Source organism: Brevundimonas sp. (assembly GCF_046295595.1).
Taxonomy (GTDB): domain Bacteria; phylum Pseudomonadota; class Alphaproteobacteria; order Caulobacterales; family Caulobacteraceae; genus Brevundimonas.
Window position 1 is genome coordinate 110,217 of sequence record NZ_JBKBMX010000005.1, and the last position, 53,369, is coordinate 163,585.

63 protein-coding genes and 1 other RNA gene (2 of these 64 cut by a window edge) are annotated in these 53,369 nt (G+C 70.2%); 32 read left to right on the top strand and 32 right to left on the bottom strand.

The window, feature by feature from the left end:
• On the bottom strand, positions 1-4 hold the beginning of the coding sequence (locus tag ACK4JY_RS05230; protein ID WP_409603500.1) for a DUF2336 domain-containing protein. The gene continues 1,103 nt to the left of window position 1, outside the view; 4 of the gene's 1,107 nt are visible here — the first part of the coding sequence; it begins with the start codon at positions 2-4; its stop codon lies beyond the left edge, outside the window.
• Positions 1-924 carry a hypothetical protein gene (locus ACK4JY_RS05235; protein ID WP_409603503.1) on the bottom strand — a complete coding sequence of 308 codons (924 nt, stop codon included), beginning with the start codon at positions 922-924 and terminating at the stop codon, positions 1-3. The genes ACK4JY_RS05230 and ACK4JY_RS05235 overlap by 4 nt, the downstream gene beginning before the upstream one ends.
• A 90-nt stretch (positions 925-1,014) precedes the next feature.
• On the bottom strand, positions 1,015-1,767 hold the full coding sequence (locus tag ACK4JY_RS05240; protein ID WP_409603505.1) for an ABC transporter permease: 753 nt from the start codon (positions 1,765-1,767) through the stop codon (positions 1,015-1,017).
• A complete protein-coding gene (locus tag ACK4JY_RS05245) occupies positions 1,764-2,546 on the bottom strand; it encodes an ABC transporter ATP-binding protein (protein WP_409603507.1) in 783 nt (260 codons plus the stop codon). The genes ACK4JY_RS05240 and ACK4JY_RS05245 overlap by 4 nt, the downstream gene beginning before the upstream one ends.
• On the bottom strand, positions 2,539-3,579 hold the full coding sequence (locus tag ACK4JY_RS05250; RefSeq protein ID WP_409603509.1) for an ABC transporter substrate-binding protein: 1,041 nt from the start codon (positions 3,577-3,579) through the stop codon (positions 2,539-2,541). The genes ACK4JY_RS05245 and ACK4JY_RS05250 overlap by 8 nt, the downstream gene beginning before the upstream one ends.
• Positions 3,580-3,634: 55 nt before the next feature.
• Positions 3,635-4,114, bottom strand: a complete 480-nt coding sequence (locus ACK4JY_RS05255) for a hypothetical protein (protein WP_409603511.1) — start codon at positions 4,112-4,114, stop codon at positions 3,635-3,637.
• 585 nt (positions 4,115-4,699) lie between these two features.
• Positions 4,700-5,707 carry an alpha/beta hydrolase fold domain-containing protein gene (locus ACK4JY_RS05260; RefSeq protein ID WP_409603513.1) on the bottom strand — a complete coding sequence of 336 codons (1,008 nt, stop codon included), beginning with the start codon at positions 5,705-5,707 and terminating at the stop codon, positions 4,700-4,702.
• 21 nt (positions 5,708-5,728) lie between these two features.
• Positions 5,729-7,561, bottom strand: a complete 1,833-nt coding sequence (locus tag ACK4JY_RS05265) for an ABC-F family ATP-binding cassette domain-containing protein (RefSeq protein ID WP_409603515.1) — start codon at positions 7,559-7,561, stop codon at positions 5,729-5,731.
• Positions 7,562-7,598: 37 nt separating this feature from the next.
• Between ACK4JY_RS05265 and ACK4JY_RS05270 the strand changes: the two genes are divergently transcribed.
• From ACK4JY_RS05270 to ACK4JY_RS05365, 20 genes are all read left to right on the top strand, one after another.
• Positions 7,599-8,090 (top strand): YcgN family cysteine cluster protein, encoded by a 492-nt coding sequence (locus ACK4JY_RS05270; RefSeq protein WP_409603517.1) that lies wholly within the window; start codon positions 7,599-7,601, stop codon positions 8,088-8,090.
• Positions 8,091-8,331: 241 nt separating this feature from the next.
• A complete protein-coding gene (locus tag ACK4JY_RS05275) occupies positions 8,332-9,492 on the top strand; it encodes a phage portal protein (RefSeq protein WP_409603519.1) in 1,161 nt (386 codons plus the stop codon).
• Positions 9,492-9,716, top strand: a complete 225-nt coding sequence (locus ACK4JY_RS05280; protein ID WP_409603670.1) for a hypothetical protein — start codon at positions 9,492-9,494, stop codon at positions 9,714-9,716. Before ACK4JY_RS05275 ends, ACK4JY_RS05280 begins: the two co-directional genes overlap by 1 nt.
• Before the next feature lie 5 nt (positions 9,717-9,721).
• Positions 9,722-10,207 carry an HK97 family phage prohead protease gene (locus tag ACK4JY_RS05285; protein ID WP_409603672.1) on the top strand — a complete coding sequence of 162 codons (486 nt, stop codon included), beginning with the start codon at positions 9,722-9,724 and terminating at the stop codon, positions 10,205-10,207.
• 104 nt (positions 10,208-10,311) lie between these two features.
• Positions 10,312-11,553, top strand: coding sequence for a phage major capsid protein (locus tag ACK4JY_RS05290; protein WP_409603521.1), 1,242 nt, complete (start codon positions 10,312-10,314; stop codon positions 11,551-11,553).
• Between the two features lie 142 nt (positions 11,554-11,695).
• Positions 11,696-11,962 carry a head-tail connector protein gene (locus tag ACK4JY_RS05295; protein WP_409603523.1) on the top strand — a complete coding sequence of 89 codons (267 nt, stop codon included), beginning with the start codon at positions 11,696-11,698 and terminating at the stop codon, positions 11,960-11,962.
• The gene (locus tag ACK4JY_RS05300; protein ID WP_409603525.1) at positions 11,959-12,252 is read left to right on the top strand and encodes a head-tail adaptor protein; all 294 of its coding nucleotides are present in this window, start codon (positions 11,959-11,961) and stop codon (positions 12,250-12,252) included. The genes ACK4JY_RS05295 and ACK4JY_RS05300 overlap by 4 nt, the downstream gene beginning before the upstream one ends.
• Positions 12,249-12,659: a DUF3168 domain-containing protein gene (locus ACK4JY_RS05305; RefSeq protein WP_409603527.1), complete on the top strand. Its 411-nt coding sequence runs from the start codon at positions 12,249-12,251 to the stop codon at positions 12,657-12,659. The genes ACK4JY_RS05300 and ACK4JY_RS05305 overlap by 4 nt, the downstream gene beginning before the upstream one ends.
• Positions 12,656-13,066, top strand: a complete 411-nt coding sequence (locus ACK4JY_RS05310; RefSeq protein WP_409603529.1) for a phage major tail protein, TP901-1 family — start codon at positions 12,656-12,658, stop codon at positions 13,064-13,066. The genes ACK4JY_RS05305 and ACK4JY_RS05310 overlap by 4 nt, the downstream gene beginning before the upstream one ends.
• On the top strand, positions 13,066-13,359 hold the full coding sequence (locus tag ACK4JY_RS05315; RefSeq protein WP_409603531.1) for a GTA-gp10 family protein: 294 nt from the start codon (positions 13,066-13,068) through the stop codon (positions 13,357-13,359). Before ACK4JY_RS05310 ends, ACK4JY_RS05315 begins: the two co-directional genes overlap by 1 nt.
• Positions 13,356-13,532, top strand: coding sequence for a phage tail assembly chaperone (locus tag ACK4JY_RS05320; protein ID WP_409603533.1), 177 nt, complete (start codon positions 13,356-13,358; stop codon positions 13,530-13,532). The genes ACK4JY_RS05315 and ACK4JY_RS05320 overlap by 4 nt, the downstream gene beginning before the upstream one ends.
• A complete protein-coding gene (locus ACK4JY_RS05325) occupies positions 13,525-14,055 on the top strand; it encodes a phage tail tape measure protein (RefSeq protein WP_409603535.1) in 531 nt (176 codons plus the stop codon). The genes ACK4JY_RS05320 and ACK4JY_RS05325 overlap by 8 nt, the downstream gene beginning before the upstream one ends.
• Positions 14,056-14,070: 15 nt before the next feature.
• Positions 14,071-14,703 carry a TIGR02217 family protein gene (locus ACK4JY_RS05330; protein ID WP_409603537.1) on the top strand — a complete coding sequence of 211 codons (633 nt, stop codon included), beginning with the start codon at positions 14,071-14,073 and terminating at the stop codon, positions 14,701-14,703.
• Between the two features lie 3 nt (positions 14,704-14,706).
• On the top strand, positions 14,707-15,360 hold the full coding sequence (locus ACK4JY_RS05335) for a DUF2163 domain-containing protein (protein ID WP_409603539.1): 654 nt from the start codon (positions 14,707-14,709) through the stop codon (positions 15,358-15,360).
• Entirely contained in the window at positions 15,357-15,812 is a 456-nt protein-coding gene (locus tag ACK4JY_RS05340) for an NlpC/P60 family protein (RefSeq protein ID WP_409603540.1), read from the top strand. The genes ACK4JY_RS05335 and ACK4JY_RS05340 overlap by 4 nt, the downstream gene beginning before the upstream one ends.
• Positions 15,812-19,534 carry a glycoside hydrolase TIM-barrel-like domain-containing protein gene (locus ACK4JY_RS05345; protein ID WP_409603542.1) on the top strand — a complete coding sequence of 1,241 codons (3,723 nt, stop codon included), beginning with the start codon at positions 15,812-15,814 and terminating at the stop codon, positions 19,532-19,534. The genes ACK4JY_RS05340 and ACK4JY_RS05345 overlap by 1 nt, the downstream gene beginning before the upstream one ends.
• 100 nt (positions 19,535-19,634) lie before the next feature.
• Positions 19,635-20,555 (top strand): DnaJ C-terminal domain-containing protein, encoded by a 921-nt coding sequence (locus ACK4JY_RS05350; protein WP_409603544.1) that lies wholly within the window; start codon positions 19,635-19,637, stop codon positions 20,553-20,555.
• Positions 20,555-21,706 carry a phosphoserine transaminase gene (locus tag ACK4JY_RS05355; RefSeq protein ID WP_409603546.1) on the top strand — a complete coding sequence of 384 codons (1,152 nt, stop codon included), beginning with the start codon at positions 20,555-20,557 and terminating at the stop codon, positions 21,704-21,706. The genes ACK4JY_RS05350 and ACK4JY_RS05355 overlap by 1 nt, the downstream gene beginning before the upstream one ends.
• An 83-nt stretch (positions 21,707-21,789) precedes the next feature.
• On the top strand, positions 21,790-23,085 hold the full coding sequence (locus tag ACK4JY_RS05360; RefSeq protein WP_409603548.1) for an adenylosuccinate synthase: 1,296 nt from the start codon (positions 21,790-21,792) through the stop codon (positions 23,083-23,085).
• A gap of 81 nt (positions 23,086-23,166) precedes the next feature.
• The gene (locus tag ACK4JY_RS05365) at positions 23,167-23,973 is read left to right on the top strand and encodes a two-component system response regulator (protein WP_409603550.1); all 807 of its coding nucleotides are present in this window, start codon (positions 23,167-23,169) and stop codon (positions 23,971-23,973) included.
• Between the two features lie 36 nt (positions 23,974-24,009).
• Here ACK4JY_RS05365 and rpoH read toward each other — a convergent pair whose 3' ends face one another.
• From rpoH to ACK4JY_RS05385, 4 genes are all read right to left on the bottom strand, one after another.
• Positions 24,010-24,897 carry an RNA polymerase sigma factor RpoH gene (gene rpoH, locus ACK4JY_RS05370; protein WP_409603552.1) on the bottom strand — a complete coding sequence of 296 codons (888 nt, stop codon included), beginning with the start codon at positions 24,895-24,897 and terminating at the stop codon, positions 24,010-24,012.
• 207 nt (positions 24,898-25,104) lie between these two features.
• Positions 25,105-26,094, bottom strand: coding sequence for a ThuA domain-containing protein (locus tag ACK4JY_RS05375; protein WP_409603554.1), 990 nt, complete (start codon positions 26,092-26,094; stop codon positions 25,105-25,107).
• 9 nt (positions 26,095-26,103) lie between these two features.
• A complete protein-coding gene (locus tag ACK4JY_RS05380) occupies positions 26,104-26,409 on the bottom strand; it encodes a GNAT family N-acetyltransferase (RefSeq protein ID WP_409603556.1) in 306 nt (101 codons plus the stop codon).
• 28 nt (positions 26,410-26,437) lie between these two features.
• Positions 26,438-27,439, bottom strand: a complete 1,002-nt coding sequence (locus ACK4JY_RS05385) for an RluA family pseudouridine synthase (protein ID WP_409603558.1) — start codon at positions 27,437-27,439, stop codon at positions 26,438-26,440.
• A gap of 125 nt (positions 27,440-27,564) precedes the next feature.
• Here ACK4JY_RS05385 and ACK4JY_RS05390 point away from each other — a divergent pair, with 125 nt between their 5' ends.
• Entirely contained in the window at positions 27,565-28,203 is a 639-nt protein-coding gene (locus ACK4JY_RS05390; protein WP_409603560.1) for a DUF2799 domain-containing protein, read from the top strand.
• A gap of 36 nt (positions 28,204-28,239) precedes the next feature.
• Here ACK4JY_RS05390 and ACK4JY_RS05395 read toward each other — a convergent pair whose 3' ends face one another.
• The 5 genes from ACK4JY_RS05395 to ACK4JY_RS05415 all read right to left on the bottom strand — a co-directional run bounded on the left by ACK4JY_RS05395 (position 28,240) and on the right by ACK4JY_RS05415 (position 34,231).
• Positions 28,240-29,265: a class I fructose-bisphosphate aldolase gene (locus ACK4JY_RS05395; RefSeq protein WP_409603562.1), complete on the bottom strand. Its 1,026-nt coding sequence runs from the start codon at positions 29,263-29,265 to the stop codon at positions 28,240-28,242.
• A 79-nt stretch (positions 29,266-29,344) separates the two neighbouring features.
• Positions 29,345-30,544 carry a phosphoglycerate kinase gene (locus ACK4JY_RS05400; protein ID WP_409603564.1) on the bottom strand — a complete coding sequence of 400 codons (1,200 nt, stop codon included), beginning with the start codon at positions 30,542-30,544 and terminating at the stop codon, positions 29,345-29,347.
• Between the two features lie 335 nt (positions 30,545-30,879).
• Entirely contained in the window at positions 30,880-31,887 is a 1,008-nt protein-coding gene (gap, locus tag ACK4JY_RS05405) for a type I glyceraldehyde-3-phosphate dehydrogenase (RefSeq protein ID WP_409603566.1), read from the bottom strand.
• Between the two features lie 101 nt (positions 31,888-31,988).
• On the bottom strand, positions 31,989-33,503 hold the full coding sequence (locus ACK4JY_RS05410; RefSeq protein WP_409603568.1) for an ATP-binding protein: 1,515 nt from the start codon (positions 33,501-33,503) through the stop codon (positions 31,989-31,991).
• On the bottom strand, positions 33,500-34,231 hold the full coding sequence (locus ACK4JY_RS05415; RefSeq protein WP_409603570.1) for a response regulator: 732 nt from the start codon (positions 34,229-34,231) through the stop codon (positions 33,500-33,502). Before ACK4JY_RS05415 ends, ACK4JY_RS05410 begins: the two co-directional genes overlap by 4 nt.
• A 126-nt stretch (positions 34,232-34,357) precedes the next feature.
• Between ACK4JY_RS05415 and ACK4JY_RS05420 the strand changes: the two genes are divergently transcribed.
• Both ACK4JY_RS05420 and ACK4JY_RS05425 read left to right on the top strand, forming a co-directional pair.
• Positions 34,358-35,023, top strand: coding sequence for a hypothetical protein (locus tag ACK4JY_RS05420; RefSeq protein WP_409603572.1), 666 nt, complete (start codon positions 34,358-34,360; stop codon positions 35,021-35,023).
• A gap of 103 nt (positions 35,024-35,126) precedes the next feature.
• A complete protein-coding gene (locus ACK4JY_RS05425) occupies positions 35,127-36,365 on the top strand; it encodes a S41 family peptidase (RefSeq protein ID WP_409603573.1) in 1,239 nt (412 codons plus the stop codon).
• Between the two features lie 13 nt (positions 36,366-36,378).
• Here ACK4JY_RS05425 and purT read toward each other — a convergent pair whose 3' ends face one another.
• From purT to tkt, 5 genes are read right to left on the bottom strand one after another with little or no spacing between them, the layout of a single operon-like run.
• Positions 36,379-37,575: a formate-dependent phosphoribosylglycinamide formyltransferase gene (gene purT, locus ACK4JY_RS05430; protein ID WP_409603575.1), complete on the bottom strand. Its 1,197-nt coding sequence runs from the start codon at positions 37,573-37,575 to the stop codon at positions 36,379-36,381.
• Positions 37,572-38,048, bottom strand: coding sequence for a group II truncated hemoglobin (locus ACK4JY_RS05435; RefSeq protein WP_409603577.1), 477 nt, complete (start codon positions 38,046-38,048; stop codon positions 37,572-37,574). The genes purT and ACK4JY_RS05435 overlap by 4 nt, the downstream gene beginning before the upstream one ends.
• Positions 38,049-38,071: 23 nt before the next feature.
• The gene (locus ACK4JY_RS05440; RefSeq protein ID WP_409603579.1) at positions 38,072-38,470 is read right to left on the bottom strand and encodes a VOC family protein; all 399 of its coding nucleotides are present in this window, start codon (positions 38,468-38,470) and stop codon (positions 38,072-38,074) included.
• Entirely contained in the window at positions 38,467-39,318 is an 852-nt protein-coding gene (locus tag ACK4JY_RS05445; RefSeq protein WP_409603581.1) for an alpha/beta hydrolase, read from the bottom strand. The genes ACK4JY_RS05440 and ACK4JY_RS05445 overlap by 4 nt, the downstream gene beginning before the upstream one ends.
• Entirely contained in the window at positions 39,318-41,267 is a 1,950-nt protein-coding gene (gene tkt, locus ACK4JY_RS05450) for a transketolase (protein ID WP_409603674.1), read from the bottom strand. The genes ACK4JY_RS05445 and tkt overlap by 1 nt, the downstream gene beginning before the upstream one ends.
• Before the next feature lie 142 nt (positions 41,268-41,409).
• Between tkt and ACK4JY_RS05455 the strand changes: the two genes are divergently transcribed.
• The 6 genes from ACK4JY_RS05455 to ACK4JY_RS05480 all read left to right on the top strand — a co-directional run bounded on the left by ACK4JY_RS05455 (position 41,410) and on the right by ACK4JY_RS05480 (position 44,614).
• Positions 41,410-41,670, top strand: coding sequence for a hypothetical protein (locus ACK4JY_RS05455; RefSeq protein WP_409603583.1), 261 nt, complete (start codon positions 41,410-41,412; stop codon positions 41,668-41,670).
• Positions 41,670-41,978 carry a cell division protein ZapA gene (locus ACK4JY_RS05460; RefSeq protein WP_409603584.1) on the top strand — a complete coding sequence of 103 codons (309 nt, stop codon included), beginning with the start codon at positions 41,670-41,672 and terminating at the stop codon, positions 41,976-41,978. The genes ACK4JY_RS05455 and ACK4JY_RS05460 overlap by 1 nt, the downstream gene beginning before the upstream one ends.
• A gap of 50 nt (positions 41,979-42,028) precedes the next feature.
• Positions 42,029-42,189, top strand: a non-coding RNA gene (gene ssrS, locus ACK4JY_RS05465) — 6S RNA.
• 131 nt (positions 42,190-42,320) lie between these two features.
• Positions 42,321-42,866, top strand: a complete 546-nt coding sequence (locus ACK4JY_RS05470) for a 5-formyltetrahydrofolate cyclo-ligase (RefSeq protein ID WP_409603586.1) — start codon at positions 42,321-42,323, stop codon at positions 42,864-42,866.
• Positions 42,867-42,876: 10 nt separating this feature from the next.
• Positions 42,877-43,698: a YmdB family metallophosphoesterase gene (locus ACK4JY_RS05475; protein WP_409603588.1), complete on the top strand. Its 822-nt coding sequence runs from the start codon at positions 42,877-42,879 to the stop codon at positions 43,696-43,698.
• Positions 43,699-43,783: 85 nt separating this feature from the next.
• Positions 43,784-44,614: a DUF5694 domain-containing protein gene (locus ACK4JY_RS05480; RefSeq protein WP_409603590.1), complete on the top strand. Its 831-nt coding sequence runs from the start codon at positions 43,784-43,786 to the stop codon at positions 44,612-44,614.
• A gap of 111 nt (positions 44,615-44,725) precedes the next feature.
• Here ACK4JY_RS05480 and ACK4JY_RS05485 read toward each other — a convergent pair whose 3' ends face one another.
• Genes ACK4JY_RS05485 through purL form a run of 3 tightly spaced genes read right to left on the bottom strand, consistent with a single transcriptional unit; the run spans position 44,726 to position 48,910 of the window.
• Positions 44,726-46,297, bottom strand: coding sequence for an alkaline phosphatase D family protein (locus ACK4JY_RS05485; RefSeq protein ID WP_409603592.1), 1,572 nt, complete (start codon positions 46,295-46,297; stop codon positions 44,726-44,728).
• Positions 46,298-46,349: 52 nt separating this feature from the next.
• A complete protein-coding gene (locus ACK4JY_RS05490; protein WP_409603594.1) occupies positions 46,350-46,697 on the bottom strand; it encodes a DUF305 domain-containing protein in 348 nt (115 codons plus the stop codon).
• A complete protein-coding gene (gene purL / locus ACK4JY_RS05495; protein WP_409603596.1) occupies positions 46,694-48,910 on the bottom strand; it encodes a phosphoribosylformylglycinamidine synthase subunit PurL in 2,217 nt (738 codons plus the stop codon). The genes ACK4JY_RS05490 and purL overlap by 4 nt, the downstream gene beginning before the upstream one ends.
• Positions 48,911-49,011: 101 nt before the next feature.
• Here purL and ACK4JY_RS05500 point away from each other — a divergent pair, with 101 nt between their 5' ends.
• Both ACK4JY_RS05500 and ACK4JY_RS05505 read left to right on the top strand, forming a co-directional pair.
• A complete protein-coding gene (locus ACK4JY_RS05500) occupies positions 49,012-49,164 on the top strand; it encodes a hypothetical protein (RefSeq protein ID WP_409603598.1) in 153 nt (50 codons plus the stop codon).
• The gene (locus ACK4JY_RS05505; protein WP_409603600.1) at positions 49,164-49,406 is read left to right on the top strand and encodes a Tat pathway signal protein; all 243 of its coding nucleotides are present in this window, start codon (positions 49,164-49,166) and stop codon (positions 49,404-49,406) included. Before ACK4JY_RS05500 ends, ACK4JY_RS05505 begins: the two co-directional genes overlap by 1 nt.
• Here the strand turns inward: ACK4JY_RS05505 and ACK4JY_RS05510 are convergent.
• Positions 49,403-50,203, bottom strand: coding sequence for a hypothetical protein (locus tag ACK4JY_RS05510; protein ID WP_409603602.1), 801 nt, complete (start codon positions 50,201-50,203; stop codon positions 49,403-49,405). The genes ACK4JY_RS05505 and ACK4JY_RS05510 overlap by 4 nt on opposite strands.
• A 115-nt stretch (positions 50,204-50,318) precedes the next feature.
• On the opposite strand from ACK4JY_RS05510, the gene ACK4JY_RS05515 reads away from it, so the two are divergent.
• Positions 50,319-50,576, top strand: coding sequence for a hypothetical protein (locus ACK4JY_RS05515; protein WP_409603603.1), 258 nt, complete (start codon positions 50,319-50,321; stop codon positions 50,574-50,576).
• Positions 50,577-50,584: 8 nt separating this feature from the next.
• Here ACK4JY_RS05515 and purQ read toward each other — a convergent pair whose 3' ends face one another.
• The 6 genes in view from purQ to purC are tightly spaced (at most 58 nt apart) and all read right to left on the bottom strand, a layout consistent with a single transcriptional unit that may run on beyond the window.
• A complete protein-coding gene (gene purQ, locus ACK4JY_RS05520) occupies positions 50,585-51,247 on the bottom strand; it encodes a phosphoribosylformylglycinamidine synthase subunit PurQ (RefSeq protein ID WP_409603605.1) in 663 nt (220 codons plus the stop codon).
• Positions 51,248-51,290: 43 nt separating this feature from the next.
• Positions 51,291-51,773 carry a DUF421 domain-containing protein gene (locus ACK4JY_RS05525; protein ID WP_409603606.1) on the bottom strand — a complete coding sequence of 161 codons (483 nt, stop codon included), beginning with the start codon at positions 51,771-51,773 and terminating at the stop codon, positions 51,291-51,293.
• Between the two features lie 36 nt (positions 51,774-51,809).
• Positions 51,810-52,274 (bottom strand): YbhB/YbcL family Raf kinase inhibitor-like protein, encoded by a 465-nt coding sequence (locus ACK4JY_RS05530; RefSeq protein WP_409603608.1) that lies wholly within the window; start codon positions 52,272-52,274, stop codon positions 51,810-51,812.
• 58 nt (positions 52,275-52,332) lie between these two features.
• Positions 52,333-52,464: a hypothetical protein gene (locus ACK4JY_RS05535; RefSeq protein ID WP_409603610.1), complete on the bottom strand. Its 132-nt coding sequence runs from the start codon at positions 52,462-52,464 to the stop codon at positions 52,333-52,335.
• Positions 52,461-52,697, bottom strand: coding sequence for a phosphoribosylformylglycinamidine synthase subunit PurS (gene purS / locus ACK4JY_RS05540; protein WP_409603612.1), 237 nt, complete (start codon positions 52,695-52,697; stop codon positions 52,461-52,463). Before purS ends, ACK4JY_RS05535 begins: the two co-directional genes overlap by 4 nt.
• Positions 52,697-53,369 carry the 3' portion of a phosphoribosylaminoimidazolesuccinocarboxamide synthase gene (gene purC, locus ACK4JY_RS05545; RefSeq protein ID WP_332638831.1) on the bottom strand. It continues 86 nt past the right edge of the window, so 673 of the gene's 759 nt are visible here — the last part of the coding sequence; its start codon lies off the right edge, out of view; its stop codon occupies positions 52,697-52,699. The genes purS and purC overlap by 1 nt, the downstream gene beginning before the upstream one ends.

The following is a 53,369-nucleotide window of genomic DNA, read 5'->3' on the forward strand; positions in this document are numbered from 1 at the left end:
TCACTGGTGGTCCCCGTCGGATGCCGCCGGGGCGGAGCGAACATTGCCATCGCGATCGCGGATCAGGGTCGGTCCCTCGGCCGGCGCGGCGAGGTCCTGCGAGGCGATGGTGTCGATGGAGCTGACGACGAGGGCGTCAACATAGTTCGGGGCCGGCATGTCCAGGGCGTCCGGCTGACGACCGTTCTGCCGATGCACGGAATAGTAGCGGGCGCCTTGGCGCGGCGGGCCATCTCCCGAGGCGGCGACCTCGACGGTGCGGCGCGGCTCGGGGGCGGCTTCGCCCGCAGGAGCGGCGGCCACTGGGGAGGTCGGAGGCGGTGGTGCGTCGCGCTGCATATGGAAGATGGGCGCGTCACGGCGCGGGGCCATCGGGTCGGCAGGGGCCGCCGCGGGCCCGGCGTCCGCAGCGGCGGGCGACGCATAGACGACCTCCGCGGGGGCCGGCTGGCCGCGCGGGCCTTGATCCGGGAGGTAGTCCGGCGTGGAGCGAGGCTGCGGTGTCGCCCGAGGCGGAGGCGGGGGCGGAGGCGGGGGCGGCGCTACGGCGGTCGGCGCCGGAGCGGGCGCGTATTCTGGCGCCGGCGCCGTCGGTCGGAGCCAGGCGTTGGCCGGAGTCAGGGTGCGCCGCGCGGGGGCCGGGGAGGAGGCCTCACGGCTCGTGGGCGCAGCCTCCGTGCGGGCGAAGCCGCCGTGGGGGATGACGGTGTTCGGACGACGAAGGTCGGTGCGGGCGGGGGCGGGCCGTGCCGGCTCCGCGCGGGCGGGCGTCGGGGCTTCGCCCCGGCCCGGCCAGGACAGATAGCGGAGGCCCCGGGCCTCGGCCGACCCGCCGGCCGACTGGGCGGAGGCGCCGCTGGCGAGCGCCAGCACCCCGGTGGCGACGAGGAGGGCGGCGGAGACGTGGGGCGAGGCGCGGCGCAAGGGCGGGCTCCGGACGCGGGAACTGGAGCACCACGGTAGCGGGGCGGGGCTTAACCCGCCGCTAACGGCGGAGGGTGGGCGGAGAGGGGCTCAGGCCAGTCGCCGGCGCACGGCGCGTTCGAGCGCGCCGACGGCGGCGTTCAGCACCAGACCCATGGCCATCAGGCAGGCGAGGGCCGCGAGCATGTCGGCGGTCCGCAGCCGGTTGCCCGCTTCGAGCAGCCGCCACGCCAGGCCCTGGGTCGCGCCCGAGCCGGACACGAACTCGGCCACCACGGCCCCGATGACCGACAGGCCGGCGGCGACCCTGAGTCCCTCGAGGATGAAGGGCAGGGCGGCGGGCAGGCGCAGCCGGAGCAGGCGTTGCAAAGGCGTGGCGCCGTACAGATCGAACAGCCGCTCCAGATCCGGATCGGCCGACTTGAGGCCGGTCAGGACGCCGGAGAACAGCGGGAAGAAGGCGACCGCCGCCGCGAGGGCGACGACGGCGCGGTCGGCGTGGTCCAGCCCTGTCCAGACGATCACCAGAGGCGCGATGGCGACCACCGGCGTGACCTGCAGGGCAATGGCGAGCGGCCGGACCGCCCGTTCGGTCGTCTGGTTGAGCGACACGGCGAGGGCCAGCCCGCCGCCGAGGCCGAAGGCGACGACCAGGGCCTGGAAAGCCATCCAGAAGGTCGCGGCGGCGGATGAGAGCAACAGGGGCGCGCGCTCAACCAGGGCGAGGCCGACCGCGCTCGGAGGGGGAAGCAGGTAGGGCGGGAGGTGCAGGGCGCGGCAGGCGATTTCCCACACCGCCAGCAGGAGGGCTGTGAGCAACAGGGGCGGGAGAAGGCGCGTCACGAGCTCTCCTTCTGGCCGGCCGTCGCCATGCTGCGCTCCAGCCCGGCCGCCAGTCGCTCCACCGCGGCGCGAAAGCCTGCATCGGCCCGCCAGCCTTCGGGTCGGGGAAAGGCTCCCGGAGACGGCAGGTCCGCCGTGACCCGACCCGTCGCGGCGTCGAGCACGACGGCCCGACCGGCCAGATAGACGGCCTCCTCGACATCGTGGGTGACGAAGACCATCGCCGGGCGCGGGGAGTGCTCTGTCCAGAGGCGGTGCAGGTCCTCGATGAGGCGACGGCGGGTGACGCTGTCGAGGGCGGCGAACGGCTCGTCGAGCAGCAGCAGGTCCGGTTCGGTGACCAGAGCGCGGGCCAGCGCGGCGCGCATGGCCATGCCGCCTGACAATTGCCGCGGGTGGGCCGTCAGCCGGTCGCCGAGGCCGACGGCCTCCAGCGCCCCGGCGGCCTTGCGGCCGGCGACGTCGCGGTGCGTTCCGGCCAGCTCGAGCGGCAAGGCGACGTTGGCGCGGATGTCTGCCCACGGCATCAGGGTGGGGTTCTGGAACACGAAGCCGGTGCGGCCGCGCCCTGATCCCCGAACGGCCTCGCCTTCGGAGGGACCTTCAAGCCCGGCCAGCAGTCGCAGGATGGTCGACTTCCCGGCGCCGGACGCGCCGACGACCGCGACGATCTCGCCGGGCTCCACCGACAGATTCAGCGGTCCCAGCGGAGGCCGGCCGGGATAGTGGACGACGACGTCCCGCAGCGCCGCCGCGGGCGCCGCGCCGGTCTCAGCCACGGCCGGGCAGGTACTGGGTCGTGAAGGCCTGACGCCAGTCGAGGTTGGGCGGATAGACGCCGGCTTCGGACGTGACCTCGAAGAAGGCCTGCCAGCGCTCGGCGGTCATGGCGCCGAGGCCGTAAAGGGCGGCGTCGCCGCCGTCGACGATGCCGTTGGCCTTGAGCCGGGCCCGGGCCTGATCCAGCACGTCCTGGGTCATGTCGGGGTTGGCGCGGCGGATCAGGGCGTCGGCGGCCTTGCCGTCGCCCTGGATGTAGTCGCGCCAGCCCTCGGCCGAGGCGGCGATGAAGCTGCGCAGGGCGCGGGCGTTGTCGCGGGCGAAGGCGGTCGGGGCCAGCACCATGGTGGCGTAGGAGGGGTAGCCCTCGTCGGCCAGCAGGAAGACCTTGGGCGTGAAGCCGGCTTCCTTCTCGATCGTATAGGGCTCGCTGGTCAGATAGCCCTGCTGCACCGCCCGCTCGTCGGCGAGGAAGGGGGCGAGGTTGAAGGTGTATTTGCGGACCTGATCGTCGGTGAAGCCGTATTTCGCCTTGAGCCAGACCCAGAAGGCGTTGACCGAGGCGTCGGCCAGCAGGATGGGCCGGCCGGCGAGGTCGGCGATGGAGTCCAGCGCCGGGTCGGGGTGGGCGATCAGGACCTGGGGGTCCTTCTGGAAGAAGGCGGCGACGGCCTTCACCGGCGCCCCTTCGGCGACGAGGTTCATCGGGATGAAGCTGTTGGACCCCATGCCCAGTTCGACGGCGCCCGACGCCAGCAGCTGGGGCACGTTCACGTTCGGCCCACCCTGGATGATCTGGACGTTCAGGCCGCGCTTCTCATAGGCGCCCGAGGCCAGCGCCTGGTAGAAGCCGCCGTGCTCGGCCTGGGCGCGCCAGTCGGTGGCGAAACGCAGGCGGACGCGGCCGTCGTCGTCGACCGGCGCCTCGGACCGGCCGCAGGCGGCCAGGGCCGTCGTCGCCGCAAGGGCGCCGGCGCCGGCGAGGAGCGCGCGGCGGTCAGGCGATGCGTTGCGATTCCCGCGGCGGTTCATGGCCTTGGTTTACGGCCGCGCCGGGGGGAAGGGAAGGGTGGTGAACCTGACGCCGCTATTGCCGGGTGCGCGCGTCCTGCACCAGCCGTCCGGCGAGTTCGCGCAGCGCGATGGGCCTCGGATCCGCGTTCTGACCCCCGCCGAACAGGCTCGACATCATCTGCATCGCCATCAACCCGCCCTGGGCCTCCGGGCTTTTAGCGGCCTTGATCTTCAGCTCCCCTGTCACCGGGTCGACGACGGCCCCGGCGAGCCAGTCCTCCTCGGCCCCCATCTCCTCGCTCAGATTCATCTCGCGCAGCATGGCCAGGGTATTGGTGCTGCGCGCGTGGCGGGCGGCGGTCTCGACGGGTCCGGCGCACAGGTAGTCGATCAGGAAGGCCGCCGCGTCGGCGGCGCCCGAACTGGCGCGGACAGCGTTCGCCGCGTTCTCGCGCAGGCAGGTTTCGGCGCTCTTCACGGCCTCCGGCGGCTCCGACTGGGCCGTGGCCGGCGTTGACGCAAGGACGGCGGCGAAGGTCAGGACAAGGCGCATGTGAACAGATCCCCCCGGATGGTGGGGCAAGGTAGGCGAGAACTCACGGGATTGTCGACGGCCCAGGCCGCATGGCGGGGCCGGAATTGAGCGAGGGGACGAGGATCCCCGCAAGCGGTTTTCCTCGTCCCCTCGCCAAGTCCGGGTTGGACTTGGCCATTGAGGTTCCGGACCCTGGCGTCAGCATCAGCGAGGCGAACCCCGACGATGGTCGGCTGTATCCTGTCGCGCTCCTGGTCTCCGGCGTTCCACGAGGTCGAGCCCCGCGCCGTCCATCGATCCCGATCCGGTTCCCGCGAGGCTTTCGCCGGCCGAAGCCTTTGAAAAGTCCACTGGGCCTTGATCCTGTCTCCCGTCCGTTAAGGTCGAAACCCCCCGGTGCGTTCGATCAGAGAGCCGGGCCGGTCCGCTTTGAGCCCCGGGTCTCCCCGGATTTCCGCGCCGCCGTGTCCCTCGGCCTGTTGACGTTCGCGCCGAATCCGGTAGACGGCAAGCGTCCGAATCCGGCCGGCTGTGCGGAACCGCCCCGACCCCGGTGGACAACCCTGTGCATATCTGTGGACGGAGCGAATTCACGAAAGTGAATCAGAGATTTGCTTTTTCCACAGAAACAGGCCCCGCGGCCATCTCCTGATCGATCCAGCGGCGGATGAAGGCCTGGGCGGGGGCGGCGGAGGCGGCGACGAAATGCTGGAAGCCATGCGGCGCCAGCGGAACCTCGAGCAGGACGGTCGCGGCATGGGCTGACCAGCGTTCGGCCATAAGCCAGCTGTCGTCGCGCAGGGGATCGGCCTCGCCCGTGACGAACAGGGCCGGCGGCATGCCCGACAGGTCGCCATAGAGCGGGGAGACGTCCGGCCCTCGCCGGCCAGCCTCGTCCCGGTCCGGGGTGAGCCGGCCGAGATCGCGCACGAGGTTCGGCCCGTCGAACAGAAGGGTGCGGGCGTCTGCTTCTCGCACCGAGGGGGTTCCGGCGAGGTCGAACACGCCCTGGATGAAGACCGGGGCGGGAAGGGGCGTGACGCCTTGGTCGCGGAGTTGCTGCAGGGCGAGGGCCGCGAGATGGGCGCCGGCGGACTCGCCGACGACGAAGACGCGGTCGACGGCGAAGCGGGCGCGTCCCTCGCCGGTCGCCCAGCGGAGGGCGGCGACGCAATCGGCCACGGCGTCGGGCATCCAGATCCCCCGGACCTCATCGAGCAGCCGGTAGTCGACCGAGGCCACCGCCAGTCCGGCCTCGGCCAGATGGCCGGTCAGGCGGTCGTTCAGGGCGGCGCTGCCGAGGACCCAGCCGCCGCCGTGCAGGTCCACCACGAGGGCGCGGGGCGGACCGGCGGGCGCCAGAAGGCGGAGCGGCAGCGGCCCGCCGGGGCCGGGGATGACCTCCAGCGAGACCGAGACGCCGCGCCGCTTCAGGTTGGTTGAGCTGATCCGGCCGGCGGCGGCGCTGAGCATGCTGTTCAGCCGCATGCCGACGGCCAGACGCCAGCCGCCCAGCTTCAGTCGGGGCGCATGGGCCATGCCGGCGTTGACCCGCCGGGCGGCGCGGGTCTGCGCCGGAGTAAGCTCAAGCTGATGAACCGTCAGGGACATGCGATCACCACGGCGCAGGGGTCAGGTCGACAGGGCTTCCCGCTTCGCCTCCAGCTCGAGCCATTCCTCCTCGGCGGCGGCCAGCAGGGACCGGGCGCGTTCGGCGTTGGCGGTGGCGCGGTCGAAGGCCTTGCGGTCGCGGGCGAACAGCCCGGCGTCGGCGAGGGTCGCCTCGTGGCGGGCGATGTCGGCGGGGAGGGAGGCGAGCAGACCTTCGAGCTCCTTGAGCCGGTGGGTGTCCTTGAAGGTCATCTTGGCCGGCTTCACCGGCGCGACCGAAGCCGGAGCCGGCGTCGCCTCGGCCCGTTTGGCGGCTTCCCTGTCCTGCGGCCGCGGATTGGCGCCGGGGCGCAGGAAGCCGGGGTTCTGGCGGATGAAGTCGGTCCAGCCGCCGGGGGTTTCGACGATGTCGCCGCGGCCATTCATGGCGATGGTCGAGGTGGCGAGGCGGTCGACGAAATCGCGGTCGTGGCTGACCAGGATCAGGGTGCCGTCGTAGGCCTCGAGCAGCTCTTCCAGCTTGTCGAGGGTGTCCATGTCGAGGTCGTTGGTCGGTTCGTCGAGCACCAGCATGTTGGCGGGCTTGGCCAGGGCGATGGCCAGCAGCAATCGGTTGCGCTCGCCGCCCGAGAGCGTCGAGATCGGCTGGCGCAGCTGGCCTTCCTGGAACAGGAAGTCCTTGGCGTAGGCGACGACGTGCTTGGAAATGCCGCGCACGAGGATGGAGTCGCCGCCGCCGGGGGTGAGGGCGTCCCACAGGGTCATGTCGCTGCGCAGGCCCTCGCGCGACTGGTCGAGATAGACGGGGTCGAGGTTGGCCCCCAGCTTGACCGTGCCTTCGTCGGGAGCGAGTTCGCCAAGCAGGATCTTGACCAGGGTGGTCTTGCCGGCGCCGTTGGGGCCGACGATGGCCAGGCGGTCGCCGCGGATGACGCGGGTGGTGAAGGGCTTGATGACCGGGCGGTCGCCGAAGCTCTTGGAAACCCCCTTCAGGTCCGCGACCAGCTTGCCGGAGGTCGAGCCCGAGTCGACGCCGAGGTGGAGCTCGCGCGGAACGTCCTTGAGCCGTTCGCTGCGATCGGCGCGCAGGGCGTCGAGCGAGCGGGCCCGGCCCTCATTGCGGGTGCGGCGGGCGGTGATGGAGCGGTAAAAGGTCTCGGTTTCCCGCTCGATGGTCTTGGTCAGCCGCTGGAGGGACTGGGCCTCTTCCTCCTGGACCTTGGTGGACCATTCGTCGAAGGCGGCGAAGCCCTTGTTGAGCGTGCGGACACGGCGGCCTTCCAGCCAGTGGCAGGACTGGGTGACGCGGTTGAGGAAGGCGCGATCGTGGCTGACGACCAGCACGGCGAAACGGGCGCTGATCAGCTCGTTCTCGAGCAGTTCGATGGCGAGGATGTCGAGGTGGTTGGTCGGCTCGTCGAGCAGGAGCAGGTCCGGCTCCTCGGCGAAGGCCTTGGCGAGGGCGGCGCGGCGGATTTCGCCGCCGGACAGGTTGACGGCGGGTTTGGCCGGGTCGAGGCCGAAGGTGGTCAGCCAGGACTCGGCGGTCCACGGCTGGGCGTCGCCAGACACGGCGTAGTCGAGCAGGGTGCCGCCGGTGATGTCCGGCTCCTGCGGCACATAGGCGAAGCGGACCCCAGCCTGGACCGACCGATCGCCGGCGTCGGGCTCGATCAGACCCATGACCATCTTCATCAGGGTGGACTTGCCGGCGCCGTTGCGGCCGACGAGGGCGGCGCGGGTGCGCGGCTCGACCGCGATGTCGACGCCGTCGAACAGGGGGCGCTGGCCATCCTGGAGACGGACGTCCTTGAGGGAGACGAGGGGCGGTCTTGCCGAGGCTTTGGAGGCCATGGGTGCTTTCGGACGGGAGGCGAGGTATGGGGAGCGCGTGGATGTAGAGCGTACCGACCCGGCGACCAAGCCTTTCTGGCAGACCAAGCGTCTGGAGCAGATGACCCGCGAGGAGTGGGAGAGCCTGTGCGACGGCTGCGGACTGTGCTGTCTGGTGCGGTTCGAGGACGAGGACACGGGCAAGGTCGTGCCCACCCGGGTGCATTGCAAGCTGTTCGACTCCGCGCGCTGCACCTGTGTCGACTACGCCAACCGGCGGGAACAGGTTCCGGACTGCATCAAGCTGACGCCGTGGAATATCGAGGCGCTGGGCTGGATGCCGGGGTCGTGCGCCTATCGTCGGATCAACGAGGGACGAGGGCTGGCCAACTGGCATCCGCTGGTCTCGGGCGACCCGGAGAGCGTGCACGAGGCCGGGGTGTCGGTGCGGGGGCAGACGGTGTCGGAGCTGGCGTTGAAGGATGCCGAGGACGCCCTCGACTTCGAGGCGCCGGAATGGATCCCCGAGCGCGGTCTGGAGCCGCGCTGACTGGACGAGAGGGCCTGAACGCAAGGTCACGGGACCCGCGTGACGCTGTGCTTACAATTCGCGAATCTATAGTCTAGTTATCAGAATTAAAGCGTTAAAGATCAAGCGACTAAGCTTTTCTCGAATCGTTTTATCTGTACTAGGGCGCTGGGACGGTATGATGTGGGCAGGTCGGAAAGTCCCCTGACGCTCCCGGGTAGGGAGCGAGGACGCCGGCGCCCCAGACATCCCGGAGATCATCATGCGGAATTGGCGGCGACCCTTCGCGGGGCGGCGGGGCGTTGTCGCGCCCGAGATCAAGGACAGCCGGACCGGGCCGCTGATCGCCCTGACCAGCGCGGGGCGGCCGCGCTGGACGCCGAGGGACTATGCGAGCCTCGCCAACGAAGGGTTCGCCCGCAACGCCGTGGCCTATCGCTGCGTCCGGATGGTCGCCGAAGCCGCGGCCTCGACGCCGCTGTCGGTGTTTATCGACGGGGTGCGGCGGGACGATCACCCGCTGGCCCGGTTGCTGGCCCAGCCAAACCCGGAGCAGTCGGGAACGGAATGGCTGGAGGCCCTGTATGGCGGCCTGCAGACGGCGGGGAACGCCTATGCCGAGGCCGTCGGGGACGAGACCCCGGACGAGCTGTGGGTCCTGCGGCCGGACCGGGTGAAGGTGGTGCCGGGGCGCGGCGGCTGGCCGGAGGCCTATGAGTATTCCGTCGACGGTCGCTCGGTGCGGATCGGTCGTCTGGCGGATGGGTGGATGCCGGTGATGCAGCTGAAGCTGTTTCATCCGACGGACGATCACTACGGATTCTCGCCGCTGGAGGCGGCGGCCTTCGCCATCGACGTGCACAATGCCTCGAGCGCCTGGAACAAGGCGCTGCTGGACAATGCGGCGCGGCCCAGCGGGGCGCTGGTCTATGGCGCGAAGGACGGCGAGCGGCTGACGACGGAGCAGTTCGACGCCCTGAGGGCGCAGATCGACGAGAGCCACGCCGGGACCCTGAACGCCGGGCGGCCGATGATCCTGGAAGGCGGGCTGGACTGGAAGCCGATGAGCTGGACGCCGGCGGACATGGACTTCATCGCCGGCAAGCATGCGGCGGCGCGCGAGATCGCCCTGGCCTTCGGCGTCGCGCCGCAGCTGCTCGGGATTCCGGGGGACGCGACCTATTCCAACTATCGCGAAGCCAACGCCGCCTTCTGGCGCGGAACGGTCGCGCCGCTGGTCAGGAAGACGGCGGCGGCGCTGACCGGCTGGCTGGGCAGTCGTTTCCCCGGAGCGAGGATCGAGGCGGATCTGGACGGGGTGCCGGCCCTGCAGCCGGAACGGGACGCCCTGTGGGCGCGACTGGAGTCGGCGAGCTTCCTGACCGACGAGGAACGGCGGCGGATGGCGGGAGTGGGCGCGTGATGGATCTGCGGAAGGTCCCCGTGGCGGTGATGGCGGCCCTGGCGGTGCAGACCGCCGGGGCGCTGGTCTGGGCCGGCGGCGCGGCGGCGCGCATCGCCTCGCTGGAGGAGCGGATCGAGGCCCAGGCCCAGGTGGCGGAACGGCTGGCGCGGCTGGAAGAGCAGAGCAAGGCGACCCGGGCGGCGGTGGAGCGGATCGAAATACGACTGGAGGGCGGGTCGTGAGCCGGATGACTGACAAGGCGTTGCGATTGGCGCCGGGCGCCGAGGCTCTTCGCGGCGACGCAGGCCTGGGGATCGAGGGCTACGCCTCGCTGTGGGGCGTGGCCGATCTGAACGGGGATGTTCTGGCGAAGGGCGCGTTCGCGGCCAGCCTTGCGGCGGCGGGCGCGCGCGGGGTGCGCATGCTGCATCAGCACGAGGGCCGCGCGATCGTCGGCGTCTGGGACGAGATGGTCGAGGACGAACGCGGCCTGCGGGTGCGGGGCCGGATCATGGACTGGTCGGCCGAGGCGCGGTTCGCCCAGGCCCTGTCGCGGGCCGGGGCGCTGGACGGATTGTCGATCGGCTTCCGCAGCCAGCGGGCGCGGCGCGAGGGGCGGCTGCGGGTGCTGGTCGAGGTGGCGCTGTGGGAAGTGTCGCTGGTTACGTTTCCGATGTTGCCGGGGGCGCGGTTCGCGCTGGCTACCTTACCCGCTCAATCATACCCGGTGTGACCCGGGGATCCGCCAGCTGTGGCGGGTGACTCACAATTTCTCAAGAGGGCGGTTCGCGCCCCGATCCCGACCGCAACCCGCGGTTCCTGAAAACCGGAGACACCATGAAAGAGACCAAGACGGCCTCGGGCACCCCCGAGGCGCGCGCCGCCATGCATGAGATGATGGCCGCGTTCGAGGCGTTCAAAGGGGCCAATGACGCCCGGCTGGACGAGATCGAGAGGAAGGCGTCGGCCGATACGCTGCTGGAGGAGAAGGTGGCGCGGATCGACCAGGCGGTGAGCAGCGCCCAAGCGCGGCTGGACCGGGTGGTCAGCGAGGGGCGGAGGCCGGAGCTGGGGCTGACCCCCTCCGGCGGCTTCGCCGCCTCCTCCCCCATGAAGGGGGAGGAGAAGAGCGCCTTCGACGGCTATCTGAAGACGGGACAGTCGTTCGGACTGGAGCTGAAGGCGGGGCTGTCGACGGCGTCGAATTCGGCCGGCTATGTCGTGCCGGAACAGACCGAGCGGGCCATTGAGCGGCGCCTGATGGCCGGCTCGCCGATGCGCGAGATCGCCAGCGTCCGCACTGTCGGCGCGGGTGTGTTCCGCAAGCCGGTGTCGACGGCGGGCCTGGCCGCCGGCTGGGTCGCCGAGACGGCGGCGCGGCCGGAGACGGATCCGGCCACCCTGGCGCTGCTGGAGTTCCCCTCGGCCGATCTGTACGCCAGCCCGGCGGCCACGCAGAGCCTGCTGGACGACGCCCTGATCGATCTCGACGAATGGCTGGCCTCGGAGGTCGAGGACGCCTTCGCGGCGCAGGAGACCAGCGCCTTCGTCACCGGCGACGGCGTCAACAAGCCCAAGGGCTTCCTCAGCTACGACATCGTCGCCGAGGCGGACCATGCCTGGGGCGAGATCGGCTATGTCGCCTCGGGCGCGGCGGGGGCGTTCGCGCCCAACAGCCCGACCGACCGGCTGATCGACCTGGTCTATGCGCCCAAGGCGCGATACCGGCCGAACGGACGGTTCGTGATGAACCGCAAGACGGTGTCGGCGGTGCGCAAGTTCAAGGACAGCGACGGAGCCTATATCTGGCAGCCGGCGCAGCGGCCGGGCGAGACCGCCAGCCTGCTGGGCTATGCGGTCACCGAGATCGAGACCATGCCCGACATCGGCCCGGATGCGGCGGCCATCGCCTTCGGCGACTTCCAGCGCGGCTATCTGATCGTCGATCGGGCCGGGGTGCGGGTGCTGCGAGACCCGTATTCGGCCAAGCCCTATGTGCTGTTCTACACGACCAAGCGGGTCGGCGGCGGGGTGCAGAATTTCGACGCCATCAAGGTGATGAAGTTCGCGGCGACCTGAGGGTCCAGGGATGAGGGCGAGGGGCGAGGATCGCTCCTCGCTCCGACCTCCCGGGTTAAACGGGCTGCGGTTGAGCTGAGACGCGCGGGCTTCGTCCCCCGTCCCTCGATCCTCGCCCTTATCGAACAAAGCGAGGTTTCCCATGACCGCACCCGTCTCGCTGGCGGAGGCGAAGCTGTTCCTGCGCGTCGAGCACGACGCCGAGGATGGCCTGATCCAGGCTCTGATCGATGCGGCCCGCGCGCGGGTCGAGGGCGATGTGGGGGCGCCGCTCGATGCGGCCTCTCCGGCGCCGCTCCGGCTCGCCGTCCTGATGCTGGTGCTGCGCGCCTATGAGCGGGGCGAGGGCGACATGCCGGTCCAGCCGGTCGAGGCCTGGATCGCGCCGTACCGGGCGGTGCGGCTGTGAGGGTGCTGGCCGGCCTGTTCGAGGGCGTCGAGAGCCAGACGCCCTATGGCGGTCGGGCGGTGAGCTGGGAGCCGCTGGGCTCTGTCTGGCTGAAGCCCGGGCCCCGGCGAAGACGCGAGAGGAGCGAGGCCGGCGGAGGGCGGGTGATCGAGCTCATGACGGCCGAAGCCCGCGCGGACGCGCGGTTGAGCGTGGAGCGGGTGCTGCAGTTCGGCGGGGCCGACTGGCGCATTCGATCGGTCGAGACCGTCGGCGGGCAGGCGATCCTGAATCTGGAGAGGACACGATGAGCCATGAACTGGCGTTGCAGAAGGCGCTGCTCGCCCATCTGGGCGACGATGCCGGCTTGGGCGCGCTGCTGGGCCAGCCGCCAAGGATCTGGGACGCGCCGCCGGACCGGCCGGGCTGTCCGTATCTGCTCATCGGCCGTTCGGAGAGCCGCCCGGTGGCCGCCTCCGGCTGCGGCGTCGAGCATGGACTGACCCTGACGGTCGTGTCGCGGTTTCGCGGCACGGAGGAGGCCAAGGCGGTGCTGGCGGCGCTGCGGCTGGCGCTGACGGACGCGGCCCTGGCGGCGGACGGGGTGAGCGCGATCAGCGTGAGACCGGGGTTCGCGGACGTCTATCCGGCGCCCGACGGACTGAGAACATTCGCGGTGCTGCGGGTGCGCGCCGTCACCGAGGAGGAGCAGCCATGACGGCGCAACGCGGCAAGGACATTCTGTTGAAGATCGAGGGCGCGCCGGGCGTGTTCACGACCGTGGCTGGTCTGAGGGCGCGGACGCTGTCGCTGAACGCGCGGACGGTGGATGCGACCGACGGCGACAGCGCCGGGCGCTGGCGCGAGCTGCTGGGCGGGGCGGGGGTGAAGTCGGCGGCCGTGGCGGGTCAGGGAATCTTCCGCGACGCGGCCTCGGACGCGCTGATCCGGGAGGCCTTCTTCGATCAGGCGGCGCGGACCTGGCGGCTGATCGTGCCGGACTTCGGCACGCTGGAGGGCCCGTTTCTGGTGGCCGCGCTGGAGTACGCCGGCGAGCACGAGGGCGAGGCGACCTTCGCCGTCAGCCTCGCCAGCGCCGGCGAAATCACCTTCGGCGCGGCGTGATGGTCGCCAACGGCGCGCGGGGCGAGGTCGTCGCGAGACTGGCGGGGGCGGAGCGGCGTCTGTGCCTGACCCTCGGTGCGCTGGCCGAGATGGAGACGGCATTGGAGTGCGAAGGTCTCGCGGCCCTTGCCGAACGGATGCGGGCGCTGTCGACGAGCGATCTGACGGTGGTGCTGGCGGCGCTGCTGAGGGGCGGCGGCGAGGGGGCGTTGGCGGACCGGCTGGCCGTGGCGCCGGTCGACCCACGCGAGGCGGCGGAGGCGGTGGCGCGTGCCTTCGCGGCGGCGGCGTGAGGACGCCGTGGAGCGCGATGCTGCGCACCGCCGCGCTGCTGGGCGTGGCGCCCCCGGCGTTCTGGCGGCTGTCGCTACGGGAGTGGCGGATGCTGACGGAGGCGCCGCCGGCGAGCGCTCCGCTGGGGCGGAGCGAGTTCGAACGCATGGCGGAGGCCTGGCCCGATGACTGACCGGATCGATCCCGACGGCCTCGACGCCGTGCCGCGCCGCGCGGCGGAGGCGGCCGCGGCCCTCGACGGACTGAGGGAGCCGGCGGAGCGGGCGGCGGCCTCGATCGAAAGCGCCTTCGACAAGGCCGGCGCGAGCCTGACCCGGTCGCTGGCGCGGGCGGCGGCGGACGGGGAGGTCACGCTGGCGGAGCTGGCGCGCGCCGTGATCACCACGATCAATGCGGCGGCCGGCGGAGGCCGTTCCGGAGGACTGGCCGAGGCCATCGCGCAGGCGGCGGGATCGCTGTTCTCGGGCGCGCGGGCGGACGGCGGGCCGGTTGTGACCGGCGCCGCCTATCTGGTCGGCGAGCGCGGGCCGGAGCTGTTCCGGCCGGGAAGCTCGGGGACGATCGAGCCCTCGGGCGGAGCGAACGTGACGGTCAATGTGCGGGTCGATGGCGGCGCGGAAGCGCTGCTGAGATCTGAGGCGCAGGTGGCCCAGGCGCTGGCCCGCGCGGTCGCCCTCGGCGCACGCCGCCTCTAGAGTTTCCGGAGAGAGATGATGGCCTTTCACGAGGTGAGGCTGCCCGCGCGCCTGGCGTTCGGATCGACCGGCGGCGTCGAGCGGCGCACCGAGATCGTGACGCTGGGCTCGGGATTCGAGCGGAGATCGACGCCGTGGGCGCAGGGGCGGCGGCGCTATCTGATCGGCGCGAACCTGCGGTCGCTGGACGACATGGCGGCGCTGACGGCCTTCTTCGAGGCGCGGCAGGGACGGCTGTACGGTTTTCGCTTCCGGGATTTCGCCGACTTCAAGTCCTGCGCGCCGAGCGAGGCGATCACGCCGCTGGACCAGGATCTGGGCGTCGGCGACGGGGCGAGGACGCGCTTCGAGCTGGGCAAACGATACGGAGCTGACGAGGCGGCGCCGGAGCGACGGATCCACAAGCCCGTCGACGGGACGGTGGTGATCGCCGTCGACGGCGTTCAGGCCGATCCTGCCGCGTTTGAAATTGAGCTGACGACGGGCGTCGTGACTTTCGCGGCCCCGCCCGGGGCTGGCGCAGTGGTCACTGCGGGCTTCGAGTTCGACGTCCCGGTCCGCTTCGACGCCGACCGGATCGACGTGACGCTGGAAAGCTTCGCGGCCGGGCGGATGGCGGCCGTGCCCCTGATCGAGGTGAGGGTCTGAAGCATGCGCCAGATACCGGAGGAGCTGGTCGACCGCATCGAGAGCGGCGCGGCGACGCTGTGCCATGCCTGGCTCTTGAAACGGGCCGACGGGGTCGAGGCGGGGTTCACCGACCATGATCGCGATCTGGAGATCAACGGCGTGACCTGTCGGGCGGCCAGCGGCTGGACCGGCGGCGCGGCGGAGAGCGCGGTCGGGCTCGGCTGCGGATCGGCCGCGGTTTCGGGGGTGCTGGACGACGACGCGGCCCGCGAGGCCGATATCGCCGCCGGGCTGTACGACAGGGCCGAGGTGGCGCTGTGGCGGGTCGACTGGCGACGGCCGGATCTGAAGGTGCGGCTGTGGGTGGCGCGGCTGGCCCGGATACAGCGCGATGGCGACAGTTTTTCGGCTGAGCTGGAAGGGCCGCTGGCGGCCTTGGAACGGGTGGTCGGGCGAACCTATGGGCGCGATTGCGACGCCCAGCTGGGCGGTGCCCGGTGCAAGGTCGCCCTTGAGGACTACCCGGCCGCCGTCTGCGACAAGCGTTGGGCGACCTGTCTCGCGACATTCAGCAATGCGGCCAATTTCCAGGGCTTCCCCGATATCCCCGGCGACGACTTCCTGACGGCGGCGCCGGTTCAGGGCGGGCGCAATGACGGCAGGAGTCGGCGATGAGCGTTCGTGTCGTGGCGGCCGCTCGCGCGTGGCTGGGGACGCCCTATCAGCATCAGGCCAGTCTGCGGGGCGAGGGCGCCGACTGTCTGGGGCTGGTGCGCGGCGTCTGGCGGGAGTTGTTCGGCGCCGAACCGGGACCCGTGCCGCCCTATCGACCCGACTGGGCCGAGGTCGGCGGCGAGGAGAGCTTGCTGCAGGCGGCGCGGCGCTGGCTGAAGGAGATCCCGGTCGACCGCGCCCGCGCCGGCGATGTGCTGCTGTTCCGAATGGCGCCGGGATGCCCGGCCAAACACTGCGCCATCCTGAGCGCGGGCGCGCTGGCGGATGAGGCCGAGCCGCGCATGATCCACGCCTACTGGGGCCGGGCCGTGGTCGAAAGCTGGATGGGTTCGTGGTGGCGGCGACGGCTGGTGGCGGCGTTCGCCTGGCCGTCAGACGGGGAGGTCGATTGATGGCGCAGGTGGTGCTGGGCGGGCTGGGCGGCGCCCTGGGCGGCGGCGTCGGTCGCGTGATCGGGGCGACGCTGGGCGGCCTGCTGGACCGCAGTCTGGTGGCCGGGCTGGAACCGGCGCGTCAGAAGGGTCCGAGACTGAGCGCGCTGGCGCTGCAGGGGACGGCGGAAGGCGCGCCGATGGCCTGTGTGTTCGGCCGGGCGCGGGTCACCGGACAGGTGATCTGGGCGGCCCGGTTCCTTGAGGGACGCAAGACCTCGTCCGGCGGCAAGGGCGGCCCGCGCACGGTCGAGTACGACTACTCGCTGAGCTTCGCCGTCGCGCTGTGCGAGGGGCCGATCGACGGGATCGGCCGCGTCTGGGCGGACGGCCAGCCGATGGACCTGACCGGGGTCACCATTCGGCTGCATCACGGTTCGGAGACCCAGGCGCCGGATCCCCTGATCGAGGCGGTGGAGGGAGACGCTCCGGCCTATCGCGGCACGGCCTATGTGGTGTTCGAGGACTTGCCGCTCGGGCCTTACGGCAACCGCCCACCGCAGCTGGCCTTCGAGGTGTTCCGGCGACCACGCGGAGCCGCAGCCCGGCTGGAGGACAGGCTGGAGGGCGTGTGCCTGATCCCGGGCGCGGGGGAGTTCGTACTGGCGACCGAGGCGGTGATGCGCCGCGAAGGTCTGACCCGGACGACGCCCGAAAACCTGCATGGCGGCGACGGCCGGACCGATCTCGCCGTGTCCCTGGATCAGCTCCAGGCCCAGGCGCCGAACCTCAAGCGGGTCAGTCTGGTGATCGGCTGGTTCGGCGACGATCTCAGGGCTGGACACCTGACGGTCAGGCCGGGCGTGGAGCGGAGGGACAAACCGACCGAGCCGCTGCAGTGGTCCGTCGCGGGCCTCGGCCGGGCCGAGGCCCATCTGATCTCGACGAGCGGCGGCGGGCCGGCCTATGGCGGCACACCCTCGGACGAGAGCGTGCGGCAGGCGATCGCCGAGCTGAAGGCACGGGGTCTTGAGGTGACGCTGTATCCGTTTGTCTTCATGGACGTGCCGCCGGGCAACGGGCTGCTGGACCCGTATGGCGGGGCCGAGCAGGCGGCCTATCCCTGGCGGGGCCGGATCAGGGGCGAGACCGGCGCGACGGCGGGCGCCGATGTGGCGGCGGCGTTCGGCGAGGCGGACGGCTGGGGCCTGAGGCGGCTGGCGCTGCACTATGCGGCGCTGGCGGCGGAGACCGGAGCGGACGGCCTGCTGATCGGGTCCGAGATGCGGGGGCTGACCTGGACGCGCGACGCGGGCGGCGCCTTCCCGGCGGTGGAGGCGTTTCGCTCGCTCGCCGCCGAGTGCCGGGCCATCGTCGGGCCCGGCGTCAAACTGTCCTACGCCGCCGACTGGTCCGAATATTTCGGCTTCCACGAGGGCGCCGACGCGATCTTTCACCTCGACCCGCTTTGGGCGGATCCCGAGATCGACTACGTCGGCATCGATTGGTACCCGCCCCTGGGGGACTGGCGCGACGGGTCCGGGGGCGTCGACAGTGGAACTTTCGCCGGCCCGGATGACCCGGCCGGACTGGCGGCGCAGGTGGCCGGTGGTGAGGGCTTCGACTGGTTTTACGCCTCCTCCGCGGATCGGGCCTCGCAGACCCGGACCCCGATCATGGACACGGCCCATGGCGAGGACTGGGTGTTCCGGCCCAAGGATCTGAAGGGCTGGTGGTCGCATGCCCACCACGACCGGCCCGCTGGCGTCCGGAGCGCGACGCCGACGGCCTGGGTCGCGGGCATGAAGCCGGTCCGGCTGACCGAGTTCGGCTGCGCGGCGGTCGACCGGGGCGGCAATGCGCCGAACCTGTTCCAGGACCCCAAGAGCGCCGAGGGAAGCCTGCCGCCCGTCTCGACGGGCGCCCGCGATGACCGGATGCAGCGCCGGGCGCTTGAGGCGATCCTTGGCCATTTCAGCGCCGGGGCGAACAATCCGGTGTCTCCGGTCTATGGCGGGCCGATGGTGGAAGCGGCGGACGCCTGGTGCTGGGACGCCCGGCCGTGGCCGGCCTTCCCCGGCCGCCCGGACGTATGGGCCGATGCGCCGGCCTGGCGGACGGGTCATTGGCTGAACGGACGCTTGCACGGAGAGACCCGCGACCTGATCGCGGAAATCCTGAAGCGTGGCGGCGTGTCCGAGAGCGGGTTCGAAATCGGCGCGCCCGGGGACGAGGTGCAGGGCTATGTGATCGACCGGCCGATGCGCACCCGCGACGCGCTCGAGCCGCTGTTGTCGGGGTTGGGCCTGGTGGCCGCGGAACGCGGCGGTCAGGTCTCGATCTTCGGCGAAGAACCCGCCGGGCTGATCCTGACGCAGGACGCCATGGCCGTGCCTGAAGTCGGCTCCAGCGTAAGGGCGGCCCGGCGGCTGGAAGCCGGCCCGGGTGCGGCCCGGGTGAGATTCATCGACGGCGGCGCCGATTATCAGACGGGTTCAGCCGTCGTGCGGGCGGACGGCGAGGGCGGCGGGATCGATCTGGATCTGCCCGCCGTTTGCTCGAAGGCTGTAGCACGGGCGGCGGCGGTGCGTGCGTTGGAGGCCGGCCGGGAGGAGCGACTGACGGTCTCGCTGGGTCCGCTGGAAGCGATACGGCTGGAGCCGGGCGACGGGGTCGCGGTCGAGGGCGATGCCCGCGACTGGCGGGTGACCCGCTACGACAGCGATGAGGCGCCCTCTGCGGTGCTTGAGCCTGCTTCCGCCGTCCGCACGGGCGAGGATCTGGACGTTCCGGGCGCCGGCGAGCCGGCCGCTGTCGTCGGGGCGCCGTTCCTCCGGATACTGGATTTGCCGCCGTTGATGGACGCAGAGGGCGATGCGCGATTGATTGCGGTCGTCGCATCGGATCCGTGGCGGCCCACGCGCGTCTTCGCCGGACCGGATTCCGCCAGCCTCACCGACCGGGGGGAGGTGCAGCAGCCCGCGACCGTGGGCGTTCTCGCGGCTCCGCTGGCGCCCGGCGTTCGTTTTCGCTGGGACGAGGTCAACGCCCTCGACATTCGAGTTGAAGGACGCCCGCCAGCAAGCCAGTCGACTCTGGCTGTGCTGGGCGGGGGCAACGCCGTGGCTGTCGAGACCACAGACGGGTGGGAGCTCATCCAGTTCAGGACCGCCGAACTGGTCGGCGCCGACGTCTGGCGCCTGACCGGTTTGCTGCGCGGCCAGCAGGGAACGGAGGCGGCCAATACCGCGGGCGCGGCGTCTGGCGCGTTGGCTGTGTTTCTTGGGGCCGGGCCGGAGAGGATGCCGTCGCCGGCGGCCGAACGCGGCCTGCCGCTGTTATGGCGGGCGGCGCAAATCGGCACGCCCGCAGGCGGGCCCGCCGTCAGCGAGGCGGTGTTTACGGCCACCGGCCAACATGGCCGACCCTGGAGCCCGGCCCATCTGCGGCGCCGCACCCGCGCCGACGGCGGTCGGGATCTGACATGGGTGGCGCGGGCCCGGGTCGACGGCGATCGATGGGAGGGCGAGCCGGCGGCGTCCGACCCGCCGCGGTTCCGCGTCCGTCTGCTCGATGCGGGTGAGCCTGTCCGGACGATCACCGTCGAGGAAGGCTCCGCGGGCCTTTCAGCCGCCAGTCTTGCGGCGGATTTTCCGGACGGTTTGATCGCGGCCGAAGCGGCCGTGGCGCAGTGGGGCGACGGTTACGGATGGGGCGGCGAGGCGCGTGTCTGGCTGGGCTGAGCCGGGACCGCGAAGAGATTCATGCGCCGTGCCTTTGCGCTGTGGTGCGAATGCCCTAACTGACGGATCGGACTTTTGATGCGCAGGAGCGAACTCGAACGTGGCGGGCGATCCCTACAAGGAACTGGGCGTTTCGAGGGGCGCGAGCGCGGACGAGATCAAGAAGGCGTTCCGCAAGCTCGCCAAGGAACTGCATCCGGACAAGAACCTCGGAAACCGTGACGCCGACGAGCGCTTCAAGCGGGTGACGGCGGCGTTCGACCTGCTGGGCGATGCCGAAAAGCGCACCAAATTTGATCGCGGCGAGATCGACGCCGATGGACGCGAACAGTTCCGGGGCTTCGGCGGCGGAGGGCCGCACCCGGGCGCGGGCGGCAATCCCTTCGGCCAGGCGGGGGCCCAGCGCGGCGGCTTCGAGAATGTCGACCTCGACGATCTGTTCGGCGGCATGTTCGGGGGCGGCGCGCGCTCGGGGGCCCGCGGCGGCTTTTCGTCGCGCGGTCAGGACGTCAAGGCGACGCTGGAAATCAGCCTTGAGGACTCGATCTCCGGTGCGACGCGGCGAATTCAGTTTTCGGACGGGCGCACGCTCGATGTGACGATCCCGAAAGGCGCCGCGGACGGGCAGGTGATCCGGCTGCGCGGCCAGGGCGCGCCGGGCGTGTCCGGCCGAAGCGAGGCGGGCGACGCCCTGATCACGATGAAGCTCGCCTCTCACCCCATCTTCCAGCGGGAAGGCGCGGACCTGACCATGGATCTGCCGGTGTCGCTGCCCGACGCCGTCCTGGGCGGCAAGATTCCGGTGCGGACGCCGGAGGGCACCGTCAATATGACCATTCCTTCGGGATCGAGCTCGGGCAAGGTGCTGCGCCTGAAGGGGCGGGGCGCTTTCGTTGGCGGCAAGCGCGGCGATCTGCTGGCCCGGCTGATGATACAGTTGCCGGAGGCTGCCGACGACGGGCTGACGAAGCTGGCCCAGGCCATGCGTGACAAGGGCGGCTACCGGCCATGGCGGGACTGATGGCAGGGAAACCGAACACAAAACCGGACCGGCCATGGTTCTCGTCCGGCCCGACCGCCAAGCGGCCGGGCTGGTCCAGCGGAGCGCTGCCTCACGAACTGCTGGGGCGCGGCATCCGCGCGCCGGAGGTGGTCGATCGCTTTTCGCAGGGGCTGCGGCTGACCCGCGAACTGCTGCAGGTCCCGGACGACTGGCGGCTGGTCTATGTGCCCGGGTCGGACACCGGCGCCGTCGAGGCGGCGATGTGGTCCATGCTCGGTGAACGGCCGGTCCAGGTGCTGGCGTTCGAGAATTTCGGTCAGGTCTGGGCCACGGACCTACGCGATCACCTGAAACTCGACCCCGAGATCCTGAGCGCCCCGTGGGGCCAGTTCCCGGACGTATCCAGGGTCGATCCCGCCAAGGATCTGGTGTTTCCCTGGAACGGCACCACCGCCGGGGTCAGGGTGCCGGGCGCCGACTGGATCGCCCTGGATCGGGAGGGGATCGTCATCTGCGACGCTACTTCGGCGGCCTTCGCCATGCCGCTGCCGTGGGACCGTCTGGATGTCGTGACCTTCAGCTTCCAGAAGGCGCTGGGCGGGGAGGCGGGCCTCGGCGTCGCCGCCCTGTCGCCGAAGGCGATCCAGCGTCTGGACAGCTATACGCCGCCCCGACCCATCCCCAAGGTGCTGCGTCTGAGGAATGGCGAGGGCTTCGACCCGGCGCTCGCGACCGGCTCGATGATCAACACCTTCTCGGTCTGGACGCTGGAGGACTGGATCGACGGCGTTGAATGGGGCCTGTCGATCGGCGGACTGCCAGAGTTGATCGCCCGCACCGACCGGAATGCGGCCGCGCTGAACGCCTGGGTCCAGCGGTCCAACTGGGTCGCCTACCTTGCCGAAGACCCGGCGATCCGCTCGACGACCTCGGTCTGCCTGAAGATCGTGGACCCGCGCGTGACGGGCATGGACGAGCCGTCGCGGCAGGCGTTCGTGGCCCGCATCAAGGCGCTGGTCGAGGGCGAAGGCGCGGCCTTCGACGTCGAGAGCCATCGCAACGCCCCGGCCGGTCTGCGCATCTGGTGCGGTTGCACCGTCGAGACGGCGGACGTCGAGGCGCTGACGCCGTGGCTTGACTGGGCCTTCGAAACCGCGCTGGGGGAATAATCCGCGCCTCGGGACGACACCGCCCGATTCCCCCGCTATAGGCTGCGCCCGCATCCCGGATAGTCCGGTAGCGGAGAAACGTCTTGGCGAACGTCGCGGTAGTCGGCGCCCAGTGGGGCGACGAGGGCAAGGGCAAGATCGTCGACTGGTTGTCGAACCGGGCCGACATGGTGGTCCGCTTCCAGGGCGGCCATAACGCCGGCCACACCCTGGTCGTCGATGGCAAGGTCTACAAGCTGGCCCTGCTACCCAGCGGCGTGGTGCAGGGCAAGCCCTCGATCATTGGGAATGGCGTGGTCGTCGATCCCTGGCATCTGGTCGGGGAGATCGAGAAGATCGAGGCCCAGGGCATCGCCATCAGCCCCGAGGTGCTGATCGTCGCCGACAACGCCTGCCTGATCCTTCCCATCCATCCGGCCCTCGACGTGGCGCGCGAAGCGGCGGCCAGCGCGCCGGGCGCGCGCATCGGCACCACGGGTCGGGGCATCGGCCCCGCCTATGAGGACAAGGTCGGGCGGCGGGCCATCCGGGTCTGCGACCTGGCCAGCGCCGAGGATCTCAAGATCAAGATCGAGCGGCTGCGGGCGCACCACGATCCGCTCCGGGCCGGGCTCGGGCTCGAGCCCATCGATCCGGCCGCGCTGCTGCGGCAGCTTCTGGAGATCGCGCCGAAGATCCTGCCCTATGTCCAGCCGGCTTGGCGGGTGCTGGACGAGGCCCGGCGCGCCGGCAAACGGGTCCTGTTCGAGGGCGCTCAAGGCGCCTTTCTCGACGTGGACCACGGCACCTACCCCTATGTGACCAGCTCCAACACCGTGGCCGGTCAGGCCGCCGCCGGGGCCGGCATCGGTCCGCGCGGCGTCGGCTATGTGCTCGGCATCGTGAAGGCCTACACCACCCGGGTGGGCGAGGGGCCGTTCGCCTGCGAACTAGACGACGAGGTCGGCCGTCATCTGGCGACCGTGGGCCGCGAGGTCGGGGTCAATACCGGCCGGGCGCGACGCTGCGGCTGGTTCGACGCGGTGCTGGTCCGGCAATCGGTGGCGATCAACGGCATCGACGGCATCGCCCTGACCAAGCTGGACGTCCTGGACGGCCTCAAGACCTTGAAGATCTGTACCGGCTACCGCATCGGCGGCGAGGTGCTGGACTATTTGCCGTCCAGCCTGAAGGCGCAGGCGGCGGCCGAGCCGGTCTTCGAGGAGCTGGAGGGCTGGACCGAGAGCACGGCTTCGGCGCGCAGCTTCCGCGATCTGAACGCCAACGCCGTCAAATATGTCCGCCGTATCGAGGAACTGATCGGCGCGCCGGTGGCCCTGCTGTCGACCAGCCCGGAGCGCGACGACACCATCCTGATGCACGACCCCTTCCAGGGATGATGTCCGGCTCCCGGAAGCGCCGCGCTTAAAGGGTTCTCAACGGAGCTGGCCTAAGTGTGTTCGCCTAACTGGAGGCGCGCCTTGTTTGTTGCCGATCGTCGTGTGCTGGCGAAGCTGGTTCCGGTCCTGCGGCGGGTTCTGATCGTCGATCCGAACCCCCATGCCGCCCGTCTGCTGACTGACATCATCAAGGGCATGGGCGCGGGCGAGATCGTGGTCGAACCTGGCGAATCCCGGGCGATGCAGACCGCGGAGGCGCTGGAGCCCGGCCTCATCTTCACCGAGCGGGGCGGCGATGGTCTCGATGGCGAGTCGCTGGCGCGCGCCGTGCGGCGGTCCAGCCTTAGCTGCCGGCGCGCGCCGATCATCATGGTCACCGCCGACGCCACCGCCAGCACGATCCTCGGCGCCCGCGACAGCGGGGTGCACGAATTCCTGCGCAAGCCCTTTACCAGCGCCGACCTGTTCAAGCGGATCGAGAACGTGGCGCTGAAGCCCCGGGACTGGGTCGAAGCCGTCGGATACGTCGGACCGGACCGGCGGCGCTTCAACTCCGGCGAGTTCAGCGGCGATCGCAAGCGCCGGGCGGACCGTCCGGCCGGCGGCGCGGCCGCGATGGCGGCGGCGAAGGATCAGGCCATGCGGATTTTGGCCGCTGCTCTGGATCAGTTCGACAAGGATCCCATGCAGGCGGTACGCGCCATTCGCGAACAGGCGGCGACCCTGAAGTCGCTGGCCATGAAGGCGGCGGATTCCCGGCTGGCGGTCGCCGTAGGCGCGCTGGAAGTCACCCTCGCCTCCGGGCCCGCCTGCAAGGCGACGCTCGCCGCACCGATTGGATCGCTGCTGGCCATGGCCGCGCCGGAGCCGATGAAGCAGGCGGGATGAAAGCGACGGCGCCGGGTCTGGCACCGCCGCTGTCGGTCAGGCGTCGACCAGATTGCGCTCTTCAGCCGCCGCCCGCATCGCCTTCTGCAGCTTCTCGAAGGCGCGGACCTCGATCTGCCGGACCCGCTCGCGGGACACGCCATACTGGCCGGCCAGCTCTTCGAGGGTGACCGGATCGTCCTTGAGGCGACGCTCGGTCAGGATGTGCTTCTCGCGGTCGGTCAGCTCCTGCATGGCCTCCTCGAGCAAGCTCCGACGGATCGACTTCTCCTCGTCCTCGGCCAGCTGGGTCTCCTGCGAGACCGCCGTATCATCGGCCAGCCAGTCCTGCCATTCGCTCTCGCCATCGGCGCGCAGCGGCGCGTTCAGCGAGGCGTCGCCGCCGAGGCGGCGGTTCATATTGGTGACCTCCTCCTCCGACACGCCCAGCTTGGTGGCGATGGCGGCGAGGTGTTCCGGGCGCAGGTCGCCTTCCTCGAAGGCCGAGATCTGGCTCTTGGCCTTGCGCAGGTTGAAGAACAGCTTCTTCTGCGCCGCCGTGGTGCCCATCTTCACGAGCGACCAGCTGCGCAGGATGTATTCCTGGATCGAGGCGCGAATCCACCACATGGCGTAGGTCGCGAGGCGGAAGCCCTTGTCCGGATCGAACTTCTTGACCGCCTGCATCAGGCCGACGTTGCCCTCGGAGATCACCTCGCCAATCGGCAGGCCGTAGCCGCGATAGCCCATGGCGATCTTGGCCACGAGGCGCAGGTGCGACGTCACCAGACGGTGTGCGGCCTCCGGGTCCTGGTGTTCGGTCCAGCGCTTGGCGAGCATGAACTCCTCGTCCTTCGCCAGCATCGGAAATTTGCGGATTTCCGTCAGGTAACGCGACAGCCCCTGTTCAGGCGACATCACCGCGAGTGATCTAGCTACAGCCATACTGGTCCCTCCGACCGTAAGAAACGAGCGGGCTCTGCGGAGACGGCCACCCGATGTGCGCCGTCGCCTCGCCCCTCAACCGGTGAAGTAGGTTCGGGTTTCCGCTTTTGTCAGAGGCGGATCGTCACACGAAAGCGTGACCGTTGCCCCGGCGCCACTGCACCGACTGAGCGACTGTATAACGAAGGGTCAGTCCTTAATCAAGACTTACCTGTCTATCCCGGCCCGGATGCGTCCGTGGGCGGCGTCCCAAGCCGATGCATCGCCCTGATGTTTTTCAGGATGCAGGGCCTGCAGCCCCCGGATGTCGTTCCCAAGGCTGCGCAGACCGCCATCGTCCGACGAGGGGGTCACGCCTTCGGCGAGCATAAAGGCGGAGAGCGCCGCGACGTCTTGACGGGCGGGATTGGGGGCGACGGGCGCGTGCAGACGTCGCCCGGCCCAGCGGATCGCATCGACGATCTGGTGGCGGAAGCGGGGATCGTCCCAGGTCGAGGGCGTGTGTCCGAGGTTGGTATAGAACAGCCGGCCTTCGCCGATCTGACGGACCCAGGTCACGGGCACGGGATAGGGACGGCGCAGGGGGCCGGCGGCCATGTCGAGGGTCTGGAGGACGCGAACCCGGGCCGGGGCGAAGCCCGCGTACTGGTAAATCTCCTCCGCATAGGCCGTCCCGTCGGGCCACATCGCGGCCAGCGGGTGTGAAGGCTCAAGGTTAGACAGTCCGATCGGCGTGCCTTGCGTCCACGGATGTCCATCGAACCGACCGCCGAGGAAGGCCGTCCACGCCGCTTCTCCGCCTTCGAAATCCAGGGCGGTGTCCGCGGCGCTGTGAATGCCGACGAACCCACCGCGCCCGCTGTCGATCCAGGCGACGAGAGCGGCCCAGGTCTCGCGGTCGATGGGCAGGGCGCCAGTGGTGCTGAACACCAGCACGTCGAGGTCGGCCAAACGGTCGGGGGTCAGGTCACGGGCGTCCTGGCTCAGTTCCACCGTGAAGGCGCCGCTGGCCCGCGCCATTTCCTGAAGCGCGAGCTCGGACGGCGCCAGTCCATCCGCCGGGCGGCGGACGGTCTCGTGCACGAACCCGACCGACTGGGACAGATAGAAGACCCGCAATGGTGGCGTCTGAGGCGGCGCGCCAGCGCAGGCGGCCAGACACATCATCACCAGAAGGCCCGTCAGGAACCGGCCCATCACAGGGCCCTACAGGCCAAGGATGCCGCGGTAGGTCGGATGGACCACGTCCGCATGTTCCGGGTGCTTCTGCAGATAAGCCGAGAAGAAGGGGCAGACCGGCAGGATCAGCAGATCCCGGGCCCGGGCGTCGGCGATGACGTGCTTGGCCAGCCGGCTGGCGATGCCCTGACCCTCCAGCGCCTCGGGCACGAGGGTCTCGGTGATCATCAGGTTCTGACCGGAGAGATTGTAGACGACCACCGCGACCTTGCCGTCGACGGGCAGCTCGTAGCGATGGGCTTCGGCGTTGTCGCGGATGTCGGCGTCGGCCATTTCGTCTCTCCTGAACGTTAAGTGAGCGTCACAGCTCCACCAGCAGGCGCTCCAGATTCGTCATATCATCCGGCGGCGCGGTTTCGAAGCGCAGCGCCTCGCCGGTCACCGGGTGGACGAAGCCGAGGACCGCGGCGTGCAACGCCTGCCGCTTCAGGCCGGCCTCGGCGATGGAGGCGCGCACGGGCGCGGCGGGGCTGCCCGAGCCATAGACCGGATCGCCGAGGATGGGCGCGCCCTTCGACGCCAGATGCACCCGGATCTGGTGGGTGCGCCCGGTCTGCAAGGTGCAGGCGACCCGGCCGGCCATCGGCGCCGCGCCGGCCTTGGCCGGGCGGCCGAAGACCGCCTGCACGACATAGTCGGTGATGGCGTTGCGGCCGCCGCTCTTCAGCACCGCCATCTTCTTCCGGTCGGAGGACGAGCGACCGATCAGCGTCTCGATCCGACCCTTCGCGGGATCCGGCGCGCCCCGGGTCAGGGCGATGTAGGTGCGTTCGATGTCGTGGGCCGCGAACAGGGCCGAGAGGCCGGCGTGGGCCCGGTCCGACTTGGCGGCGACCATCACCCCGGACGTGTCCTTGTCCAGCCGGTGCACGATCCCCGGCCGGGCGACGCCGCCGATGCCTGACAGCGAGGCGCCGCAATGGGCCAGCAGGGCGTTGACCAGCGTGCCGGTCTCGCAGCCCGGGGCCGGATGCGCGGCCATCCCGGGCGCCTTGTCGATGACGATCAGGTCCGCGTCCTCGAACAGCACGGTCAGGCGAATGGCTTCCGGCAGCGGCGTGGCCGACACCACCGGCGGCATGGCGATGGCGTACAGCCCGGGCAGGGCCTTGGCCGAGCCACCGGAAACCGGCGCCCCGTCCCGGCTGACGACCCCTTCCGCCAGCAGGGCCTGCAGCCGCGCCCGGGACAGGGTCGGGAAGATGTCCGCCAGCGCCTTGTCCAGCCGTCCGCCGCCGGTCTCAAGCCGGGCCTCCAGCACGGTCGCGTCGTCGTCTTCGATCAAGGGCTCGTCGGACACCATGCGCTCCGCCGCCGGCAGCGGCGGGAGGTTGATCTAGCACGCGGCGCGCCGGACGCGACACGTCTCAAGCTTGGCTGTGGACCGGATTTGAGTCATGGTGAACGCAGGGGTGGGGAGACGAAACCATGAGACGTCTGATAATTGCGGCGGCGGCCGGCGGGGCCGCGCTGGCGCTCGGCAGCTGCGCGACCATGAGCGCCGAACAGTGCATGGCCGGGGACTGGTCCGGCCAGGGCTATGCCGACGGCCAGCAGGGCCTGACCCTGAGCCGGCTGGACGACTACGCCAAGGCCTGCGCCGAGCATGGCGTCGCGCCGGATCCCGCCGCCTATGCGGCCGGACGCCGTCAGGGTCTGGTGCACTACTGCACGCCCGCGAGGGGGTTCGAGGCCGGGCGTTCGGGCTCGGCCTATGCGGGCGTGTGCCCGTCCGACCTGGAGGCGGACTTCCTGCCGGCCTACCGTGACGGTCAGATCGTGCACGAGGTCGAGGCGGCCCTGGCCAGCGCCCGCGGACGGGTCGACAGCCTCGGTGACCGGCTTGAAGAGCTGGACGAGAAGATCGTCGCCAAACAGGCCGAGGCCCGCGACGAAGACCTGACCGACGAACAACGCGAACGGGCCCGCAACCGCGTTCAGGAGCTCCGCCGCGAGCGCGCCGACACCGAGCGCGACTGGCGTCGGGCGCAGGACGAGGTCGACGACGCCGAGCGCGATGTCCGCGACGTCCGCTGGCGCTTCCGCAGCGAATACGGCGGCTGGTGAGGGAACGGCCGGCGCCCTGTGCGCCGGCCCGCGCCGTCAGGCGGCCTTCTTCTCGAGCGTCTTCTCCCACTGGCCCAACGAGGCCAGACCGTTCATGCGGGCGCGGTGGTGGAAGGCGGACTGGCAGGCGACGGCGTTCTCGGCCTTGCCCGACCACGCCCGCTGAGGCTCGGCCTGAAGCGCGCGACCGTAGGAGAAGGTCATCTTCCACGGGAAGCCGCCGATGCGGTTCATGGCGTCGAGGTGGGCCGTGGCCTGTTCGTCGGTCTGGCCGCCCGACAGATAGGCGATGCCCGGCACGGCCGAGGGCACGGTGGCCTTCAACGCGGCGATCGTCCTTTCGGCGACCTCATCGACCGTCGCCTGACGGACGCTACCCTTGCCGGAAATGACCATGTTCGGCTTCAGAATGATGCCCTCCAGCGCCACGCGCTGTTCGTACAGTTCCTGGAACACGGTCTGCAGCACCCAGCGGGTGACCTCGTCGCAGCGGGCGATGTCGTGCGAGCCGTCCATCAGCACTTCCGGCTCGACGATCGGCACGATCTGCTCCTGCTGGCAGATGCGGGCGTAGCGGGCCAGGGCGTGGGCGTTGGACTTGACCGCGCCCCAGGTCGGGACGCCGTCGGCGATGTCGATGACGCCGCGCCATTTGGCGAAGCGGGCGCCGCGCTCGTAGTGGGCCCGCAGCCGCTTGGACAGGCCGTCCAGCCCCTTGGTCACCGTCTCGCCGGGGAAGCCGGCCATCTTGGTCGCACCCTTGTCGACCTTGATGCCGGGGATGGTGCCGGCGGCCTTGATGATCTCGACCAGCGGCGTGCCGTCTTTCGCGTCCTGGTACAGTGTCTCCTCGAACAGGATCACGCCCGAGATGTGCTCACGCATGGTCTGCTCCGAGCGGAACAGGCATTCGCGATAGTCGCGGCGGTTGTCCTCGGTGTTCTCGACCCCGATGGCGTCGAAGCGCTTCTTGATGGTCCCGGTGGACTCGTCGGCCGCCAGAATGCCCTTGCCGGGCGCGACCATCGCCTGGGCCACCGCGTTGAGCGCCGCCAAATCCATCCGTGCCTCCTGAGCGTTTCCGTTTGCGCGTGATCTAACGCCGCCGGCGCCGGAAGTCACGCAGTGTTACAGTCTCCCGTCAGCCCGCGCGCAGGGCCTCCACGCCCGGCAGGGGCTTGCCTTCCATCCATTCAAGGAAGGCCCCGCCGGCGGTCGAGACGAAGGTCATGTCGTCGGCCGCGCCGGCGTGATGCAGGGCCGCGACGGTGTCGCCGCCGCCGCCGACCGCCGTCAGGACCCCGGCCTTGGCCAGGGCCGCCGCATGGTGGGCCACCGCGACCGTGGCGGTGTCGAACGGCGGCACCTCGAACACGCCCAGCGGCCCGTTCCAGATCAGCGTCTTCGAGGCGGTCAGGCCCTCGACCAGCCGGGCGACGCTGGCCGGGCCGGCGTCGAGGATCTTGTCGTCGGCCGACAGCGGCTGACCCGCGACCACGGGGCGGGCGGCGGCGCCGGGCTTGACCTCGGTCGCCACGACGAAGTCGACGGGCAGCAGGATCTCGCAGCCCCGGGCCTCGGCCTCGGCGAGTATCTCGCGGGCGGTGTCGGCCATGTCGCGCTCGGCCAGCGAGCCGCCGATGTCGATCCCCTGGGCGAACAGGAAGGTGTTGGCCATGCCGCCGCCGATGGCCAGCCGGTCCAGCTTGCCGACGAGGTTCTTCAGCAGGTCCAGCTTGGTCGAGACCTTGGCTCCGCCAACGATGCCCAGCACCGGCTTCCTCGGATGGCCCAGCGCCGCGTCCAGCGCGTCGAGTTCGCGCCGCATCGACTCCCCGGCATAGGCCGGCAACAGCCGCGCCAGCCCCTCGGTCGAGGCGTGCGCCCGGTGCGCCGCCGAGAAGGCGTCATTGACATAGACGTCGCCCAGCGCCGCCAGCTGCGCCGCGAACGCCGGGTCGTTGGTCTCCTCGCAGGCGTGGAAGCGGACGTTCTCCAGCAGCGCCACCCCGCCGGCGTCGAGGTCGGCGATCACCGCTCTGGCCTCTTCGCCGACGCAGTCCTCCGCGAACCGCACCGGCGCGCCCAGCAGCCGCTCAAGATCGTCGACCACCGGCCGCAGGCTCATCGCCGGCACCCGCTGCCCCTTCGGCCGGTCGAAATGCGCCAGCAGGACCACCTTCGCCCCGGCGTCGCGCAGTTTTTCGATGGTCGGGATCGCCACCCGCAGCCGGGTGTCCTCCGTCACCTTCCCGCCCTCCATCGGCACATTGAAGTCCACGCGAACCAGCGCGGTCTTGCCGGCGAGGGAGGGGGCGTCGTCGAGGGTTCGGAAGGTCATGTTGGAGGCCTGACTAGAAAACTGACCATGCAGTGAAGGCGGTAACGCCCAGCAGAAAGAAGGTGGCTGGAATCGAGGACCTGAAAAGACCGGTGGCGGCGCGCGTGCGTGGCAGACGCAGAACCATGACACAGCCCCACATCCAAATTCCGGCGCACAACAGGGCGGCAAGAGGGACGGGCGCGAAGGCCCACGAATAGGCCAACTCGACGTCCTTCAGTTCTCCCTGAGCAAGCAGTGTGGCTGCCTGCCATACGAACTGACCTCCGAATGCCGTCGCCATTCCGGCCAAAGGAGCCAGGATCGCGAGCGCAGCCCACCTCCAGTTCAACGGATCAGATGAACTTCGCCATCACCAGCGCGGTATCCGCCATCCGCGTCGCGAAGCCCCATTCGTTGTCGTACCAGCTCAGCACCCGGGCCAGTTTGCCGTCGACCACCTGCGTCTGCGGCAGGGCGGCGGTCGAGGACGCGGCGACGTGGTTCATGTCGCTCGACACCAGAGCTTCGTCGGTGGTGAACAGCACCCCCTTCATCGGTCCGTCGGCGGCGGCCTGCAGCGCGGCGTTGATCTCGTCGACCGTGACCTCGCGTCCGGCCACGACCTTCAGGTCGACGACCGAGACGTTCGGCGTCGGCACCCGGATCGACGAGCCGTCCAGCTTGCCCTTGAGCGCCGGCAGCACCAGGCCCAGCGCCTTGGCGGCGCCGGTCGAGGTCGGGATCATGCTCAGGGCGGCGGCGCGGCCGCGGTACAGATCCTTGTGCATCGTATCCAGCGTGGGCTGGTCGCCGGTGTAGCTGTGGATCGTCGTCATATAGCCGCGCTCGATGCCGAACAGGTCGTTCAGCACCTTGGCCACCGGAGCCAGGGCGTTGGTGGTGCAGGACCCGTTCGAGACGATGATGTCGTCGGCGGTCAGGACGTCGTGGTTGACCTTGTAGACGATGGTCTTGTCGGCGCCCTCGGCCGGGGCCGAGACCAGCACCCGCTTGGCGCCGGCCTTCAGGTGGGCGCTGGCCTTGTCCTTCGAGGTGAAGATGCCGGTGCATTCGAAGGCGATGTCGACGTTCAACTCCTTGTGCGGAAGGTTGGCCGGATCGCGCTCGGCCGTGACCCTGATCTTGCCCAGACCGACGTCGATCCAGTCGTCGCCATGCTCGACCGTGCCGGGGAAGCGGCCGTGCACCGAGTCATACTTCAGCAGGTGGGCGTTGGTCGCCACCGGCCCGAGGTCGTTGATCGCCACCACCTCGATATCGCGACGGCCATGCTCGACGATCGAGCGCAGGACGAGACGGCCGATGCGGCCGAAACCATTGATGGCGACGCGGACGGTCATGAGGCGGCTCCTGAAGAGGATGTACGGTTGGCGCTTCAATGGAACCGGCGGCCCGGGGTTTCAACCCCGCGGCCGTAACAAGCCGTGATCAACTGTAACGCCTACGCCCCGGCGAGCGGCAGATCGAGCCGCGCCGTGAGCCCGCCGCCGTCCCGCGGGATCAGCACGACGTCGCCGCCATGCGCCCGCGCCGCCTGACGCGCCACCGTCAGCCCCAGACCCGCCCCGCCGGTCTCGCGGTTGCGCGACCGCTCGCCGCGATGGAAGGGCTCGAACACGGCCTCCAGCTCGTCCGCCGCGAGGCCGGGCCCGTCATCGACCACCTCGACCACGGCGCGGCCGCTCTCGGCAAAGGTCTTCACCCGGGCCCCGCCGCCGTATTTGACCGCATTGCCAATCAGATTGGCCAATGCCCTGCGCAACGCCGCCGGATCGGCCTCCACCGGCAGGGGGCCATCGCCGTCAAAGCCCACATCCGCGCCGGTCTCGGCGAAGCCCGCCGCGCAATCCGCCGCCAGCAGGCCGAGATCGAGCGGCTCGCGCCGATCCGGCGTGGTTTCACCGCGCACGAAGGCCATGGCCTGGGCGATCAACGCGTCCATCTCCTCGATGTCGGCGGCCATCCTGTCCCGCACCGCCGCCGGCGCCTGCTCGGCGCGAAACCGCAGCCGGGTCAGGGGCGTGCGCAGGTCGTGGGCGATGGCGGCGACGGTCTGGCTCCGCTGCCGCATATGGTTGCGCAGCGAGCCCTGCATGTCGTTGAAGGCGTGGATGGCGGTGCGCACCTCGCTGGGCCCCGACGGCGCCAGCGGCGCGGCGTCCGGGTCGGCCCCGAGCCGCTCGGCCGCCTCGGCGAACACCCGGATGGGCCGCGTCAGCCGCCGCGCCAGCCACCAGACCAGCGGCGCCAACAGCAGCATCGAAATGCCCAGCGCCAGCAGCATCCGCTTCTGCCACGGCGACAGCAGGCCGCGCGGCGGCTCGACCGTGGCCCACCGTCCATCCGCCTGGCGCACCGACGCCGAGAACGGCGCGAAGGTCAGACGATGCGTCAATATGGTGAACTGCCGGGTCGCCGAGTTGATCTCGATGGCGCCGTCGTCTCCGCGGGGAGCGCTGTGGCGCATCTGAATCTGCGCCGTCACCTGCTCCGACCCCGACCCCGGCTCCGCGGTCTTCGGCGCCGGAAGCGCGAGGGATTTGCCTTCGGCGCCGGGCCGCACGACCAGAAAATTCGGCCGCCCGGACCCCCCGTCAGGCGGAGGGCCCGGCCGGCGCATCGACCCGTGCTCAACCGCCACCCGCACCCTGTCCCGCTCCACCCCCAGCCGCTCGGCCAGTCCGGCCGCGATCGCCAGCGCCATCGGGTCGACCCGGTCGGCGCCGCCCTGCGAGACCGGCTGGTCGGTGATCCGGCGTTTCAGGGCCCGGCCGTCCGACGTCTCGGCCGGTTCCCCCATCAGGGCGTCGGCCGCCGCCTCGATGCTGAACCCGGCCGGCCGGGGTTCGGGCGCCAGCACCACGACCCCGAACGCCACCGCCTGAGACATGACCACGGCCAGCGTCGCCAACGCCGCCACCTGGACCAGGACGGGCAGGGAGGAGGGGCGCTTCACGTGTCGCTCCGGTTCGCGCCATGGCGCCGCTCGACCTTGACGTCGAACATATAGCCCTCGCCGCGCAGGGTCTGGATCATCTCCAGCCCTGACCCGTCGTCCAGCTTCTTGCGCAGGCGGCTGATCTGCACGTCCATGGCGCGGTCGAACACGTCGGTGTCGGCGCCGCGAGCCCGCTCCAGCAACTGGTCGCGTGTCAGCAGCCGGCCCGGCCGCTCGACGAAGGCGCGCAGCAGGGCGAACTCTCCGGCCGACAGTGTCACCGTCCGCGCGTCGGGCCGGGTCAGGTCGCGGCGCATCAGGTCCAGCCGCCAGCCGGCGAAGGCCAGACACGGCACCTCGTCCTCGCCCGCCTCGCGGGGCCGGCGCAGCACCGCCCGCACCCGGGCCAGCAGTTCGCGCGGATTGCACGGCTTGGCCAGATAGTCGTCGGCCCCCAGCTCCAGGCCGATGATCCGGTCGGTGTCCTCGCCCATGGCCGACAGCATGACGATCGGGGGCCCCTTGCCGGCCATCCGGCGGCACACGGACAGACCGTCCTCGCCCGGCATCATCAGATCCAGCACGATCAGGTCGGGCGCCCGCGCGGCGATGGCGCGGTCCATCTCCGCCGCCGTCGCCGCCCCCTCGGTGGCATAGCCGTGGTGGTTCAGATAGTCGGTCAGCACCTCGCGGATGCCGGGGTCGTCGTCGACGACGAGAATGCGCGGGGCGGCGTCGGCTTGCATGGGCCCATTGTGACGGACCACGGCGCCCGCGTCATTTCACGGCTGAAACAATGTCGCCGGGCCTGAAACACGCCGGCAAGGCCGCCATGGTCGAACCGTCGCCTGATCAACGGGAGCCAACCGATCATGCTGACCCTCATCGCCCTCTCCGCCGCCCTGCTGCAGGACCCGCCCGCGCCGCCGCCGCGTGAGACCTACACCCGCGTCCTCGTCGTCGGACCCGATGGTCCCGGCTCGCTGGACAAGGACGGCGACGGCCAGGTCTCGCGGGACGAGTTCTCCGCCCCGATGAACGACCATTTCGCCCGCATCGACGCCGACGGCGACGGACGCCTGTCGACGGCTGAGCTGTCGGCCGGCCACGGCCCTTCCGGCGACGGGGATGTCATGGTCTTCCACGGCGGCCCCGAGGGCGGGCCGGGCGCCCGTCGCTTCGAAATGCGCCGCCCGGGCGGCCCCGGGGCGGGGACTCGTCAAGAGCACCAGATCGTCGTCCGCACGCCCGACGGCTCCGGCGGACCGATGGTGATCCATGGCCCGGTCCATGGCGCGCCGGGCGGCGAATCCCGCTTCGAGATCCGCCACGCGGGCGGACCCGGCGGTCATGCCGACATGGACAAGGACGCCGACGGCAGGATCAGCGAGGCCGAGTTCACGGCGCCGCTGCGCGACGCCTTCGCCCGCATGGACGCCGACCGCTCGGGCTTCATCGAGGACGCGGAACAGGGCGGCGGTCGCGACGTCCAGGTCTTAACCCGTCGCCTCGACGTCGCGGGCGGCGACAAGGATTGATCCGGCCCGACGCTTTCGTGATTGAAGTTCCGCGGTCCGCGGCCCTAACGTGGTGTCGATGAACCTCCGCCGCCTGTTTGTACGACTGACCGGGTCAGCCGCGATGAGCCTTGCGCTCCTCGCGGCGCCCGCTCTGGCGCGTGAGCCGGCCGCCGCACTTTCGGCGGAGGCGGCCGCCGAGGTGTCGCCCCGGCCCACCCGCGAGCGGGCGAAGATGAACCAGCGCGTCTTCGACCGCGTCTGGACCGAGGTGCGCGGCCAGTACTACGACCCCGCCCTGCATGGCGTCGACTGGAGCGCCGCCCGCCGCACTTTCCGGCCGCAGGCGCTCGCCGCCGCCGACGACCGGGCCCTGTATCGGGTTCTCGGCGACATGCTAAGCCTGCTGGACGACGAGCACGCCGGCGCCTCGGCCCCGGCCGTGGCCCGACGGCTCGACACCCTGCGTCAGCCCCGGCCCGCCATCGGCGTCACCCTGCGACCAGACCCTGCAACCCCGGGCCACTATGTCGTCGAGAGGGTCCGCGCCGACTCTCCCGCCGCCGCGGCCGGCGTCACAACCGGCTGGCGGCTGGATGCGACCGGTCCCGCCGCCTGGTCGCCCGAGTTGGACGTCGTGGAAGGGCAGGCGGTCCGCCTGGCCTTTTCGGACCCGGCCGGCGTGGACCGACCGCTGACCATCACACCCCGCATCCTGCAGCCCCTCCCGCCCTTCACGGCGGACCTGTCCCGCCCCGGCGTCGCGGTGCTGCGCGTCGACGCCTTCGACGTCGGTCTCGGCGACTGGATGGGCCGCCAACTCACGGGTTTGTCCCCGGACACGGATGTCATCCTCGACCTGCGCGGCAACCCGGGCGGCCGGTTGCTGGAGGCCGATGCGGTGTTGAGCTGCTTCCTGCCCCGCGACCGTGTCTGGGCGACCCGCACCACCCGTTCGGGCCAGGCGATCCCGCTCAGGACCGCCGGCGGCTGCGGCGACCTTGCCGTCCCGGCGCCGAACGAGGTCGCCGTCCTTGTTGACGCCAACAGCCGCAGCGCCGCCGAACTGACCCCCGCCGCCCTGCAGGAGGCGGGACGCGCCGTGGTGGTCGGCGAGCCGACCGCCGGCTCCGTGCTGATCTCGCAGGACAGCCGCCTGCCCGATGGCGGCCGCCTCAGCCTCAGCCGCTCGGACTTCATCACCGCCGGTGGCGTGCGGCTGGAGAAGCGCGGCGTCACCCCCGACCTGACCGCCCCGGCTCCGGCCCCCGGCCCGGCCGGCGTCGACCCTGTCCTCGACATCGCCATCGCCGCCCTCGCCCCCGCGCCGCAGGTGCGGGTCGAGGCCCCGACCCCGCTCTAGCCACGGCCCCGCTCTAGCCCCGGACCGGCCGGACCTTCGCGGCCGCCTCGCGGGCCCGCTCCCGCGCCTGTTCGACCGTCTCGCCGCGCGCCGTCGCCACCCCCATCCGCCGGCGTTCATAGCTCTCGGGCTTGCCGAACAGCCGCAGGTCCGCGGTCGGCACCGCCAGCGCCTCCGCCACGCCCTCGAAGGCGATCCCCGTCGCATCCAGACCGCCATAGATCACCGCGCTGGCCCCGATGTCCCGCTGGCTGACGTCGACCGGCAGGCCGAGGATGGCCCGCGCGTGCAGGGCGAATTCGCTCATCGTCTGGGTCGCCAGGGTGACCAGGCCGGTGTCGTGCGGCCGCGGCGAGACCTCGGAGAACCAGACCTGGTCGCCCTTGACGAACAGCTCGACCCCGAACACCCCCAGTCCGCCGAGGGCGTCCGTCACCTTGCCGGCGATCTCCTGCGCCGCCGCCAGCGCCGCCGGACTCATCGCCTGCGGCTGCCAGCTCTCGACATAGTCGCCCTTCACCTGCCGATGCCCGATCGGGGCGCAGAAGTCGGTCCGCACCGCGCCCTGGTGCATCGACCGCACCGTCAGCAGGGTGATCTCGAAATCGAAATCGATCCGGCCCTCGACGATCACCCGCGTTGTCTCGACCCGCCCGCCCGACTGGGCATGGGCCCAGGCGTTGGGCGCGTCCTCCAGCGCCTCGATCATCGACTGGCCCTTGCCCGAGGACGACATCACCGGCTTGACGAAGACCGGCAGGCCGATCCGGTGCGCCGCCTCGGCCAGTTCCAGCGCGCCGCCGACAAAGGCGTAGGGAGAGGTCGGCAGCCCAAGCTCCTCCGCCGCCAGCCGGCGGATGCCCTCGCGGTTCATCGTCAGATGCACCGCCCGCGCCGTCGGGATGACCACGGCGTGCCCGGCCGCCTCGATCTCGACCAGCACTCCGGTGGCGATGGCCTCGATCTCCGGCACGATGATGTGCGGATGCTCGGCGGCGATCAGCCCGGCCAGCACCTGCGGATCGGTCATCGGGATGACGTGGCTGCGATGCGCCACCTGCATGGCCGGCGCATTCGGATAGCGGTCGACCGCGATAACCTCGGCCCCCAGTCGCTGCAGCTCGATCGCCACCTCCTTGCCGAGCTCGCCCGAGCCCAGCAGCATGACGCGGACGGCGGTGTCGCTCAGGGGGGTGCCGATGCGGCTCATACGGTGGTCTCCGGAATATAGGGTCCGCCGGGCGCGCCCCAGCTCCATTTCGGCATGGGTGACGACGGCGGCAGGTCGACGCCGGCCTGGGAGTTGATCACCGCCAGCCGGGAGCCCCATTCCAGATAGCCGACAAAGGCCGAACGAAACTCCGGATCCCCCGCCAGTCCAACGGCGTCGGCGGTGTCGAGCAAAAGATCGAACCACCGGCGTCGCTGCGTCTCGGTCAGATGCCGGTTCAGGTGATGGCCGATCATCCGCACATGGCCGTCGCCCGAGGGGTCGTACAGCGCCGGCCCGCCCAGCACTTCGCCGATGAAGTCGGCGACATGAGCCGGATGATCGGGGTCCATGGCGCTGAAAACGGGCGCGAGGACCGGATCCAGCGCTACCCGCCGGTAGAATTCGGTCGTCAGCCCCAGGAGCGCCTCGCGGCCCCCGGCCCATTCGAACAGACTCGGCGCGTCGGCCATGCTCGCTCCCCCCAAATGCGCCTTCAGGCCGCTCCCGGCGGCGCCGGCTCGATCAGATCCCAGGCGTTGCCGTACAGATCCTCGAACACCACCACCTTGCCATAGGCTTCATGGCGGGGCGCCTCCCGGAAGACGACTCCCTTCGCCGCCCAGTCGGCATGATCGCGCATCAGGTCGTCGGTCTCAAGGAACAGCCAGACGCGCCCGCCCGCCTGATCGCCGACGCGCGCGACCTGCTCCGGCGTCGTGGCCCTGGCCAGCAGCAGCGAGGTCTCACCACCCCGGGGGGTCACCCGCACCCAGCGTTTCCCGCCGCCCAGGTCGGTGTCTTCGCTGGGCTCGAAGCCCAGCTTGCCGACATAGAAGGCCAGCGCCTCGTCATAGTCGCGCACCAGCAGGCTGACGGCGCCGATCCGGCTCATGGCGCCGGCGCCGGCGCCGGATACAGCCGGCGGAAGGCGTCGAGCGCCGCGCCGTGGTATATGGTGGCGTGGCTCTCGGTCGGGCGCGGCGTGAAGTCCCATGTGAGGCCGGGCAGGGCGTGGTCGCGCAGATTGGCGACCAGAACATCCATCGGCGCCTGCATCTCCGTGCCCTCGTCGCCGAGCGTAAGGATCAGGGTGCGCGGATCGTTGGAATGGTCCCGCAGATGGGCGCCGGCCTGCCGCGCCAGCCGGCCGCCGTCCCACCACAGGCTCGGGCTGACCGCAACATAGGCGTCGAACAGCTGCGGCTCCTTGAGGAAGGTCTCGACCACGAACAGTCCGCCCAGCGACTCGCCCATCAGCGCCGTCTCGCCATTGGTCCGGAACCGGCCCGCGATGAAGGGCTGGACCTCCTGCGCGATGAAGCGGCGAAAGCGGTCGGACTGGCCTTGGGTCGGATAGCGCGCGATCAGCTCGGGGTCTTCGGTCGGCAGCGCCAGTTCGTTGCGCCGGTCCACCGAGGCGATCCCGACCACGATCACGTCGCGCGTCGTGCCGTTGACCGTGCCCAGCTGGGCCAGGCCTGAAAGGTGGTGGAAGTCCTGGAAGGTCGCGCCGCCGTCCAGCAGATACAGGACCGGATAGGCCGCCGCGCCCCCGGCGTAGCCGGGCGGCAGCCAGACGTTGATCTCCCGCTCGCCCTCATAGATCGAGGAGGGCAGGGCGTAGGAGGTCCCGATCACGATCGGCGTCTCCGCCACCGTCGACTGCGCCATCGCCGGCAGGCCGAGCGGCGCCAAGGCGAGTCCCAGACCGGCGACGACGGCGGCGAAGCGGGCGCGCACTACAGACGGGCCTTGGCCGCCGCGACCACGGCCTCGACGGTGATGCCGAACTTCTCGTACAGCACCTCCGCCGGGGCCGAGGCGCCGAAGCCGGTCATGCCGACGAAGCCGCCGTCCTCGCCGATGAACCGCTCCCAGCCCTGCTGGATCGCCGCCTCGACGGCGACCCGCACCGTGCCGCGTCCCAGCACCGAGGCCTGGTACCTGGCGTCCTGCTGGAAGAACAGTTCGAAGCAGGGGACCGACACCACGCGAGTCGGCGTATTGTTGGCCTCCAGCCGGTCGGCGGCGGCGAGGGCCAGCGGCACTTCGGTGCCGGTGGCGAACAGGGTGACTTTCGCCTCTCCCTTGGCGCCGCGCAGTTCATAGGCGCCGCGCGCCGACAGGTTTTCCGACGCCGCGACGGTGCGAACCGCGTCGGTCTTCTGGCGCGACAGGGCCATGGCCGACGGCCGGTCGCTGTGCTCCAGCGCCAGCTTCCAGCATTCCATCGCCTCGACCGTGTCGGCGGGGCGGAACACCAACAGGTTCGGAATGGCCCGCAGCGCCGCCAGATGCTCGACCGGCTGGTGCGTCGGCCCGTCCTCGCCCAGACCGATCGAATCGTGGGTCAACACATGGATGGCCCGCACCCCCATCAGGGCGCCCAGCCGGATCGCCGGCCGGCTGTAGTCCGAGAACACCATGAAGGTGCCGCCGTAGGGGATGACCCCGCCGTGCAGGGCCATGCCGTTCATCGCCGCGGCCATGCCGAACTCGCGGATGCCCCAGTTGACGTAGCGCCCCTCATAGGTCGGCGCGTCGAGGATCGGCGTGCCCTTGACGAAGGTGTTGTTCGACCCGGTCAGGTCGGCCGAGCCGCCGACCAGTTCCGGAATGGCGGCGAACAGCTCGTCCAGCGCCGCGCCCGACGACTGGCGCGTCGCCTGGGCCGGCTTCGTCTCGACCAGTTCGGCGATCTTCGCGTCCAGCTTGGCGAACGCCCCCTCGGGCAGCTCGCCCTTCATGGCGCGGGTGAACTCGGTCGCCTGCGCCGAGGCGGCCAGCCGGGCTTCCCACGCCTTGCGGTCCTTGGCCCCGCGTTTGCCGACCTTGCGCCAAGCCTTTTCGACGGCTTCCGGCAGCTCGAACGGGTCGTGCGTCCACGACAGACCCAGACGGGTGGCGGCGATCTCGGCCGCGCCCAGCGCCGCCCCGTGCGTCTTGTGGCTGCCTTCCATGGTCGCCGCGCCGCGCCCGATCTTGGTCCTGCAGGCGATCAGCGTCGGCTTGTCCTGACGCGTCGCCCACTGCAGCGCCGCCTTGATGGCCTTCATGTCATGGCCGTCGATGGCCTTGACGGCCCAGCCGGCGGCCTTGAAGCGCGCCTTCTGGTCGGTGGCGTCCGACAGCGACACCGCCCCGTCGATGGTGATGGCGTTGTCGTCCCACAGCACCGTCAGCCGGTTCAGCTTGTAGCGGCCGGCCAGGGCGATCGCCTCCTGCGACACCCCTTCCATCAGACAACCGTCGCCGGCGATGACCCAGGTCCGGTGATCGACCAGATCCTTGCCGAACCGCGCCGCCAGATGCCGCTCGGCCATGGCGAAGCCGATGGAGTTGGCCAGACCCTGGCCCAGGGGACCGGTGGTCGTCTCGACGCCCGGCATATGGCCGAACTCGGGGTGGCCGGCGGTCTTCGAGCCCCACTGGCGGAAGTTCGACAGCTCCTCCTTGGTCGCCGCCTTGTACCCGGTCAGGTGCAGCAGGGCGTAGATCAGCATCGAGCCGTGCCCCGCCGACAGGATGAACCGGTCGCGGTCGGCCCAGTCGGGCTGGCTGGCGTCAAACTTCAGAAATTTCGAGAACAGCACCGTCGCCACATCGGCCATGCCCATCGGCATGCCCGGGTGGCCGCTTTTGGCCTTTTCGACCCCGTCCATGGCCAGGACGCGGATGGCGTCCGCCATCTGCTTCGGCGTGGCTTTTTCGGATACGGTTTTGGCGTCGGTCACGGGGGGACCTTTCGTCGGAAGGCGGAAAAAGGGAGGCGCGCCGCTTTACCCCGACGCGCGAGCGGGTTCTATACGGATTCTGGAGGATATGAGCTGAATGGACGCTGCATCGGCCGCCAAGGACCGGGTTGATCGCGCATTGGCGCTGCTGGAACGGCGCCTGCTCGATCTGAAGAGCCGGGCCGCCGCCGCATCCGGCCGCGGGCCCGACGACGACCTGTTCGCGCCCCAGCCCTCCAGCGAAACCGACCGCATCCGCATCCACGAGCTTGAGGCCGCCGGCCGCGACGCCGCCGAGGTGCTGGCCCGGGCCGCCGACGCCATTCGCGACAGCCTGGCCGAACAGGAGGCCCGCTGATGGCGACGGTCACCGTCGAGATCAACGGCCGCCCCTACGCCGTCGGCTGCGCCGATGGTCAGGAGGACCGCGTCCGCCTTCTCGCCCGGCAGTTCGACGGCCATGTGCGGCAGGTGGCGGGCGAGGTCGGCCATGTCGGCGACATCCGCCTGTTCCTGATGGCCGGCCTGATGCTGGCCGACGAGCTGCACGAGGCCCGCGCCAACGGCGGAACCCCGCCCGCCGACGCCCCGCCCGCGACCGACGGCGTCGCCGAGGCGCTGAACGCGGTCGCCGCCCGGCTGGAAAAGATCGCCCAGGGACTCTGAGCCGCGCCATTGTTCCGCCCCGGCTAAGCGACTATCTTGTCCAACGGCGGGTCCTGCTGCGGCCCTCGTCGAAGGCAACATTTCCTCGCGACCTTAATTCACTCGAAGGGAGCTGTCCCTGATCAGGCCCGTGGGCCTGGGCACACGGCGCCCACCTGGCTACCCAGGTCGAGAGGATTTAAACGTCCTTCACGGTTCTTGCGGCGCCGCCACCCTTTCCCTCCTTTGTGCGCTATCGCTCGGGACGCGGTCGATCGCTGCTTGAGCGCATTCCTCCCCCTCCGGGGAGGGGGACCATCCGAAGGATGGTGGAGTGGGCCGCCGATGCGCTACCAGTCCGACATGACTGACAAGCACGAACTCCGGGCCGCCATGCGGGCCACGCGCAAGCGGCTGGCCGGACTCGATCCCGAGGCCGCGGCCCGCGCCGCCGGCCACGCCGCCGACCTGCCGCCGGGCGAGGTCGTCGCCGTCTATCGCGCCATCGGCTCCGAACTGGACGCCGGGCCTCTGGCGCTGGCCCTGGCGCGCGCCGGCCGCACCCTGTGTTTGCCGGTGGTCATCGAGCGCGACGCCCCGATGGTCTTCCGCCGCTGGTCGCCCGGCGAGCCGCTCGAACTGGACGAGGCCGGCGTGCCCGCGCCGTTTCCGCTGGCCGCGACGGTGACGCCGGATCTGATCGTCACCCCCCTGCTGGCCTTCGACGCCCGGGGCGGGCGGCTGGGGCAGGGCGGCGGCTACTACGACCGCACCTTCGCCGCCCTGCCGGAGGTGATCCGCATCGGTCTCGCCTACGCCGGGCAGGAACAGGACAATCTGCCGCTCGAGTCGCACGATATCCGCCTGCATGGCGTTCTGACCGAGAGGGGCTATAGAGGCGCCGCATGAGGCAGATCGTATGAGACTGGCGTTTTTCGGCGACGTGGTGGGCAAGTCCGGCCGCGACGGCCTGTCCGACCACCTGCCGGCGCTCAAGCGCGACCTCAAGCTCGACTTCGTCGTGGTCAACGCCGAGAACGCCGCCGGCGGCTTCGGCATCACCGAGAACACCGCCCGCGAGCTGTTCATGGCCGGGGCCGACTGCCTGACGCTGGGCAACCACAGCTGGGACCAGCGCGAGGCCCTGACCTATATCGTGCGCGAGCCGCGCCTGATCCGCCCGCTCAACTATCCCCGCCTGATGGATGCGCCGGGCGCCGGCGCCAACCTTTTCGAGACCCACTCGGGCAAGACCGTCCTGGTCATGAACGCCCTCGGCCGCATCCACATGGACGCCGTCGACGATCCGTTCGGCGCGGTCGAGAAGGAACTGGCCGCCTGTCCGATGGGCATGGCCGCCGACGCCATCATCGTCGACATGCATTGCGAGGCGACTTCGGAGAAGATGGCCATGGGCCATTTCTGCGACGGCCGCGCCTCCCTCGTCGTCGGCACCCACACCCACGTCCCGACCGCCGATTGCCAGATCCTGCCCGGCGGCACCGCCTACCAGACCGACGCCGGCGGCTGCTGCGACTATGACAGCGTCATCGGCAACGAGAAGGAAGAGCCGCTGCGGCGCTTCACCACCCGCCTGTCCGGCGGTCGCTACACCCCCGCCCACGGACCGGCGACCATCTGCGGCGTTTATGTCGAAACCGACGACCGGACCGGCTTGGCCACGCGGGTCGAGCCGATCCGGGTCGGCGGGCGACTGAGCCAGGCGATACCGGCGCTCTGAACCTGTCGAAGAGTTAATGGCGGAGACTGCATCCGCCGCGACAGGCCGCCGCCTCTCTCCGCAAACACCCTTCGCGGAGCTCCCGATGCTGAAGATCCTCGCCGCCCTCGCGGTCCTCGCCCTGCCGACCACCGCCGTGGCCCAGACCCCGGAACCCGAACCGGTCGAGGTGATGATCCTCGGGACCTACCATTTCGACAATCCGGGTCGGGACCTGCACAACGCCCGCATCGACTCCGTCCTGACGCCGGACAAACAGGCCCAGCTGGAGGCCGTCGTCGATGGCATGGCCCGCTTCCGCCCGACCGCCGTCGCCGTCGAGCGGGTCGCGATCGATCAGACGACCATGCTGGATCATCGCTATCCGGCCTTCACCCCCGGCCACCTGCTGACCAATGCCGACGAGAGGGTCCAGATCGGCTATCGCCTCGCCCACCGGGCCGGCCTGACCCGCGTCTATGCGATCGATGAGCAGGAGGGCGACGGCGAGCCGACCTACTTCCCGTTCGAGGCCGTGCACGACTGGGCCCAGGCCAATGGCGGGGCGGAGGCTCTCGCGGCGATGCATGCGACGATCGCCGCCAAGGTCGCCGATCTCGAACAGCGGCAGCGGACCCGCGATGTCGGCTCGGTTCTCGCCTATATGAACGGCCCCGTTCCGGCGGCGGAGGACAAGGCCTTCCACTACGCTCTCATGCAGTTCGGCGCCGGCGACGACCAGCCCGGCGCCGTGCTGAACGGCCGCTGGTTCACGCGCAACGCCGAAATCTTCGCCCGTCTGATGCAGGCCGCCGAACCCGGAGACCGCATCGTGGTGGTCTATGGCGCGGGCCATGCCTCCTGGCTGCGCGAAATGGTCCAGACCACCCCGGGCTTCCGTCTGATCGAACCGGACGACTACCTGCCGGAAGGCTGACGGGAAACCGGACCCGCGTTCAGGGCCGTAGTCGTTATCTCCGAATTCGACGGATCCGGCGTCCAGATTCGCGCCAGATTTGTCGTCGAATTCCTTGTCGCTGAGAGACGCTCAGGCCGCCACGATCCGCGCGTCTCCGCTGGCCACCGCCAAGGTCGCCCGCGTGCTCAGTGTCCCGCCCTTTTCCGACACCTTGTCCAGCACCTTGAACTCGGTCTGCCAGCGCTCAGGCGTCACGTCACAGACGACATAGCCGCGCTGGGCGTTGTTGAATTTCAGGAACGGGTTGTCGGCCAGATAGCGTCGACCGTCGGCCCGCTGGTCCTGCCCGTCGCCCGACGAACTGATCGAGGTGGTGACAAATTCCGAGGCGATCGGCGCCCCTTCCGGGTTGCGGCTGTCGCGGTACAGCTCGCCGGCGTAGTTCTGGTGCTCGTCCCCGGTCAGGATCACGGTGTTGCCGATGCGCCGCTCGCGCAGCCGGTCCAGCAGCCGCTGGCGCGGAATGCGGTACCCGGCCCAGGTGTCGAGGTTGTAGCCCGGCTCGGGCCCTTCCTTGCGGTCCAGATCCATCACCATGATCTGCTGCGCCAGCACCTTCCAGTGCGCCTGGCTGCGCTCCAGATTGCGGTACAGCCACGCCTCCTGCGCCTCGCCCAGCACCTGGGCCCGGGCGTCCGACACGGCTTCGCAGGTCGACCCCCAGGCGTCGTCGCACGGCTGGTCCGAGCGGTAGGATCGGGTGTCCAGCAGGTTCAGATCCAGCAGGTCGCCCCAGGCCGCGTGGCGGTACAGCTGGATGTCGGCCCCGCGCGGGAAGGCCGACCGGCGCAGCGGCATGTTCTCGTAGAAGGCCTGGGCGGCCGCCTGCCGCCGCAGGGCGAAGACCTCCGGCGGGGTGCCGTCCTGATCCAGCGCCGCGACCCAGTTGTTGTCGGTCTCGTGGTCGTCCCAGGTGCAGTACCAAGCCGTCGAGGCGTGGCTCGCCTGCAGATCCACATCCAGCTTGTACTGGGCGTAACGGCGGCGGTAGTCGTCCAGCGAATAGATCTCGCCGCCGAAATGCTGGCGCGGATTCTCCGACGTCCCGCCCGACCCGTTGTACGTCCGGCTGCCGCGCCCTTCGTAAATGTAGTCTCCGTAGCAATAAATGAAGTCCAGCCGCTCCTCCGCCGCCTTGCGGTGGGCGGTGTAGAAGCCCTGCTCGTAGGCCTGGCAGCCCAGCACGCCGAAGCGCGCCTGAGCGGTCGCGGCGCCCGCCGCCGGCGCGGTCTTCGCTCGACCAATGGCGCTGCGTTCGCGCCCGGCGCTGAAGCGGTAGAAATACTCGCGATCGGGGTCCAGTCCCTCGACCTCGACGTGAACCGAATGCGCCAGTTCCGGGCGGGCGACGACTTCGCCGCTGCGGATGATCGCGCCGAAGCCGGCCTGGGTCGAGACCTCCCATTTCACGGACACGGGGGCGGAAGGCATGCCGTGCCCGATCTCGAGCGGGCGCGGGGCCAGCCGGGTCCAGATCACAAAGCCGTCGGCGGCCGGGTCGCCGGCGGCGATGCCCAGCTGGAATGGATATTCCGCGAATACAGGATCGGCCAAGGCCTGACGACCGCCGCCGACCAGGGCGCCGCCGGCGCCGAGGCCCAACAGCAGCCCGCGACGGGACAGGGAATCAAATGCCGACATGGGAACCTCCGGAGCGTGCCGCCCCCGACCTAGCCGGGAAATGTGACGGTCGTCACTTGGTCGGCGGAGTAGCGGGCTTCCACGCCTGCAGCGCGGCGATCTCGGCCCGACGCGTCTCGATCGTCCGTTCGGCCAGCTGGCGCAGCGCCGGATCGGACGACGCCTTCAGCGACGCCTCGGCGTTGGCGATGGCGTCGCGGTGCTCCTCGATGGCGGCCTCGACATAGGCCTGGTCGGCCCCGTCCGCCGGGCGCGCCGCCTCAAGCTCGGCCGTGGTCCGGGTCGCCGCGGCCTGCCGCTCGGCCGAAGCGTCGCGCAGCGCCTGTTCGACCGGATCGCCGCCGCCCTCGCAGGCCGCGAGCCCGATCGCCAGCAGCAGAACCGTCAGGCCCCGCTTCATGCCCGGCCTTCGATCCAGTCCGGCATCCAGCTCTCGTGCATCTCGCGCAGGTGGTCGAGCGGCAGGCGGAACAGGTCGCCGTCCGGCCCCCCCGAGGCGAAGTCGCGCCCCTTGGCCCGTCCCACGATGCTGGCGTGAACGCCGGCCGCCTGCGCCGCCGCGAGGATGTCCGTCGCATCGGGCACGGCGACCAGATAGCGCGCCTGATCCTCGCCGAAGAGCAGGATGTGGGCGTGCGCCGCCGAGGTGGCGTCCAGATCGACGCCGACGTCCGAAGCCAGCGCCAGATCCGCCGCCGCCCCGATCAGCCCGCCGTCGGACAGGTCGTGCACCACCGTCAGGGCGCCCGTCTCGATCTGGCCGCGGACGAAGTCGCCGGTCTTGCGCTCCAGCGCCAGATCGACCGGCGGCGGCGCCCCGTCCTCGCGCCCCAGCACCTCGCGCAGATAGATGGACGAACCCAGCTCGCCGACCGTATCGCCGATCAGCACCAGCACATCGCCCTCGCTCATCCCCGAGAAGCTGGTGACGATGTCATAGTTGGTCAGCAGGCCGACCGCCCCCACCGTCGGCGTCGGCGGAATGGCCGCGCCATTGGTCTCGTTGTACAGGCTGACGTTCCCGCTCACGACCGGGAAGTCCAGCACCCGGCAGGCCTCGGCCATGCCGTCGATGGCGCGGACGATCTGGCCCATGATCTCGGGCCGCTGCGGATTGCCGAAATTCAGATTGTCGGTGATGGCGATCGGCCGCGAACCCACGGCGGTCAGGTTGCGCCACGCCTCGGCCACCGCCTGTTTGCCGCCCTCATAGGGGTCCGCCTGCACATAGCGCGGCGTCACGTCCGAGGTCATGGCCAGACCCTTGTCCGTGCCGTGCACCCGCACCACGCCGGCGTCGGCGCCGGTCGAGGAGTCCTGCAAGGTGTCGGCCATGACGTGGCGGTCGTACTGCTCCCAGACCCACCGCTTCGAGGCCATGTCCGGGCAGGTCAGCACCTTGATCACGGCATCGACCCAGCTGTCCGGCGCCGGAACCTGTTTGGGGTCCAGACGCGGCTGCAACTCGGGCTGCACCCACGGACGGTCGTACAGAGGCGCGTCGTCGAACAGCGGCGCCAGCGGCACGTCGCACACCGTCTCGCCGTGATGCTTCAGCACCAGCCGTCCCGTGTCGGTCGTGATCCCGATCACCGCCGCGTCCAGGCCCCACTTTTTGAAGATGCGATAGCCGTCTTCCTCGCGGCCCGGCTTCAGCACCGCCAGCATCCGCTCCTGGCTTTCCGACAGCATCATCTCATAGGCCGTCATCCCCTCTTCGCGCTGGGGCACGGCGTCCATGTTCAGCTCGATGCCGACCGCGCCCTTGCCGGCCATTTCCACGGAGGAACTGGTCAGGCCGGCCGCGCCCATGTCCTGGATCGCCGCGACGGCGCCCGAGGCCATCAGCTCCAGCGTCGCCTCGATCAGCAGCTTCTCGGCGAACGGGTCGCCGACCTGAACCGTCGGCCGCTTCTCGTCCGAGTCCTCGTCGAACTCGGCCGAGGCCATGGTCGCGCCGTGGATGCCGTCGCGGCCGGTCTTCGATCCGAAATAGACCACCGACAGCCCCGGGGCCGGGGCGGCCGAATAGAACAGGGCGTCGGCCTTGGCCACGCCGACGCACATGGCGTTGACCAGGATGTTGCCGTTGTAGCCGGCGTGGAAATTGGTTTCGCCGCCCACCGTCGGCACGCCGACGCAATTGCCGTAGCCGCCGATGCCCGAGACCACGCCCTTGACCAGCCGCTTCGTCTTCTCGTGCGACGGGTCGCCGAAGCGCAGGGCGTTCAGCAAGGCCACCGGCCGCGCGCCCATGGTGAAGACGTCGCGCATGATGCCGCCGACGCCCGTCGCCGCGCCCTGATAGGGTTCGATGTAGGACGGGTGGTTGTGGCTCTCCATCTTGAAGATGCAGGCGTCGCCGTCGTCGATGTCGATGACCCCGGCGTTCTCGCCCGGTCCGCAAATGACCCGCGGTCCCTTGGTCGGGAATTTGCCGAGGTGGATCTTCGACGACTTGTACGAGCAGTGCTCGGACCACATCACCGAGAACACGCCCAGTTCGACGTTGTTCGGTTCACGCCCCAGCCGGTCGAGGACGACCTGATACTCATTGGGGGCCAGGCCGTATTCGGCGGCCAGTTCGGCCATGGTCTTTTGCGGAGCGCTCATGGCCCGGCCTTCTAGCCGCAGTTCGGGCGCCTGTCAGCCGTCCGCGACGGGAACATCGCCGCCGCCCCTTCATTGAGTCCGCAGACGCCACAGGAGCCGCCATGACCGATCAGCCCATCGACCCCGCCGCCACGCCCGAAGACCCCGACACCCCGGAAATCGCCGCCGACGACGCCGGCGCCAGCGCCGCCGTGGAACGGTTGAGCAAACACGCCGCCAATGACGACGAGGGCGTCGACGGGGAGGGGGTCTGATGGCCCGCACGCCGGCCGAGACCGCGCCCACGCCTGCCGATCATCAGCAGATGGACCGCTCCAACGACCCGGAGACCACCAAGGCGATGGATGACGCCGCGCCCGCCGAGGCCATGGCCAGCCGGCGCCAGCGCCTGACCGGCTCGGCCGTCGGCGTCGGCAGCGTCGGCTTCGACGAGAGCGGCGCCTTCGACATCGGCGCCCCCGATCACGATCCGCGCCAGAACCCCGAAGCCGACTAGTCGGCCGCGCGCTCGACGCCCGATCGCAGCCGGAAGGTCAGGATCACCGCGGCAACCAGCACCGCCACCGCGACGACAAGCGCGAAATAGGCCAGCGGCCCGTTGCTCTCCTGCTCGGCGACGAAGGCGCCCAGCAGGCCCCAGGCGATGGGCAGGGCGTAGGCAAGCGTCCGCAACTGCCGCGTCACACCCACGGCCACCAGCCCGACGACGGCAATGGCCAGCATCGCCCAGGCCGTGGGGCTCAGCATCGCCGGCAGGGCTTCATTGCCCGTCACCACCGTCAACAGGTTCAGCGGCGCCGCCACCGTCAGCCACCCGGCCAGCAGCGCCAGCGGCCAGACAAGCATCCAGCGGTCCCGGTCGCCGCGCGCCAGCCGCCGGATCGCGCCGGCATGGATCATCAACGGAACCAGCAGCACCGCTAGCGAGGCGAAAATCAGCACCACCGTGGCCGTCTCCCAGTCGAAGGCCGCCGCCACGATCCACCAGCCGATCCCGAGGAAGGCCGCCGCCGAGGGCCACCCGAACCGGTGGATCAAGAGGCTTTCGCCGGTCTGCGGCAGCGCCTGCCGCACGGCGTAAACAAGCAGCCCCAGATAGATCACGCCCCAGATCGAGAAGGCGTAGCCCGCGACCCTCAGCGTCTCATCGCTGTCGGCCGAGAACTCGCCCGGCGACTGACCCCACCCCATCAGGATCTGCGCCTGGGCGATGACGATGGCGAAGACGGTGGTCGCCAGCACGATCATCCGGCGGGTCATCTGGGCGGGGTTCGGTCGAATGATCGAGGACATGGCGGCTCCGGCCAGCGTGGCTGTCCCGACTCTACGCGCCCGGGACCCGCTTGGTTCATTCGCGCCGGAACCTGGGCGGGGCGGGCCGGGTTCCTCCCTGCAGAAGGAGACCATCATGGCTGACCAGACCGACCGTCCCGAAGAGACTCCGACGTTCGAGACCGACACCGTCCAGGCCGACCGCGCCCGCGAACAGGGCCTTGGCCTCGGCGCGCGCGAACTCAGCGCCCAGCGCGACCCGGGCGGCGTCATCACCGCCGACGAGGAGCCGGATCTGGAGAATGGCGTCTCGGTGAACGCTGGCGACGAGGATGCGCTCGACCAGTCGATCGGCGTGCAAGGCGCGGCCGAGGATGACAGCAGCCCGGATTAGTCTGGGCCTCAAGCCGCCGCGTAGATGCTCCGGAACAGGGTCGCGCCGTCGGCCGACCCCAGCTCGTCCTCAAACGCCCGGTCGGGGTGGGGCATCATGCCGAGCACATTGCCGCGCGCGTTCTGCAGGCCGGCGATGTCGCCGACCGAGCCGTTGGGGTTGTCGACATAGCGGAACACGACCTGGCCCTCGCCCTCGATCCGGGCGAGCGTTTCGGCGTCGGCGAAATAGTTTCCGTCGCCGTTGCCCTGGGTCATGATCACCTCGCGCTGGCCTTGGTAGCCGGCGGTGAAGCGGGTCTGGCCGTTGGCGACCGTCAGGCTGATCGGCTTGCAGACGTATTTCAGCCCGGCGTTCCTCAGCAGGGCGCCCGGCAGCATTCCGGCCTCGCACAGGATCTGGAAGCCGTTGCAGATGCCGATCACGGCCACGCCGTCGTCGGCGGCCTTCTTCACCGCCTGCATGACCGGCGACTGCGCCGCCATGGCCCCGCAACGAAGATAGTCGCCGTACGAAAATCCACCCGGCAGCACGATCAGATCCAGCCCCGACGGCAGCTCCGTATCCTGATGCCAGACCATGTCGACGGTCTCGCCCGTCGAGCGTTCGATCGCGACCTTGCAGTCGCGGTCGCAGTTGGAACCGGGGAAGACGATGACGGCTGCGCTCATGGCCGCGCCTCTAGCACCGTTCGAAGGCGATGTCAGGGCGGCTTCAGCCCTCGCGGGAGATCACCGCCATGGAGCCGTCGCTCTGGAGGAAAACCGCATCGGCGTCGGCCAGGGTGCGGCCGCCGGAATCGCGAATCGCCTGCAGCACCTCGTCGTCGGTGATCCGCTCCCGCCGCAGCGCGTCGGGCCGCAGCGCCCCGCCCGCCATCAGCAGCACCGGGTCCGCCCGGATCAGCCGATGCAGGCTTGGCCTGCGCACCATCGTCCAGGTGACCACGAACTGCAGCAGCACCAGCAGGGCCATGGCCGCCAAGCCGTCCAGCAGCGGCGTGTTCTTGTCGAGAATGGCGGTCGACAGGGTCGACCCCAGGGCGACCGTGACCACCAGGTCAAAGGCGTTCAGCTTGGAAAGCGTCCGCTTGCCGGTGAGCCGAAGGAGCAGGATCAGGGCCGCATAGGACAGCACGCCGACGATCAGGATTCGCAGCGGGCCGGCCCAGCCGTCGAAAAAGATGGAATCGGACATGCCCGGGCTAACCCCGGCCGAAAGGCTGCGGTTCCGTCAGCCGCGGTTCTCGTACGTCGCCGTCATCGAGGCGCGGGCGAGGGTGTGGAAATGCAGGTTGAAGCCGAACACCGCGCCGGAATCGTCCGGCGTGACCTCCAGCCTGTCCGCGTCCACGGCGACGACAGTGAAGATGTAGCGGTGCGGCCCGTGCCCCGGCGGCGGTGCGGCCCCGCCGAAGCCTGGCTCGCCATAGTCCGTGCGGCCCTCGACCGCCCCCGCCGGAACCGGACCGCCCGTCGCCAGCTCAGTCACATCGGCCGGAATATTGGCCACGGTCCAGTGCCAGAAGCCCGAGCCCGTCGGCGCGTCCGGATCGTAGCAGGTGACCGCGTAGCTCTTCGTCCCCTCGGGCGCGCCCGACCATTGCAGGTGCGGCGAGGTGTTGCCCCTGGCCTGGACCTGCGCGTCCGGCAGCACGCCGCCGTCGGAGATGTCGTTCGAGCTGAGAGTAAAGGGCATGGCGCGTCCTCGTCCGGGGTCTGTTGAACCTAACGCAGCAAGCCGCCTGGAGTCGCCCTCAGTGGGCCGCCAGCTTCGCCGCAGGCGTGAAGGCCGTGTCGTCCATCAGACCGCCAGCCAGCGCCGAGGCGAAGATGATGCATCCTGCCAGGACGAGGAGGGCGACGACCAGCTTCAGACCGCGTTTCACGCGATCTCGACGCGATAGCTTTCGATCACCGTGTTGGCCAGCAGCTGCTCGCACATCTTCTTCGCCTCGGCGGCGGGATCGTCCACGCCCTCAAGGTCGAATTCGATCAGCTTGCCCACGCGCGCGTTGTTCGCCCCGGCCCAGCCAAGTCCGTGCAGCGCGCCTTCGACGGCCTTTCCCTGCACGTCCAGCACGCCCGGCTTCAGGAAGACGTGAACCTTGACCTTCGCCATCAGTGCAGTCCCCCCTGAATCACGGTCGGCATATCCTTCATGATGCCGAGGCGGCGGGCCACCTCGGTGTAGCTCTCGATCACATTGCCCAGATCGCGGCGGAAGCGGTCCTTGTCCAGCTTCTCGCCCGTGTTGGTGTCCCACAGGCGGCACGAATCGGGACTGATCTCGTCGGCCAGGATGACCCGGCTGAAGTCGTTCTCCCACACCCGGCCGAACTCGATCTTGAAGTCCACCAGGGTGATGCCGACGGCGCCGAACATGCCCGACAGATAGTCGTTCACGCGCACCGTCATGGCGAGGATGTCGTCCAGCTCCTGGGTCGTGGCCCAGTTGAAGGCGGTGATGTGCTCCTCGGTGACCATCGGGTCGTTGAGCTCGTCCTTCTTGAGATAAAATTCGATGATCGAGCGGGGCAGGGGCGTGCCCTCGTCGATGCCGAGGCGCTGGCTCATCGAGCCCGCGACGACGTTGCGGCAGACGACCTCCAGCGGGATGATCTCGACCTCGCGGATCAGTTGCTCGCGCAGGTTCAGCCGCTTGATGAAATGGTTGGTCACGCCGATGCCGTTCAGGCGCGACATGACAAACTCGCTGATGCGGTTGTTGATGACGCCCTTGCCTTCCAGCTGGGCCTTCTTCTCGCCGTTGAAGGCGGTGGCGTCGTCCTTG

Coding starts and splice junctions, on each gene's coding strand:
- ACK4JY_RS05250 (WP_409603509.1), bottom strand. CDS start 3,579: ATGAACCGCCGCGGGAATCGCAACGCATCGCCTGACCGCCGCGCGCTC.
- ACK4JY_RS05255 (WP_409603511.1), bottom strand. CDS start 4,114: ATGCGCCTTGTCCTGACCTTCGCCGCCGTCCTTGCGTCAACGCCGGCC.
- ACK4JY_RS05260 (WP_409603513.1), bottom strand. CDS start 5,707: ATGTCCCTGACGGTTCATCAGCTTGAGCTTACTCCGGCGCAGACCCGC.
- ACK4JY_RS05265 (WP_409603515.1), bottom strand. CDS start 7,561: ATGGCCTCCAAAGCCTCGGCAAGACCGCCCCTCGTCTCCCTCAAGGAC.
- ACK4JY_RS05275 (WP_409603519.1), top strand. CDS start 8,332: ATGCGGAATTGGCGGCGACCCTTCGCGGGGCGGCGGGGCGTTGTCGCG.
- ACK4JY_RS05280 (WP_409603670.1), top strand. CDS start 9,492: ATGGATCTGCGGAAGGTCCCCGTGGCGGTGATGGCGGCCCTGGCGGTG.
- ACK4JY_RS05285 (WP_409603672.1), top strand. CDS start 9,722: ATGACTGACAAGGCGTTGCGATTGGCGCCGGGCGCCGAGGCTCTTCGC.
- ACK4JY_RS05290 (WP_409603521.1), top strand. CDS start 10,312: ATGAAAGAGACCAAGACGGCCTCGGGCACCCCCGAGGCGCGCGCCGCC.
- ACK4JY_RS05295 (WP_409603523.1), top strand. CDS start 11,696: ATGACCGCACCCGTCTCGCTGGCGGAGGCGAAGCTGTTCCTGCGCGTC.
- ACK4JY_RS05305 (WP_409603527.1), top strand. CDS start 12,249: ATGAGCCATGAACTGGCGTTGCAGAAGGCGCTGCTCGCCCATCTGGGC.
- ACK4JY_RS05310 (WP_409603529.1), top strand. CDS start 12,656: ATGACGGCGCAACGCGGCAAGGACATTCTGTTGAAGATCGAGGGCGCG.
- ACK4JY_RS05315 (WP_409603531.1), top strand. CDS start 13,066: ATGGTCGCCAACGGCGCGCGGGGCGAGGTCGTCGCGAGACTGGCGGGG.
- ACK4JY_RS05325 (WP_409603535.1), top strand. CDS start 13,525: ATGACTGACCGGATCGATCCCGACGGCCTCGACGCCGTGCCGCGCCGC.
- ACK4JY_RS05330 (WP_409603537.1), top strand. CDS start 14,071: ATGATGGCCTTTCACGAGGTGAGGCTGCCCGCGCGCCTGGCGTTCGGA.
- ACK4JY_RS05335 (WP_409603539.1), top strand. CDS start 14,707: ATGCGCCAGATACCGGAGGAGCTGGTCGACCGCATCGAGAGCGGCGCG.
- ACK4JY_RS05340 (WP_409603540.1), top strand. CDS start 15,357: ATGAGCGTTCGTGTCGTGGCGGCCGCTCGCGCGTGGCTGGGGACGCCC.
- ACK4JY_RS05345 (WP_409603542.1), top strand. CDS start 15,812: ATGGCGCAGGTGGTGCTGGGCGGGCTGGGCGGCGCCCTGGGCGGCGGC.
- ACK4JY_RS05355 (WP_409603546.1), top strand. CDS start 20,555: ATGGCAGGGAAACCGAACACAAAACCGGACCGGCCATGGTTCTCGTCC.
- rpoH (WP_409603552.1), bottom strand. CDS start 24,897: ATGGCTGTAGCTAGATCACTCGCGGTGATGTCGCCTGAACAGGGGCTG.
- ACK4JY_RS05375 (WP_409603554.1), bottom strand. CDS start 26,094: ATGGGCCGGTTCCTGACGGGCCTTCTGGTGATGATGTGTCTGGCCGCC.
- ACK4JY_RS05380 (WP_409603556.1), bottom strand. CDS start 26,409: ATGGCCGACGCCGACATCCGCGACAACGCCGAAGCCCATCGCTACGAG.
- ACK4JY_RS05385 (WP_409603558.1), bottom strand. CDS start 27,439: ATGGTGTCCGACGAGCCCTTGATCGAAGACGACGACGCGACCGTGCTG.
- ACK4JY_RS05390 (WP_409603560.1), top strand. CDS start 27,565: ATGAGACGTCTGATAATTGCGGCGGCGGCCGGCGGGGCCGCGCTGGCG.
- ACK4JY_RS05395 (WP_409603562.1), bottom strand. CDS start 29,265: ATGGATTTGGCGGCGCTCAACGCGGTGGCCCAGGCGATGGTCGCGCCC.
- ACK4JY_RS05400 (WP_409603564.1), bottom strand. CDS start 30,544: ATGACCTTCCGAACCCTCGACGACGCCCCCTCCCTCGCCGGCAAGACC.
- gap (WP_409603566.1), bottom strand. CDS start 31,887: ATGACCGTCCGCGTCGCCATCAATGGTTTCGGCCGCATCGGCCGTCTC.
- ACK4JY_RS05415 (WP_409603570.1), bottom strand. CDS start 34,231: ATGCAAGCCGACGCCGCCCCGCGCATTCTCGTCGTCGACGACGACCCC.
- ACK4JY_RS05420 (WP_409603572.1), top strand. CDS start 34,358: ATGCTGACCCTCATCGCCCTCTCCGCCGCCCTGCTGCAGGACCCGCCC.
- ACK4JY_RS05425 (WP_409603573.1), top strand. CDS start 35,127: ATGAGCCTTGCGCTCCTCGCGGCGCCCGCTCTGGCGCGTGAGCCGGCC.
- purT (WP_409603575.1), bottom strand. CDS start 37,575: ATGAGCCGCATCGGCACCCCCCTGAGCGACACCGCCGTCCGCGTCATG.
- ACK4JY_RS05435 (WP_409603577.1), bottom strand. CDS start 38,048: ATGGCCGACGCGCCGAGTCTGTTCGAATGGGCCGGGGGCCGCGAGGCG.
- ACK4JY_RS05440 (WP_409603579.1), bottom strand. CDS start 38,470: ATGAGCCGGATCGGCGCCGTCAGCCTGCTGGTGCGCGACTATGACGAG.
- tkt (WP_409603674.1), bottom strand. CDS start 41,267: ATGGCGGACGCCATCCGCGTCCTGGCCATGGACGGGGTCGAAAAGGCC.
- ACK4JY_RS05455 (WP_409603583.1), top strand. CDS start 41,410: ATGGACGCTGCATCGGCCGCCAAGGACCGGGTTGATCGCGCATTGGCG.
- ACK4JY_RS05460 (WP_409603584.1), top strand. CDS start 41,670: ATGGCGACGGTCACCGTCGAGATCAACGGCCGCCCCTACGCCGTCGGC.
- ACK4JY_RS05470 (WP_409603586.1), top strand. CDS start 42,321: ATGACTGACAAGCACGAACTCCGGGCCGCCATGCGGGCCACGCGCAAG.
- ACK4JY_RS05475 (WP_409603588.1), top strand. CDS start 42,877: ATGAGACTGGCGTTTTTCGGCGACGTGGTGGGCAAGTCCGGCCGCGAC.
- ACK4JY_RS05480 (WP_409603590.1), top strand. CDS start 43,784: ATGCTGAAGATCCTCGCCGCCCTCGCGGTCCTCGCCCTGCCGACCACC.
- ACK4JY_RS05485 (WP_409603592.1), bottom strand. CDS start 46,297: ATGTCGGCATTTGATTCCCTGTCCCGTCGCGGGCTGCTGTTGGGCCTC.
- ACK4JY_RS05490 (WP_409603594.1), bottom strand. CDS start 46,697: ATGAAGCGGGGCCTGACGGTTCTGCTGCTGGCGATCGGGCTCGCGGCC.
- purL (WP_409603596.1), bottom strand. CDS start 48,910: ATGAGCGCTCCGCAAAAGACCATGGCCGAACTGGCCGCCGAATACGGC.
- ACK4JY_RS05500 (WP_409603598.1), top strand. CDS start 49,012: ATGACCGATCAGCCCATCGACCCCGCCGCCACGCCCGAAGACCCCGAC.
- ACK4JY_RS05505 (WP_409603600.1), top strand. CDS start 49,164: ATGGCCCGCACGCCGGCCGAGACCGCGCCCACGCCTGCCGATCATCAG.
- ACK4JY_RS05510 (WP_409603602.1), bottom strand. CDS start 50,203: ATGTCCTCGATCATTCGACCGAACCCCGCCCAGATGACCCGCCGGATG.
- ACK4JY_RS05515 (WP_409603603.1), top strand. CDS start 50,319: ATGGCTGACCAGACCGACCGTCCCGAAGAGACTCCGACGTTCGAGACC.
- purQ (WP_409603605.1), bottom strand. CDS start 51,247: ATGAGCGCAGCCGTCATCGTCTTCCCCGGTTCCAACTGCGACCGCGAC.
- ACK4JY_RS05525 (WP_409603606.1), bottom strand. CDS start 51,773: ATGTCCGATTCCATCTTTTTCGACGGCTGGGCCGGCCCGCTGCGAATC.
- ACK4JY_RS05530 (WP_409603608.1), bottom strand. CDS start 52,274: ATGCCCTTTACTCTCAGCTCGAACGACATCTCCGACGGCGGCGTGCTG.
- purS (WP_409603612.1), bottom strand. CDS start 52,697: ATGGCGAAGGTCAAGGTTCACGTCTTCCTGAAGCCGGGCGTGCTGGAC.